This window comes from Thermoflexus sp. (assembly GCF_042408815.1).
Lineage (GTDB): Bacteria > Chloroflexota > Anaerolineae > Thermoflexales > Thermoflexaceae > Thermoflexus.
In genome coordinates, this window is sequence record NZ_JBHOQR010000025.1 from 171,591 (window position 1) to 220,948 (window position 49,358).

The 49,358-nt window shown below is 64.5% G+C and carries 45 protein-coding genes and 1 pseudogene (1 of these 46 only partly in view); 23 read left to right on the forward strand and 23 right to left on the reverse strand.

The features are described 5' to 3' along the window. From acs to plsX, 4 genes are all read left to right on the forward strand, one after another. Nucleotides 1-1,598 carry the 3' portion of an acetate--CoA ligase gene (acs, locus tag ACFMO3_RS08950; protein WP_376790065.1) on the forward strand. It extends 316 nt beyond the left edge of the window, so only the last 1,598 of its 1,914 coding nucleotides appear in the window; its start codon lies beyond the left edge, outside the window; it ends in the stop codon at nucleotides 1,596-1,598. 305 nt (nucleotides 1,599-1,903) lie between these two features. After that, nucleotides 1,904-2,341 carry a cobalamin B12-binding domain-containing protein gene (locus ACFMO3_RS08955; RefSeq protein ID WP_322802340.1) on the forward strand — a complete coding sequence of 146 codons (438 nt, stop codon included), beginning with the start codon at nucleotides 1,904-1,906 and terminating at the stop codon, nucleotides 2,339-2,341. Nucleotides 2,342-2,350: 9 nt separating this feature from the next. Beyond that, nucleotides 2,351-3,367, forward strand: coding sequence for a methylmalonyl Co-A mutase-associated GTPase MeaB (gene meaB / locus ACFMO3_RS08960; RefSeq protein ID WP_376790066.1), 1,017 nt, complete (start codon nucleotides 2,351-2,353; stop codon nucleotides 3,365-3,367). A gap of 86 nt (nucleotides 3,368-3,453) precedes the next feature. Next, nucleotides 3,454-4,521 carry a phosphate acyltransferase PlsX gene (plsX, locus tag ACFMO3_RS08965; protein ID WP_376790067.1) on the forward strand — a complete coding sequence of 356 codons (1,068 nt, stop codon included), beginning with the start codon at nucleotides 3,454-3,456 and terminating at the stop codon, nucleotides 4,519-4,521. Nucleotides 4,522-4,546: 25 nt separating this feature from the next. On the opposite strand, the gene ACFMO3_RS08970 is transcribed toward plsX, so the two are convergent. Continuing rightward, nucleotides 4,547-4,723 (reverse strand): hypothetical protein, encoded by a 177-nt coding sequence (locus ACFMO3_RS08970; RefSeq protein ID WP_376790068.1) that lies wholly within the window; start codon nucleotides 4,721-4,723, stop codon nucleotides 4,547-4,549. Between the two features lie 977 nt (nucleotides 4,724-5,700). On the opposite strand from ACFMO3_RS08970, the gene ACFMO3_RS08975 reads away from it, so the two are divergent. The 5 genes from ACFMO3_RS08975 to ACFMO3_RS08995 all read left to right on the forward strand — a co-directional run bounded on the left by ACFMO3_RS08975 (nucleotide 5,701) and on the right by ACFMO3_RS08995 (nucleotide 12,562). Further along, complete coding sequence (locus tag ACFMO3_RS08975) at nucleotides 5,701-8,172, forward strand: ATP-dependent Clp protease ATP-binding subunit (protein WP_376790110.1); 2,472 nt, start codon at nucleotides 5,701-5,703, stop codon at nucleotides 8,170-8,172. A 49-nt stretch (nucleotides 8,173-8,221) separates the two neighbouring features. Continuing rightward, the gene (locus ACFMO3_RS08980; RefSeq protein ID WP_376790069.1) at nucleotides 8,222-8,698 is read left to right on the forward strand and encodes an NYN domain-containing protein; all 477 of its coding nucleotides are present in this window, start codon (nucleotides 8,222-8,224) and stop codon (nucleotides 8,696-8,698) included. A 125-nt stretch (nucleotides 8,699-8,823) separates the two neighbouring features. After that, nucleotides 8,824-9,048 (forward strand): hypothetical protein, encoded by a 225-nt coding sequence (locus ACFMO3_RS08985; protein ID WP_376790070.1) that lies wholly within the window; start codon nucleotides 8,824-8,826, stop codon nucleotides 9,046-9,048. A gap of 107 nt (nucleotides 9,049-9,155) precedes the next feature. Continuing rightward, the gene (locus ACFMO3_RS08990) at nucleotides 9,156-9,467 is read left to right on the forward strand and encodes a hypothetical protein (RefSeq protein WP_376790071.1); all 312 of its coding nucleotides are present in this window, start codon (nucleotides 9,156-9,158) and stop codon (nucleotides 9,465-9,467) included. A 377-nt stretch (nucleotides 9,468-9,844) separates the two neighbouring features. Further along, nucleotides 9,845-12,562 (forward strand): valine--tRNA ligase, encoded by a 2,718-nt coding sequence (locus ACFMO3_RS08995; RefSeq protein WP_376790072.1) that lies wholly within the window; start codon nucleotides 9,845-9,847, stop codon nucleotides 12,560-12,562. Between the two features lie 47 nt (nucleotides 12,563-12,609). Here ACFMO3_RS08995 and ACFMO3_RS09000 read toward each other — a convergent pair whose 3' ends face one another. The 6 genes from ACFMO3_RS09000 to ACFMO3_RS09025 form a co-directional block, all read right to left on the reverse strand. Beyond that, complete coding sequence (locus tag ACFMO3_RS09000; protein WP_376790073.1) at nucleotides 12,610-13,068, reverse strand: Hsp20/alpha crystallin family protein; 459 nt, start codon at nucleotides 13,066-13,068, stop codon at nucleotides 12,610-12,612. 314 nt (nucleotides 13,069-13,382) lie between these two features. After that, nucleotides 13,383-15,272 (reverse strand): aldehyde ferredoxin oxidoreductase family protein, encoded by a 1,890-nt coding sequence (locus ACFMO3_RS09005; protein WP_376790074.1) that lies wholly within the window; start codon nucleotides 15,270-15,272, stop codon nucleotides 13,383-13,385. Between the two features lie 116 nt (nucleotides 15,273-15,388). Then, entirely contained in the window at nucleotides 15,389-16,183 is a 795-nt protein-coding gene (locus tag ACFMO3_RS09010) for an alpha/beta fold hydrolase (protein ID WP_376790075.1), read from the reverse strand. A gap of 156 nt (nucleotides 16,184-16,339) precedes the next feature. Further along, nucleotides 16,340-16,723: a response regulator transcription factor gene (locus tag ACFMO3_RS09015; protein WP_376790076.1), complete on the reverse strand. Its 384-nt coding sequence runs from the start codon at nucleotides 16,721-16,723 to the stop codon at nucleotides 16,340-16,342. 76 nt (nucleotides 16,724-16,799) lie between these two features. Next, on the reverse strand, nucleotides 16,800-22,796 hold the full coding sequence (locus ACFMO3_RS09020; RefSeq protein WP_376790077.1) for a GAF domain-containing protein: 5,997 nt from the start codon (nucleotides 22,794-22,796) through the stop codon (nucleotides 16,800-16,802). A 68-nt stretch (nucleotides 22,797-22,864) separates the two neighbouring features. Beyond that, a complete protein-coding gene (locus ACFMO3_RS09025; RefSeq protein WP_376790078.1) occupies nucleotides 22,865-23,761 on the reverse strand; it encodes a response regulator in 897 nt (298 codons plus the stop codon). Between the two features lie 409 nt (nucleotides 23,762-24,170). Between ACFMO3_RS09025 and ACFMO3_RS09030 the strand changes: the two genes are divergently transcribed. Both ACFMO3_RS09030 and ACFMO3_RS09035 read left to right on the forward strand, forming a co-directional pair. After that, the gene (locus tag ACFMO3_RS09030; RefSeq protein WP_376790079.1) at nucleotides 24,171-24,884 is read left to right on the forward strand and encodes a metal-dependent transcriptional regulator; all 714 of its coding nucleotides are present in this window, start codon (nucleotides 24,171-24,173) and stop codon (nucleotides 24,882-24,884) included. A 13-nt stretch (nucleotides 24,885-24,897) separates the two neighbouring features. Further along, a complete protein-coding gene (locus ACFMO3_RS09035) occupies nucleotides 24,898-25,242 on the forward strand; it encodes a metallopeptidase family protein (protein WP_376790080.1) in 345 nt (114 codons plus the stop codon). 233 nt (nucleotides 25,243-25,475) lie between these two features. Here the strand turns inward: ACFMO3_RS09035 and ACFMO3_RS09040 are convergent, their stop codons facing one another. Both ACFMO3_RS09040 and ACFMO3_RS09045 read right to left on the reverse strand, forming a co-directional pair. Beyond that, a complete protein-coding gene (locus ACFMO3_RS09040) occupies nucleotides 25,476-26,048 on the reverse strand; it encodes an elongation factor P (RefSeq protein WP_322802322.1) in 573 nt (190 codons plus the stop codon). A 110-nt stretch (nucleotides 26,049-26,158) separates the two neighbouring features. Next, a complete protein-coding gene (locus tag ACFMO3_RS09045; protein ID WP_376790081.1) occupies nucleotides 26,159-26,386 on the reverse strand; it encodes a hypothetical protein in 228 nt (75 codons plus the stop codon). Between ACFMO3_RS09045 and ACFMO3_RS09050 the strand changes: the two genes are divergently transcribed. The 6 genes from ACFMO3_RS09050 to ACFMO3_RS09075 all read left to right on the forward strand — a co-directional run bounded on the left by ACFMO3_RS09050 (nucleotide 26,369) and on the right by ACFMO3_RS09075 (nucleotide 28,563). After that, nucleotides 26,369-26,545: a hypothetical protein gene (locus ACFMO3_RS09050; protein WP_376790082.1), complete on the forward strand. Its 177-nt coding sequence runs from the start codon at nucleotides 26,369-26,371 to the stop codon at nucleotides 26,543-26,545. The genes ACFMO3_RS09045 and ACFMO3_RS09050 overlap by 18 nt on opposite strands. A 79-nt stretch (nucleotides 26,546-26,624) precedes the next feature. Then, nucleotides 26,625-26,894 carry a hypothetical protein gene (locus ACFMO3_RS09055; protein WP_376790111.1) on the forward strand — a complete coding sequence of 90 codons (270 nt, stop codon included), beginning with the start codon at nucleotides 26,625-26,627 and terminating at the stop codon, nucleotides 26,892-26,894. 238 nt (nucleotides 26,895-27,132) lie between these two features. Beyond that, nucleotides 27,133-27,330 carry a zinc ribbon domain-containing protein gene (locus tag ACFMO3_RS09060; protein WP_376790083.1) on the forward strand — a complete coding sequence of 66 codons (198 nt, stop codon included), beginning with the start codon at nucleotides 27,133-27,135 and terminating at the stop codon, nucleotides 27,328-27,330. Between the two features lie 73 nt (nucleotides 27,331-27,403). Continuing rightward, a complete protein-coding gene (locus tag ACFMO3_RS09065) occupies nucleotides 27,404-27,670 on the forward strand; it encodes a metal-sensing transcriptional repressor (protein ID WP_376790084.1) in 267 nt (88 codons plus the stop codon). Nucleotides 27,671-27,704: 34 nt separating this feature from the next. After that, nucleotides 27,705-27,974, forward strand: a complete 270-nt coding sequence (locus ACFMO3_RS09070) for a hypothetical protein (RefSeq protein WP_376790085.1) — start codon at nucleotides 27,705-27,707, stop codon at nucleotides 27,972-27,974. Nucleotides 27,975-28,077: 103 nt separating this feature from the next. Further along, nucleotides 28,078-28,563, forward strand: coding sequence for an OsmC family protein (locus tag ACFMO3_RS09075; RefSeq protein ID WP_376790086.1), 486 nt, complete (start codon nucleotides 28,078-28,080; stop codon nucleotides 28,561-28,563). Between the two features lie 92 nt (nucleotides 28,564-28,655). Here the strand turns inward: ACFMO3_RS09075 and ACFMO3_RS09080 are convergent, their stop codons facing one another. The 3 genes from ACFMO3_RS09080 to ACFMO3_RS09090 all read right to left on the reverse strand — a co-directional run bounded on the left by ACFMO3_RS09080 (nucleotide 28,656) and on the right by ACFMO3_RS09090 (nucleotide 30,552). Further along, nucleotides 28,656-29,078 (reverse strand): hypothetical protein, encoded by a 423-nt coding sequence (locus ACFMO3_RS09080; RefSeq protein ID WP_376790112.1) that lies wholly within the window; start codon nucleotides 29,076-29,078, stop codon nucleotides 28,656-28,658. Between the two features lie 24 nt (nucleotides 29,079-29,102). Next, on the reverse strand, nucleotides 29,103-29,444 hold the full coding sequence (locus ACFMO3_RS09085; RefSeq protein WP_376790087.1) for a hypothetical protein: 342 nt from the start codon (nucleotides 29,442-29,444) through the stop codon (nucleotides 29,103-29,105). Nucleotides 29,445-29,652: 208 nt separating this feature from the next. Further along, nucleotides 29,653-30,552: a decaprenyl-phosphate phosphoribosyltransferase gene (locus tag ACFMO3_RS09090; RefSeq protein WP_376790088.1), complete on the reverse strand. Its 900-nt coding sequence runs from the start codon at nucleotides 30,550-30,552 to the stop codon at nucleotides 29,653-29,655. Nucleotides 30,553-30,755: 203 nt separating this feature from the next. Between ACFMO3_RS09090 and ACFMO3_RS09095 the strand changes: the two genes are divergently transcribed. Further along, a complete protein-coding gene (locus tag ACFMO3_RS09095) occupies nucleotides 30,756-31,433 on the forward strand; it encodes a helix-turn-helix transcriptional regulator (RefSeq protein ID WP_376790089.1) in 678 nt (225 codons plus the stop codon). 185 nt (nucleotides 31,434-31,618) lie between these two features. Continuing rightward, nucleotides 31,619-31,879 carry a hypothetical protein gene (locus ACFMO3_RS09100; protein ID WP_376790090.1) on the forward strand — a complete coding sequence of 87 codons (261 nt, stop codon included), beginning with the start codon at nucleotides 31,619-31,621 and terminating at the stop codon, nucleotides 31,877-31,879. A gap of 64 nt (nucleotides 31,880-31,943) precedes the next feature. On the opposite strand, the gene ACFMO3_RS09105 is transcribed toward ACFMO3_RS09100, so the two are convergent. Continuing rightward, a complete protein-coding gene (locus tag ACFMO3_RS09105; protein WP_376790091.1) occupies nucleotides 31,944-32,111 on the reverse strand; it encodes a hypothetical protein in 168 nt (55 codons plus the stop codon). A gap of 484 nt (nucleotides 32,112-32,595) precedes the next feature. Between ACFMO3_RS09105 and ACFMO3_RS09110 the strand changes: the two genes are divergently transcribed. Further along, nucleotides 32,596-33,111, forward strand: a complete 516-nt coding sequence (locus tag ACFMO3_RS09110) for a hypothetical protein (RefSeq protein WP_376790092.1) — start codon at nucleotides 32,596-32,598, stop codon at nucleotides 33,109-33,111. 55 nt (nucleotides 33,112-33,166) lie between these two features. Here the strand turns inward: ACFMO3_RS09110 and ACFMO3_RS09115 are convergent, their stop codons facing one another. From ACFMO3_RS09115 to ACFMO3_RS09135, 5 genes are all read right to left on the reverse strand, one after another. After that, nucleotides 33,167-35,140: a hypothetical protein gene (locus tag ACFMO3_RS09115; RefSeq protein WP_376790093.1), complete on the reverse strand. Its 1,974-nt coding sequence runs from the start codon at nucleotides 35,138-35,140 to the stop codon at nucleotides 33,167-33,169. 19 nt (nucleotides 35,141-35,159) lie between these two features. Then, the gene (locus ACFMO3_RS09120) at nucleotides 35,160-35,978 is read right to left on the reverse strand and encodes a class I SAM-dependent methyltransferase (protein WP_376790094.1); all 819 of its coding nucleotides are present in this window, start codon (nucleotides 35,976-35,978) and stop codon (nucleotides 35,160-35,162) included. 543 nt (nucleotides 35,979-36,521) lie between these two features. After that, a complete protein-coding gene (locus ACFMO3_RS09125; protein WP_376790095.1) occupies nucleotides 36,522-37,676 on the reverse strand; it encodes a glycosyltransferase family 4 protein in 1,155 nt (384 codons plus the stop codon). A gap of 144 nt (nucleotides 37,677-37,820) precedes the next feature. Then, a complete protein-coding gene (locus tag ACFMO3_RS09130; RefSeq protein ID WP_376790096.1) occupies nucleotides 37,821-38,855 on the reverse strand; it encodes an SDR family NAD(P)-dependent oxidoreductase in 1,035 nt (344 codons plus the stop codon). A gap of 119 nt (nucleotides 38,856-38,974) precedes the next feature. Continuing rightward, nucleotides 38,975-39,967 (reverse strand): lysylphosphatidylglycerol synthase transmembrane domain-containing protein, encoded by a 993-nt coding sequence (locus tag ACFMO3_RS09135; protein WP_376790097.1) that lies wholly within the window; start codon nucleotides 39,965-39,967, stop codon nucleotides 38,975-38,977. A 641-nt stretch (nucleotides 39,968-40,608) separates the two neighbouring features. On the opposite strand from ACFMO3_RS09135, the gene ACFMO3_RS09140 reads away from it, so the two are divergent. Then, complete coding sequence (locus tag ACFMO3_RS09140; protein WP_376790098.1) at nucleotides 40,609-40,839, forward strand: hypothetical protein; 231 nt, start codon at nucleotides 40,609-40,611, stop codon at nucleotides 40,837-40,839. 246 nt (nucleotides 40,840-41,085) lie between these two features. On the opposite strand, the gene ACFMO3_RS09145 is transcribed toward ACFMO3_RS09140, so the two are convergent. Genes ACFMO3_RS09145 through ACFMO3_RS09155 form a run of 3 tightly spaced genes read right to left on the reverse strand, consistent with a single transcriptional unit; the run spans nucleotide 41,086 to nucleotide 45,654 of the window. Then, on the reverse strand, nucleotides 41,086-41,931 hold the full coding sequence (locus ACFMO3_RS09145) for a LysM peptidoglycan-binding domain-containing protein (protein ID WP_376790099.1): 846 nt from the start codon (nucleotides 41,929-41,931) through the stop codon (nucleotides 41,086-41,088). A 56-nt stretch (nucleotides 41,932-41,987) separates the two neighbouring features. Continuing rightward, on the reverse strand, nucleotides 41,988-44,183 hold the full coding sequence (locus tag ACFMO3_RS09150; RefSeq protein WP_376790100.1) for an ATP-binding protein: 2,196 nt from the start codon (nucleotides 44,181-44,183) through the stop codon (nucleotides 41,988-41,990). 1 nt (nucleotide 44,184) lies between these two features. Continuing rightward, entirely contained in the window at nucleotides 44,185-45,654 is a 1,470-nt protein-coding gene (locus ACFMO3_RS09155) for an O-antigen ligase family protein (RefSeq protein ID WP_376790101.1), read from the reverse strand. A 461-nt stretch (nucleotides 45,655-46,115) separates the two neighbouring features. On the opposite strand from ACFMO3_RS09155, the gene ACFMO3_RS09160 reads away from it, so the two are divergent. Then, a complete protein-coding gene (locus ACFMO3_RS09160; RefSeq protein WP_376790102.1) occupies nucleotides 46,116-46,925 on the forward strand; it encodes an inositol monophosphatase family protein in 810 nt (269 codons plus the stop codon). Between the two features lie 131 nt (nucleotides 46,926-47,056). Further along, a complete protein-coding gene (locus ACFMO3_RS09165) occupies nucleotides 47,057-47,263 on the forward strand; it encodes a transposase (protein ID WP_376790103.1) in 207 nt (68 codons plus the stop codon). A 1,109-nt stretch (nucleotides 47,264-48,372) separates the two neighbouring features. Here the strand turns inward: ACFMO3_RS09165 and ACFMO3_RS09170 are convergent. Beyond that, nucleotides 48,373-48,900, reverse strand: a complete 528-nt coding sequence (locus ACFMO3_RS09170; protein ID WP_376790104.1) for a hypothetical protein — start codon at nucleotides 48,898-48,900, stop codon at nucleotides 48,373-48,375. A 58-nt stretch (nucleotides 48,901-48,958) separates the two neighbouring features. Next, a pseudogene (locus ACFMO3_RS09175) lies at nucleotides 48,959-49,358 on the reverse strand (hypothetical protein); the annotation flags it as partial.

The following is a 49,358-nucleotide window of genomic DNA, read 5'->3' on the forward strand; positions in this document are numbered from 1 at the left end:
GGGAGAACGGCGAGCGCCGGGTCCTTAGCTATTATGATCTCTACAAGGAAGTCAACCGCTTCGCCAACGTCCTGAAGGCCCTGGGGGTGCGCAAGGGCGACCGGGTGACCATCTACATGCCCCGGATCCCCGAGTTGCCCATTGCCATGCTGGCCTGCGCCCGCATCGGGGCGATCCATAGCGTGGTTTTCGCCGGCTTCTCGGTGGAAGCCCTCCACACCCGCATCGAGGACTCCAAATCCCGTGTGGTGATCACCGCCGACGGCGGATTCATGAACGGGCGCATCGTGGAGACCAAGCGCACCGTTGATGAAGCTGTCCGTCGTGCCCCCTCTGTGGAGCATGTGCTGGTGGTCCGCCGCACCCGCCACGAGGTGCCCATGGAGCCGGGGCGGGATTATTTCTACGATGAGCTGGCGCGGCTCCCCTTCGCCCAGGGCGAATGCCCGGTAGAGGTCACCGACGCTGAGGATCCCCTTTACATCCTCTACACCTCCGGCACCACTGGCGCCCCCAAGGGCCAGGTCCACGTGCACGGTGGCTATGCAGTCTACATCTATACCACGATGAAATGGGTCTTTGACATCAAGGATGAGGACATCTGGTGGTGCACAGCGGACCCCGGGTGGGTAACGGGGCACTCCTATATTGTCTATGCGCCGTTGATGCTGGGGGCCACCAGCGTGATGTATGAGGGTGCGCCGACATATCCGTATCCGGATCGCTGGTGGAGCATTGTGGAGAAATATGGGGTGACGGTGCTCTACACGACCCCCACGGCCATCCGGGGGTTGATGCGGTTTGGGGACGAATGGCCCAATCGGCGCAACCTCTCCTCCCTCCGCCTGCTGGGCACGGTGGGCGAGCCGATCAACCCGGAAGCCTGGCGCTGGTATTACCGGGTGATCGGGAAGGAGCGCTGCCCCATCATGGACACCTGGTGGATGACGGAAACCGGTGGCTTCATGATCACCCCCATGCCTTGCCTGCCCCTCAAGCCAGGCTCGGCGACCATGCCCTTCCCGGGCATCCGGGCGGAGGTGGTGGATGAGAACGGCAACCCTTGCCCGCCTGGGGTGGAGGGCTACCTGGTGATCCAGACGCCGTGGCCCGGGATGAGTCGCACGCTCTACGGCGACCCCGAGCGCTATGTGAAGACCTACTGGTCGAAGTATCCCGGCTGGTTCTTCACGGGCGATTCCGCCCGGCGGGATGAGGATGGCTACTTCTACATCATCGGGCGGGTGGACGATGTGCTGAAGGTGAGTGGCTATCGCCTGGGCACAGCGGAAATCGAGTCGGCGCTGGTGGCCCATCCGGCGGTGGCCGAGGCCGCGGCCATCGGCCTGCCCCACGAGGTGAAGGGGGAAGGGATCCACTGCTATGTGATCCTCAAGGCGGGCTACAGCCCCAGCGAGGCCCTGGCCGAGGAGCTGCGCCAACATGTGGCCCAGCTGATCGGCCCCATCGCCCGGCCCGAGGCCATCCACTTCGTGGACAAGCTCCCCAAGACCCGGTCGGGGAAGATCATGCGCCGGGTGCTGCGGGCTCGTGCCCTGGGCCTGCCGGAAGGGGATCTCTCCACGCTGGAGGAGTGAGGGGAAGGTGGCTTGTCGGTTCCGGATGGGCGATAGCGGGGGGTCGATGGGGCATCAGCCGACCCCCCGCTTTTTTCCGGCTGGCGCGGACCACCGACCCTTTGAAATCGCCCCCTGAGGCGCTGCGCGTCAAGCGTCGGCATGCGCCGACACGTTCTGGCCGGCGCAGCGGCTCGCCCCGGGCATAAGCCCGGCGGTGGCTATCCGGAAGGAGGATGGGAAAGCCAAACTCCGGGGAGCGGTGGGTTAAAATAATGAAGTAGGCCAGGCGAACGCTGGATTGATCCCATCCGGCGAGGTCTGTCATGGGTCGTAAAATCCGTGTGCTCATTGCCAAGCCGGGGCTGGACGGCCATGATCGGGGCGCCAAGGTGATCGCCCGCGCTCTACGGGATGCCGGGTTCGAGGTGATCTATACGGGCCTGCGGCAGACCCCCGAGATGATCGCCGAGGCGGCGTTGCAGGAGGATGTGGATGTGGTGGGTCTCTCGATCCTCTCCGGAGCCCATATGACGCTGCTCCCCCGGGTGGTGGAGGAGCTCCGGAAACGGGGGCTGGACGATGTGCTGGTGATCGCTGGGGGGATCATCCCTGAGGAGGACATCCCCGCGCTGAAGGCCGCGGGCATCCGGGAGGTTTTCGGACCTGGCACCAGCACCGAGACCATTGTGCAGTTCATCTGCGCGCATTTCGGCATCCGTCCGGAAGATCTTAAAGCGGCCGGCGAGCCGGCGCTTCCCTGAGGATGCCATATGGGGGGACAGCCCTTGATGCGAGATCCCATGGCTCTCTTCGAGCGCGCCCGCGCAGGGGATCGCCGGGCGCTGGCGCGATTGCTTTCTATGCTGGAAGAGGAGGGCGAGGCCGCCGTTCAGATCAGCGCGCGCCTCTTCCCCTTCACGGGCAACGCCTATGTCATTGGGATCACCGGCCCTCCGGGCTCCGGGAAGAGCACGCTGGTCAACGCTTTAACCCGCGCTTACCGGGAGCGGGGGGAAACGGTGGGGATTGTCGCGGTGGACCCCAGCAGCCCTTTCACAGGCGGAGCCCTGCTGGGGGATCGCGTCCGGATGCAGGATGTGGCCGGCGATCCGGGGGTCTTTATCCGCAGCATGGCTACGCGGGGCAGCCTGGGCGGCCTGGCCCGCGCCACTCGGGAGATCATCCGGGCACTGGATGCAGTCGGCTTCCAGCGGATCCTGGTGGAGACGGTGGGGGCGGGACAGGTCGAGGTCGATATCGCCCAGGCCGCGGATACGGTCGTTGTGGTTCAGGCCCCCGGGCTTGGGGACGATATCCAGGCCATCAAGGCGGGGATCCTGGAGATCGCAGACATCCTGGTGGTCAACAAGGCGGATCGGGAGGGAGCGGCGGCTACCCTGCATATCCTGCGGTCCATGCTCTCCCTGGGCCAGCCCGCGGTGGTTCGCCACCATGGGCAGGCGATGGCCATCCAGCGCGTGGAGCCGTCTCGGGAAGGATGGACGCCGCCGATCCTTCAGACGGTGGCGACTTCCGGCCGGGGGATCCCGGAGCTGGTGGAGGCCATTGAGCGCCACCGGGCTTATCTGGAGGAAAGCGGCGAAGGAGAAGCCCGGAGGCGGCGGCGGATCGCGGAGGAGCTGGCCACCCTCGCCCGGGAGCGTTTGTGGGTGCGGGTGATGCATCAGGTCGGTCGCGCCCGTTTGGACGGCCTGGTGGATCAGCTGCTCCGCCGGGAGATCGATCTGCACACCGCCGTGGAGCGACTGTTGGAGGATATCCGATAGCCCATCGAAGGAGAACGGGGAGCGGGCGGAGAAGCCGCTCCCTTCATCTCTTCGGGAACATCAGCGGGAGATGGAGCGATGCGCCCATGACGGTTCGAGTGGTCTTGGATGCGATGGGAGGCGATCACGCCCCACAGGTCCCGGTAGAGGGGGCGCTATGGGCGCTGCGGGAGATCCCGGAGCTTCACGTGATCCTGGTCGGCCAGGAGGAGCGGATCCGCGCTGAGCTGGCCCGCCATTCCCCGAAAGGCCTCTCGTTTTCCATCGTTCATGCCTCCCAGGTGGTGGAGATGCATGAGCGCACCATCGCTGTGAAAACCAAACAGGATTCCTCCATGGGGGTGGGCATGCGCCTGGTGCGCTCCGGGGAAGCTGAGGCGTTCGTTTCCATGGGGAACACCGGAGCGGTGATGGCGGCGGCCCTGTTCCATCTGGGGCGGATCCCGGGCATCGATCGCCCTGCCCTGGCCACGGTTTACCCCACCGCTCACCGGCCGTGTCTTCTCCTCGATATCGGCGCGAACACGGATCCCCAGCCATGGCATCTGTTCCAGTTCGCCATCATGGGCGCCATATATGCGGAGCGAGTGCTGGGCTGGCCGAATCCGCGGGTGGGGATCCTCTCCAACGGCGAGGAGCCGGGTAAGGGATCCATCCGGGTTCAGGAAGCTTACCGTCTCCTTCAGGAAAGCGGATTGAATTTTATCGGGAATGTGGAGGGGAAGGATCTATCCCGGGGTCTGGCGGAGGTGGTGGTCACGGACGGCTTCACTGGGAACGTGGTGATCAAGCATCTCGAGGGCACAGTATCCTTCCTGGCCCGTTTCCTGAAGGCCCAGCTGACTGATGGGGTGCTGGATCGGCTCGGCTTGGCGCTGGCGTTGCCGGGCCTGATCCTCGCCGCGCCCGGGCTGTTGTGCCTGCTGCCCAGCCTCCGGCGGGTCTTCCAGCGGCTGGATTATCGGGAATATGGAGGCGCGCCGCTGCTGGGGGTCAACGGCGTGGTGGTGATCGGGCACGGGCGCTCGGATGCGAAGGCCGTGAAGCATGCCATCCACATGGCGGTCCGGGCGGTGAAGGAGGGAATGCTGGAGCGGATCCGGGAAGGTCTGGAGTCGATCCCCCAGGTGCGCTCCCCCATGGGGTCGGCGTAGAAGGCGCGCGGATTCAGGGACAACGTCAATCCTGCTGAAGCGTTCCCTCCCCCGAGGACCAGCGGGTGATCCGCCAGCGGCCTCCCTGGGCGGCCAGCCGGTAGATCTCCCCCGGATAGGTGACCACTCGGTCGACAATCCCGCGCTGGCCCGACGGGCAGACCAGGCCCGCCCGATAGATCCAGGTCTCCTTCGTCCGCACCTCGACGAGATTGGGGCCGAGGGGCGAGGCGGGAACGCACCCGCGGATCTCCCACCGGATCTCCTGGATCGTGGCCCGGATCGCCTGGGCGGCTTGTCGCAGGCGGTCAGCCTGCCGTCGGGCCTCCGGCGCGGTGTCTCCCCATGCTGCAGTGAGCGAGTCGGATGCCCCCCGGCCCAGGATATCCGCTTCCTGCGCGGTGTTCCTGCGCGGTGTTCGCCTGTTCGATCGCCTGCAGCACGCCGGGGTCGCACCGGAGCGCGGAAAGCGTGGGCGAGGTTGGGATCGGGAAGGGTGACGCGGCCGGTGTAGGCATCGGAGGGGAGGGCTCCGGGGAGCGCGGAGGGATGGACGATGGGAAGGGCTGCAGGATAGGGGAAGGAATGGGAACCTGCGCCACGCCCAGTGGGGTCGGCGAGGGCCGGAGAGGGGATGGACCCATCCCATGAGGGATGTGGGAAATCCTGCCCTCTTCCTTCTCCACGGCCCTTTCGCCATAGAGTCGACCGGAGGAACTTTCGCCCCGATCCCCGAGGGTGGTTGCACAGCGCTGTGCGAGTTCGTGGGTCGCCTTTCATCATGCGGACAAACGATCGAAGATGCAAGCGATCCGCATCCGGTGCCCGTCCGCCCCAAAACATCGCTTTCCGATGGTTGAGGGTCCAGCGAAGCCGCTCGGGGGATGAGCAGAGAGAAGGCCCTCTTCGCAGCGGGGCTGTCGGTTAGCCCATGGTGGGCGAGAGGAGATCCCCGGTTTGGTTTCGCGCCCCGGACCCTTTATAATGAGGTGGGACAGTCCAACTCGGCGTAGTCCCGGGGCTCTCATGTGGATGCTGATCCATAGAGCCGGGATCGTGGGGGGGTGCCTGGCGAGACCCTCTGGATTCTGGGAAAAAGAGGGGGATGGATCCTGTCTCCCCCGGTGTGGGGGCAACGGTGCAGATTCTATTCCTTGCTAAGGAAGGCTCTCCACGATGATGCGCTTCGATCATTTCACGGAACGGGCTCAGGATGCGGCGGCGAGGGCCTATGAGATCCTCCAGCGCTACGGTCACAACCAGGTGGATACGGAGCATCTCCTGCTGGCCCTCCTGGAACAGCCGGATGGTGTGGTGCCGCAGCTGCTTCAGCGCATGGGGATCAGCGTAGACTGGATGCGGGGTCGGCTGGACGAGGTGCTCCGGGCCAGCCCGCGCGCCTCGATTTACGGCTTCGGTGGCACCGGCCAGGTGTTCATCACCCCCCGGGTGAAGCGCATCCTGGACCTGGCCAACGAGGAGGCGCGCCGCCTGGGGGATGATTACATCTCCACCGAGCATCTCTTCCTAGCCATTGCCACCGAGCGGAACACTCCCGCGGCCCGCGTTCTGATGGATGCCGGCGTGACCCGAGATCGGATCTATGAGGCCATCAAGGATCTGCGGGGCGGGGCCCGGGTGACCGATCCGGGGGCGGAGGGCCGTTACCGGATGCTGGATCGCTATGGGCGGGATCTCACCCGGCTAGCCCGCCAGGGGAAGCTGGATCCGGTGATCAACCGGGAAGCGGAGATCCTGCGGGTGATCCAGGTGCTGTGCCGGCGAACCAAGAACAACCCAGTGCTGATCGGCGATGCGGGGGTCGGGAAGACGGCCATTGTGGAGGGGCTGGCCCAGCGGATCGTCGCCAACGACGTCCCGGAGCTGTTGATGGGCAAACGCATCGTGCAGCTGGACCTGGCGGCCATGGTGGCCGGGGCGCGGTTCCGGGGTGAGTTCGAAGAGCGCCTGAAGGCGGTGATCGAGGAGGTGCAACGAGCGGAGGGAGAGATCATTCTCTTCATCGATGAGATCCACACGGTGGTGGGCGCGGGGGCGGCCTCCGGAGCTCTGGACGCGGCCTCAATGCTGAAACCGGCCCTGGCCCGGGGGGAGCTGCGTTGCATCGGCGCCACCACCCTGGATGAGTATCGCAAATACATTGAGAAGGATCCGGCGCTGGAGCGGCGGTTCGCGCCGATTTTCGTGGAAGAGCCCTCTGTGGAGTCGGCGATCCAGATGCTTCAGGGGCTGCGAGAGCGGTATGAGGCCCATCATCAAGTCCGCATCAGCGATGAGGCGATTGTCGCCGCTGTCCGTCTTTCCCATCGCTACATCACCGATCGCCGGCTTCCGGACAAGGCCATCGATCTGATTGACGAGGCGGCGGCCCGGCTGCGGGTGGCCCTGAACACCCTTCCGCCGGAGCTCAAGGCCATCAAGACGGAGATCGAACGCCTGATGCAAGAGGAGGAACATGCCGGGTTGAACCGGGATTACGAACGGGCGGCGCAGATCCGCATGCGCCGCCTGCGCCTTCAAAAGGAGTTCGAGGCGCGTCGGGCGCAATGGCAGCGGGAGCGCAACCTGGATGAGGTGGTTTCCGAAGAGGATGTGGCCCAGGTGGTGGCGGCCTGGACGGGCATCCCGGTGGCCCAGGTGATGGAGACGGAGGCGGAGAAGCTGCTCCATATGGCGGAGCGGCTGCGGGAGCGGGTGGTGGGCCAGGACGAAGCCATCGCCGTGGTGGCGGACGCCATCCGTCGGGCCCGGGCGGGCCTGAAGGATCCCCGGCGGCCCATTGGCTCCTTCCTGTTCCTGGGGCCCACCGGCGTGGGGAAGACCGAGCTGGCGAAGGCGTTGGCGGAATACCTCTTCGGCGACGAGGATGCCCTGGTCCGGCTGGATATGAGCGAATACCGCGAATACCATACCGTTTCCCGCCTCTTCGGGGCGCCGCCAGGGTATGTGGGCTATGAGGAAGGCGGGCAGCTCACCGAGGCGGTGCGCCGGCGGCCTTACCGGGTGATCCTGTTCGATGAGATCGAGAAGGCTCATCCCGATGTGTGGAACGCCCTGCTCCAGATCCTGGACGATGGCCGTCTGACGGATGGTCAGGGCCACACCGTGGATTTCCGGAATACGATCATTATCATGACCTCCAATGTGGGCACCGAGCATCTCCGCCGCAGCGCCACCATCGGATTCCTTCCGGCGACCTCCGAGCGGGAGCGCATGGAGGAGCGACAGCGGATCGAACGAGCGCTCCGCGAGACCTTCCGGCCGGAATTCCTGAACCGGATCGACGAAATCGTGATCTTCAACCGGTTGACGCCGGAGCATGTGATGCAGATCGTGGACATCCAGATGCGTCAGATCCAGACCCGCCTGGCCGAGCATGGGCTGCAGGTGGTCCTCACCGAGGCTGCCCGCCGTTGGCTGGCCGAAGCGGGCTACGATCCCGCTTTCGGCGCGCGCCCACTCAAGCGAGTGCTCCAGAAACATGTGGAGAGCCCCCTGGCGGTGCGGTTGCTTCGCGGGGAATTCCGGCCGGGTGACGGGATCGTCGTCGATGTGGGGGAGCAGGGGTTGATCTTCCAGCGGCAACCGGCGGAGGCGCTTCCGCTGGTGGAGCGGGTGCCGCAGGTGTAGGAGGCGGAGAGCCACGGATTCGGTTCCCCATCGGATCCGGATGCGATCCATGCCGTTTTTGATCGATGGGCACAATCTGATCGGGGCGATGCCGGATCTCCGGCTGGAGGATCCGAATGATGAGGCGCGCCTGGTGGAGCGGCTCCAGCGCCTGGCAATGCGGACAGGGCGGCGGATCACGGTGGTGTTCGATCGGGGCGCTCCGGGCGGCGCTTCCGCCCTCTCTCGGGGCGGGGTGACGGTGCGCTTCGCTTCCTCCGGCGTAACGGCGGATGAGCTCCTGATCCGGCAGATTCGATCGGAGCGCAACCCCCGGGGGTTGATCGTTGTTTCCTCGGATCGGAGCGTGCAGGAGGCAGCCCGGCGTTACGGCGCGTCCGTCTGGTCCGCCATAAAGTTCCTGACTTATATGCGGCGCCAGCTGGGGGAAGCCGCCTCGGTGACGGACGCAGAGGAAGAGAAGCCGGGCCAGGTCGATCCGACGGAGCTGGAATACTGGCTGCGGTTGTTCCAGGGAAAGTGTTAAGCCATGCCGGCGGCCCAGCAGACGGCCTAGGAGGCCGAAGAGGGGAGGAGATGGGGGAGATTCTCTCCCTTCCCGGGCCTTGTCCGCGAATTCGGACTTGAAACCATCCCGGTAGGAGGCGCTCGATGTTCGAAGACATCCGCCAGCACCTTTCAGAGGTTCCGGAGGGGGAGATCATCGAGGAGAGCCAGGAGGAGCGTTCTTCCTCCTCTTTGCTGAATCGCCTTTCCTCCTTTTCCCAGCGACTGACTCCCTCCCAGCGCCTGGTCCTGCTGGGGCTGCTGTTGATCGATCTGTTCCTGCTGGGGTTCTTCCTCCTCCTTGTTGCCGGAGCCCTTCGCCTGGGATGAAGCCTGGCCTCGTTTTGCCGGGGGTGGTCCGGGTTTGCTACAATAGAATCAACCTGAGCCTGTGGTACCGGTCCGGGAGCCTCCGTGCGAATGGAGGGAGCGCTGCGATGGCGGAGATGGTGAAGCTGCTGATGGCCTGGGATATCAAGCCCGGCCACGAGCAGGAATACTTTGAGTTCATCGTCCGGGAGTTCGCGCCGGGGATGATGCGCCTGGGGATGGAGCCCACAGACGCTTGGTATACGATGTATGGGGAGGGCCCCCAGATCCTCACCGGCGCCATCGCCCAGGATATGGAAACCCTGCAGCGCATCCTGGCCAGCCCGGAGTGGCAGGAGCTGAAGAAGAAGCTCTTCCGCCACGTCCGCAACTATAAGGAGAAAATCGTCCGGGCGACCGGCCGCTTTCAAGTCCTCTGAACGCCGGGATCCAGTGGTCTCCGATCGGACTCCTACGCTCAATGAGCGGGGTTCAGCGCGGCCCGGCGCAGGAATCGAGCGGGAGTTTCGGAAAGGCGGGGAAGGGGAGGAGTAGGCGCAGGCGGCGACGCCAGCGAGGGGGGATCGGTGCAAGCCCCTGTCGTTCGCCGCGCTGAAGGTCGCCCCGGAGCCGGTCGGGTGAACGCCGGAAGCCCCGGCCTCAGCCCGACCCGGGCGCTGCCCGTTACCGCAGCCCGAGGGCGGGGGGATCGTCCATCCCCCTGAAGCAAGGTGGTACCGCGGGAGGTCCGCCCCCTCTCGTCCTTGGGACGGGAGGGGGCGTTTTTATGCAGCGAGGCACCATGAGGAGGTGGCGGATGACGGCGAAGGGGATGGTCCTTCCCAAAACCTTCAACCCCCAGGAGATCGAGGAGCCGATTTATCAATGGTGGGAGCAGCGGGGTTTCTTCACGCCGCGCATCGACCCCGCCCAGCGGCCCTTCGTGATCTCCATGCCTCCGCCTAACGTCACCGGGGAGCTCCATATGGGCCACGCCATGTTCGTGACCCTGGAAGACCTCATGATCCGCTACCACCGGATGAAAGGGGAGCCCACCCTCTGGGTGCCCGGGACAGATCACGCGGGCATCGCTACCCAGGTGATGGTGGAGCGGGAGATCGCGAAGGAAGGCCTCACCCGGCGCCAACTGGGCCGGGAGCGCTTCCTGGAGCGAGTGTGGGCCTGGAAAGAGAAATACGGGGGCACCATCACCCGCCAGCTCCGCCGGCTTGGAGCCTCCTGTGACTGGACCCGGGAACGGTTCACGATGGACCCGGTTTACTCCCGGGCGGTGCGCGAGGCCTTTGTTCGCCTATACGAGCGGGGCCTGATCTACCGTGGGGAATACCTGATCAACTGGTGCCCCCGTTGCGAGACCGCCCTCTCGGATCTCGAGGTGGAACGGGAAGAGGAAGAAGAGGGTTTCCTCTATTACATCCGCTATCCCCTCCTGGGGAACGGGTGGGAGGGACCGACCGCGCCATGGGGCAGCGGCCGATGGGCCGAGGGCGCGCGGGATTTCATCACAGTGGCCACTACCCGGCCGGAAACCCTGCTCGGGGACACCGCCGTGGCGGTGCATCCGGAGGATGAGCGTTACGCCCACTGGGTGGGCCGGATCGCGGTGCTGCCGGCCCTGGGCCGTCGCCTCCCGATCATCGCTGACCCAGCGGTGGATCGGGAGTTCGGGACCGGCGCGGTGAAGGTCACCCCCGGGCACGACCCGACGGACTATGAGATCGGGGAGCGGCACGGGTTGCCCCGCATCAACGTGATGAACCCGGACGCCACCATCCATGCGAACGGCGGTCCCTACGCCGGGATGGACCGCTTCCGGGCCCGCGAGGCCATCGTGGCCGATCTGCAACGGGAAGGGCTGCTGGAGAAGATCGAGCCCCATCGCTACGCCCCGGGCCGCTGCCAGCGCTGCGGCACCATCGTGGAGCCTCTGCTCTCCCTCCAGTGGTTCGTCAACGTGAAGCCGCTGGCCGAGGAGGCGATCCGGGCGGTGAAGGAGGGCCGCATCCGCATCCTCCCCGAGCGCTTCGAGAAGGACTACTTCCGCTGGCTGGAGAACATCCGCCCCTGGTGCATCAGCCGCCAGCTGTGGTGGGGGCACCGCATCCCAGCATGGTATTGTAACGATTGCGGGCATATCACGGTGGCCCGGGAGGATCCCGCCGTCTGCGCCCGCTGCGGGAGTGCCCGGATCCGCCAGGACGAGGACGTGCTGGACACTTGGTTCTCTTCCGCCCTCTGGCCCTTCGCCACCCTGGGCTGGCCGGACGATACGGAAGATCTGCGTTATTTTTATCCGACCACCGTGATGGAGACCGGCTACGACATCCTGTTCTTCTGGGTGGCGCGGATGGTGATGATGGGCCTGGCTATGACCGGCGAGGTCCCTTTCCGCATCGTCTACCTTCACGGCCTGGTGCGGGATGAGAAGGGCGAGAAGATGAGCAAGACGAAGGGCAACGTCATCGACCCCCTGGTGGTGATCCGGGATTATGGGGCGGACGCGCTACGCTTCACCCTGGCCACTGGCTCCACGCCGGGCAACGACATGCGCCTCTCCCTCCAGCGGGTGGAGGGAAGCCGCAACTTCGCCAATAAGCTCTGGAACGCGGCCCGCTTCATCCTGGGGACGCTCTCCGGGCCAGTGCCACGCCCTTCCTGGGATGACCCTGCGCTCACCCTGCCGGACCGCTGGATCCTTTCCCGTTACCATCGCACGGTGGCGGCGGTGACCCAGGCGCTGGAGGAGTTCGACTTCGGGGAGGCTGGGCGGCGGATCCACGAATTCACCTGGGATGAGTTCTGCGACTGGTATATCGAGATGGCCAAGGAGCCCCTCTACCGAGGGTCCGCCGCCGATGCCACGCGCACCCAGGGGATCCTGGTCTACGTCCTGGATGGGATTCTGCGGCTGTTGCATCCTTTCATGCCTTTCATCACGGAGGCTCTGTGGGGATATCTCCGGCGAGCGGGGGCGGTGGACGGGGCGGAGGCGCTGATCGTGGCGGCCTGGCCGACCCCCGGGCCGGTTGATGAGGTGGCGGAAGCGGCGATGCAGGCGCTGATCGAGATCGTTCGCATCATCCGGAACGCCCGGGAGGAGCATCGGGTGCCTTCCGATCGGCGGATCCCAGCGTGGATTGCCGCGGGGGAGCTCCAGCCGGTCCTGGAGGCACACCGGAGCCTGTTGGCCTCGCTGGCCCGGCTGGATCCGGACCGGCTGGTGCTGGCCGTGGACCTGACGGAGCCTCCGGCCGATGCCCGGGTTTATCCGGCGGGACCGGTTCGGATCTATCTGTCCATCGCCGGCATGGTGGACCGCGCGGCGGAGCGGGCCCGGCTGGAGCGAGAGCTGGCGGATCTCGAGGCCCGGATCGCGAAGGCAGAGGCGCTCCTGGCCTCGGAGTTCTCCCGCCGGGCGCCGGCTCATGTGGTGGAAAAGGAGCGCTGCAAGCTGGAGGAGCTCAAAGCCCGGCGAGAGCAGCTGCGGGCGGAATGGGAACGCCTGCGGGAATAAAAAAGGGGGGACGCTTCTGGGCGTCCCCCTGAGCTTCTCCCGACCCCTCAACGGGCCACCTGCACCTGGATCACCCGCGGCCGGACGGACTCCGCCTTCGGGACTACGAGGTGCAGGACGCCGTTCTCCAGGCGGGCATCGATGTGCTCCGCGTCGATGGGATCGCCGAACTCAATCGTCCGGGCGAAGCGCCCGCCGGTCCAGTCCCGGCGCAGGACAGCGAGGTTCTTCTCGTTCTCGATCTCCGGCAGGGCCACCTCCCCGCGGATGGTGAGGGAGGAGCCCAGGGCCTGCACCTCCAGGCTCTCCGGCCGCACACCCGGCATCAGGATGGCCACATGATAGCGGTCAGGCAGCTCGTAGATGTTCACCGGCAGCCCCACGCCCAGGGCGGTGAACCCGTCGAAGGGCCGCACAAACGCCTGATCGAACAGGCGGTCGATCGCCTCGCGCAGGGTCATGAACGCCGCGTCGAACGGATCCCGGATCATCAGCTCGCGCGCCATAGGCCTCACCTCCTTTCGGGGGTGGCTTGGCCTGCACCCCTGAGATTTCCAGCCTTCATCATAGGCGGGAGGCCTAAGAGAAGCGTTAGCGGGAGATAAAAGATCCGCAAACACTGGGTTAAAGGAGGGTCAGCGGGCTCGCGAACGCATCCCCGATCGGGTTTCGAGGTCATGGGGCGGGCCGGCGAGGCCACCAGAACATTCAAGGCTGCGGGGAGTTCCAGAGGCGCCCCGCAGCCTTGAATGCCTCTCGGAAAGGACCAGCGACATAAACCCCTGACCGGGTACGATGAGGAATCCCTGCCGGACGTTTCCTACGAGAGGATCCATTCCAGTCCCAGTTCCCGCAGTTTCTCCGGGGTGGGCATCCCGGTCCGGGGATCCCAGCCGGCCATTTCATAATAGCGAGTGAGGGCCGCTTCCCATTCCTCCCGATCCACGCTCAGCCCATCGGTTTTGCCGCCCCGCAGGGGCTCGAACAGCCGTTTCGGCAAGGTGTCCCGATCCCGCCCGGCTCCTTCCCGGGCGTTGAAGGCCCGCAGCATGTTCAGCCTTCGCTCGCCCACCCGCATCACCTCCTCCAGGGTCACATCCCATCCGGTCACCGCGCGCATGAGCGCCACCAGCTCCTCCGGCCCGTAGAGCTGCCAGGAAGGCCCAAAAACGAATTGGCACAGGTCCGCCGTGTCCAGGAAGCTGTAAAACTTCTGGGTCTCATAGGCAAAGCGGATTTTTGCCTCGTTCAGAACGCGGGGCGGTTGCGGCTCGGTCAGGCTGAGGACAGCCAGCCGGTCCAGGAAAAGGCGGGGGGATTTCGGCATGTAGAGGGTGTCGTGCTCGCTGGACTGGTGGTCGGCGCCGAAGGGGTTGACAGCGTAGATCAGGGCCAGGGAGCGCTTGACCTGGGGCATGTGGGCGGGCAGCTCCTGGCCTTTGACGGCGACCACGAGATCTTCCGCCCCGCGGCCGATGATCTGAGCGGCCCGGGCGGAGCCTTCCGCCAGGACATCCCCGATGCCCTCGCGCCGCACGATCCGCTCCAGCAGGCGGATCATCGCCTCCGCGTCGCCGAAACGCAGGGGAAAGCCCACCTCGGCCTCCGTGAGGATTCCCCGCTCGAAACACTCCATGGCGAAGGCAATGGTCGCCCCGCAGGAGATCGTATCCACCCCATACTGATTGCAGATCTGGTTGGCCAGGGCGATGGCCTCGAGATCGCTAACCCCACAGTAGGAGCCGAAAGTGGAAAGGGTCTCATACTCCGGCCCGCCATAGAGAGGGTCCACCGGGTGGCCCCGCCACTCCGCCTCCACCACCCGCTTGCAACGGACCACACAGGCGTAACAGGTATCGCGCTCCTTCAGGATGGTCTCGGCCATCCGTTCGCCGGTGATGCGATCGGCTTCCTCAAAGAAGCCGCTGGTGTAGTTGCGCGTGGGCTGGCCGCCGGCGGCGTTCTGAGCTGCCAGCACGCTGGCGGTTCCATAGATCCCCAGGTTTTTGACCGCCAGGTTCGCCTCGTAGGCGGCCGGACCCTGTTTGTTCAACTGTTGGAGGGCCCGGGCGTCGTATGCCGATGGGCGCCAGTGGCCCCGCACGGCGATGGCCTTGAGGTTTTTGGAGCCCATCACCGCACCCATTCCGGTGCGGCCGTGGGCGCGATTGCACATGTTCATCACGGCGGCGAATCGGACGAGGCGTTCGCCGGCCGGGCCGATCTGGGCGATCTCGATCTGATCGTCGCCCAGCTCTTCATAGAGGAGGTCCTCCACCTCGCCGGTGGTGCGCCCCCAGAGGTGGGTCGCGTCCCGCAGCTCGGCCTCCCCGTCGTGGATCCAGAGGTAAACCGGCTTCGGCGCCCGCCCATAGATCACGATGCCGTCGAAGCGGGCGAACTTGAGCTCAGCGGGCCAGAAGCCACCCGCCTGGGAGTCGCCGATCAGACCGGTGAGGGGAGACTTGGCATTGGCGGTGGCCCGGCTCTGACCGGAGATGGGGAGGCCAGTGGCCGCGCTGAGGAAGAACGTGAGGGTGTTGCGGGGATCGAAAGGATCGATGCCGGGCGGCGTGTGCCTCAGTACGTAATACAACCCCATCGCACTGCCGCCCCAGTAGGTCCGGTAGAATGCCTCGTCCGGCTCCTCCACCCACAGGCGCCCGGACGAGAGATCCACATGCAGGATGCGTCCGGCGTAACCGAACATCCGGCCCCTCCTGGAACAGAGTGATCAGATCTTATCTTAGATTTTAGCTGAAGAGCGGGGGTCTTCCGAAGCCGTGAGAACTGGGGTGCAGGCCGCGGCTGGTCGGGCTGCGGATTTCATCGGAACCGTCGGCGCCATTCTTCCTTCAGGGCGATCTGCGAAGGATCGGGCAGGGTGAGGAAATCCTCTGTCAGGCGCTGAAAAACGGCAGGGAGATCCAGCATGGGGAAATGACGGCCTTCCTCCAGGAGGATCAGACGGGTGGAGGCGTCCAGGCCGCCGTTCAGGAAGAACGGGGGAGCGATCAGCGGATCCCGCCGACCGTAAACCAGGAGGAGCGGACAATCCACCAGGCGAAGCCACTCCCCGAGTGCCTCCTGATGGAGCAGAGCGTCCTCCAGGCTGAGGCGGATCGCCTCGGGATCCGCCCGCTGATGTTCCCGCTGCACCTCGGGATACTCCTGGGCGAGACGGCTCAACCGCTCTATCAGGATCCCCTTCCCCATCAACCCCCGGGCGCCTTTCGGGATCTCCAAAGCGGTCGGATAGCCGACGGCCAGGACCCGCTGCACCCGATCGGGATGCTTCAAGGCCAGCCGGATCGCCACCATCGCGCCCAGGGTGTGGCCGATGAGGTGCGCGCGGAGGATCCCCAGATGGTCCATCCATTCCCGGACCAGCTCGACCTGGCGCTCCAGGTGGTAGATGGAGTCGGCACCCTGTCGTGGCTTGGCGGAATCCCCAAACCCTGCCAGGTCGACGGCATAGGTCCGGAATCGATGGGAGAGGGCCTGCATCGTGGGCAGCCAGTAGCGCCACGACCCCACCCACCCGTGCAGGAAGATCACGGGCTGACCCCGACCCAGGGCCTCATAATGGATCAGATACTCCCCAACGGTTGCAATGCTCACGGCTGGCGATTCCCCTGCCTTAGGGATCCGATAGGGATCGAGCTTGCGCGGCTGAGCCTGAGTGAGCCGCGATCTCTCCTTTCCCTCTTGGGGGCGCGAGGGATGTCCTCGCTTCCCCAAATCCGAGCCGGACCGCGGAAATCCAGCTTGTTGGTTTCACCCCGATCTCATGCCATGCTGATTCAAAAGAGCCTGAACTTGCTGGATAAGCTCATCGGGGGCGAAAGGTTTCAGGATATAGGCATCAGCCCCGGCCTCCATGCCCTGGCGGATCTCCGCCTCCTGGCCTTTGGCGGATAGGAACACCACGGGGATGGTGCGGGTTTCTTCCTGGGATTTCAGGATGCGGCAGGCCTCATAGCCGGTCATCCGAGGCATGCGGACATCCAGGATGATCAGGTCGGGGCGATGCTGACGGGCCAGTTCTACCGCTTCCTGGCCGTTGGTGGCGGCGATCACCTGGAAGCCTCCAAACTCCAGGGTGAAGACGATCAATTCCCGGATATCCCGTTCATCCTCTGCGATCAGAATCTTGGCCATCGCTCGGATCCCTCCTATCCGATTACGGGACCAGTTGCCTGAATCCCCGGGGCAGAAGCGGAAATGGGAACCGTTTCTACTCCGCGTTGCCGGATTCTCCCTCGGGGGATTCGCTGAGAAGGCGCCGGATGGCGGCGACGAACTCCTCGAGCGGGAACGGCTTGAGGAAGAAATCCGCCGCCCCCAGGGCCAGCGCCTGCCGGCGTTTGCCCATTGGATCCGTGGCGCTGGCGGTCATGATCACCACCGGGATGTCCGCCATCTTCGGGCTGGCCTTCATGCGGGCCAGGGCGTCCAGTCCGTTCATCCCTGCCGGCTTGAGATCCATCAGCACCAGATCGGGGCGATGGGTCTCAATCCAGGCCAGCGCCTCGATGGCGTTCCCGAAGGTCATCACCTCGAACCCGTGGTCACGTAGGGTGTCCTGGAGCAACGCCCGGGTCCCTGCGTCATCATCCACGATGACGATGCGGGCATGGCGCCGCGCATACCGGCCGACCACCTCCAGCAATCGTTCCACGTCCACCGGCTTGCCCAACACATCCACCGCTCCCAGGCGGACCCCTCGTTGGCGATCGGCCAGGACGGAGACGATGATGACCGGGATCTCGGCGGTCACCGGATCGGCCTTCAGTCGTTCCAGCACCGTGAAGCCGTCCAGGTCGGGCAGGTAGATATCCAGGGTGATCAGCTGCGGATGCTCCTCCCGGGCGAGGCGCAGGGCCTCCTCGCCCCGATGGGCGACCAGGGTTCGATATCCCGCGCGCTCCAGGTGCTGGACCAGTAGGTCGGCGATATGGTGGTCATCCTCCACGATCAGAATGGGCGAAGGGCCATCCCCCCGGACGGGGACCGGTGCCGGTGCGGGGGGTTGATCAGTGGGAGAGGGGGCCTCACGGGCGATGGGGATCGTGAAGTGGAACGTCGATCCCTGGCCGACCTCGCTTTCCACCCAGATCCGCCCCCCATGCATTTCCACCAGGGCTTTCACGATCGAAAGGCCCAGGCCTGTCCCGGGGGTTTCCTGAACCCTCGGGTCATCCACCCGATAAAAGCGCTCGAAGATGCGCGGGAGAGCCTCGGGGGGGATGCCGATCCCGGTATCGCTGACCGCCACATGGACGGCTTCTCCCTCCACGCAGGCCCGGATGTTGATCCGCCCGCCTTCCGGCGTGTATTTGTGGGCATTGCTGATCAGGTTCATCAGGATCTGGATCAGGCGATCCTTATCCGCCTGGACCGGAGGAAGGAAGGCCGGCAGATCGAGCTCCAGGCGCTGGTTCTTTTCGTCGAGGCGAGCCTTCAGGGAAGCCACCACCGCTTCCACTGCCGCTTCCAAGGGCATCGGGCGAAGATCCAGCTGGAGGCGGCCGCTCTCGATCCGCGAGATATCCAGCAGGTCATCCACCAGCAGTTTGAGCCGGTCGGCGTTGGCCTTCACAATCTGCAGGAAGCGGCGCTGCATTTCAGAAAGGGGCCCGGCGGATCCGAGGAGCAGAAGATCCACATAGCCCTTGATGGAGGTCATGGGCGTGCGGAGCTCGTGGGACACCGTGGAGATGAACTCCGTCTTAGCGCGATCGGCTTCCACCTCCGGCGTGATGTCCCGGAAGACCGAGACGGTGCCCAGGAACTCGGTGCCCATCATCACCGGCGCGGCGTGGACGGTGATGAAGCGGCCCTCGGGGGCGAGCTCGTGGCGCATGAACAGGGTAGGGGGTTGGCCCCGTGGGGAGGAAAGCCATCGCCGCAGGGAGGCCATCCATTCCTGCCATGCGGGCCCATAAAGGCCGGTGAAATGATGGATAGGCCGACCAAGGACCTCTTCCCGGCGCAACCCAAGGATCTGTTCGGCGGCGGCGTTCATCATGATCACCTCGCCCCGGGCATCGGCCACCATCACACCTTCCGCGATGGATTCCAGGATGGCCTGGCGCTTGGAAACCTCCTCCTGGGCAGCCCGCAGGGTGTTGCCCAGCTGCTCCGCCTGCTGGGTGATCAGCTGATAAAGGGCCGCGTTATGGATGGCCTGAGCCATCTGCGCGGCCACGGTCTCCAACAGCTGAACTCGTTCCGGATCGAACCCACGGGCTTCCGGGCTAGCGAACACCAGAGCCCCCAGGACGTCCAGGCCCAAGGTGAGAGGAACCACCAGGGCCGCGCCTGGACGCAGGGCCCGCCAGGGCGCCGGGAGGAGATCGGGGGAGAACGCGGACAGGTTCTGGGTTCGCCGCTGGCGGATGGCCGCCTGGATCGCCCCGGGGTCTTCGTGGAGGGGCCAGGATTGTCCGATCAGATCAGCACGGCCCGGCCCGATCCCGGCTCGCACCTCCAGGCGTCCTTTCTCGGGATCCAGCAGGATCACCGCCGCAGTTTCCCCTTCTTCAACGAGGAGCGAGAGCGCCTGCTGAAGGGTAGCCTCCAGCTCCAGGCTGGCGGTCAGCGCCAGGGTCACCCGATACAACCGCTCCAGCTGGCGATGGCGAGTCGAAAGGTCGGCCAGGGCCTTCTCCAGCGCCTCCGTTCGCTCGCGGACCTGGGCTTCGAGCTCCTCACTGAAGCGGCGGGTCTGCTCGTAGAGCCGGGCGTTCTCCAGGGCAACAGCCGCTTGTTCCGCCAGGGTCTGGAGCAGGATCTGTTCGATCTCGTCAAAGGCGCCCCGTTCCGGATGGGCCACCGCGATCCATCCGACGATCTCTCCACCCGCCCGCATGGGGACGAGGAGCAGCGAACGCACCTCCGGGATCTCCTCGTCCAGGGCCTCAGCTAAATCTCGGAGATAGAGCGCACGGCCGGACCTCATCGCCTGGATCATCCGGGAGGAGCCCAAGAGGGCTTCCAGCGGGGAGATCTCCAGGCCATCCAGAGCAAATTGGGCGATCAGCTGAGGGGCCTCTTTCTCCATTCGGATCACCCCCGCCCAGCTCGCATGGCTCAGGGAGGCGGCCGCCTGGGCGATGGCTTCCAGCAGAGCGCCCAGCTCCAGCCGGGCGGCGATCTGCCGGCTGGCTTCGTTCAGGCGGGTGAGGGCCTCGATCCGCTCTTTCAGCCCCTCATACAGGCGGGCGTTTTCAATGATGATGCCGGTCTGGCTGGCCAGCAGCTCCAGCATCTCCGCCGTCTCACGGGTGGGTGCCTGCCCGTCCCGCGGCTCGTCCACAGAGATGATCCCCAGCAAGCGCCCGCCTGTCCCGTGAATGGGCACAATCAGGAGATCCTCGGGATGCCAGCGGGTGGGATCCGGCCGGGGCTCCCGCGTCGGTGTCGCTGTCCAGGTATCCAGAAGCTCGCTCAGGTTCTCAGGTTGCCGTTCATATGGGATGTAGTAGCAGGCTCCCAGTCGGAATTCCTCTCGCAAGAAGATCTGCATATTGCGCCATGGCTGGAGGATCTGCCGCATCCGTTCGAACACCGGCAGGGGAAGCCCGGCCTGGGCCACCCGCCGCAGCATGGGGGGCTCGCCCTCGATCAGGCTGATGAGCACCCGCTCGAAGCCCAGGGACTCCTGAATGGTGTGGGCGACGGCGTCGAGGGCGTTCTCCAGCGGCCGCTCGGAGCGCAGTGCCTGGCCCACCTCCAGCATCCCGCGCATCAGCTCGATGCGCTGGCGGTAGCGCTCCCCCCGCTGCGCCTCCTCCTGCAGGCGCATGGCGTTGCCGATGGCCACGGCGGCCTGAGCGGCCAAGGCTTCCAGAAAGGCGATCTGTTCCTCGCTGAAACCATAGGGCCGCCGGCTCTGGAGATCCAGCACCCCCACCACCAGCGTCCCATACCAGATCGGCACGGCCACCTCGGAAAGGGTATCCGGCGTCCCGGCGATGTAATGGGGGTCCTGCCGGACATCGGGGACAAGCACGACGCGGCCGCTCTGGAAGGCCTGCCCGATCAATCCTTCTCCAGGTCGCTGGCGATCCAGCCCGCGGGCTTGCAGTTGCTCCATGGAGAGGTTGCGGAGCAGACGGGGGCGCAGCAGATCGCTTGTCGGATCGTAAAGGAGGATCTCCCCGTAATCCGCCCCTGTGACATGGAAGGCCGAGTCCAGCACCAAGTTCAGGATGTGATCGAGATCCAGATTGGCGTTCAGCTCCTGGCCGATGCGGTTCAGCGCGGTCAGCTGGTGGATGCGGGCCTCCAGGCGCTCGCGGATCTCCCCGTAAAGCCGGGCGTTTTCCACGGCGATGGCCGTCTGGTGCGCGATGGCCTGAAGGAGCTCCAGATCATCCTCGTCGAAGGCGTTCTCGTCCGTCTCGTGCTGGATGGCCAGCATGCCGATCACCCGGTCGCCGACTCGCAGGGGAACCCCTATCCAGAGCCGGGCGGGGGTTCCCACTGGCTCGATCCCCAGCGCCCGTGCCTGGCCGGCGACGTCGCCTCGCAGCAGGAGGGGCTGGCCGGTTCGGATCACATATTCGGTCAGGCCATGGCCGCCCCGGCGCTTCGGCCGCTCCGGCAACCGTTGTCCCTGGTGCACATAGAACACAAACGAGACCTCATCGTTCTCCGGATCATAGAGGGCGGCGTAGAAATTCCGGGCATCCAAGATCCGCCCGAGCTCTTCCCGGATGGTTTCAAAGATCGTATCCAGATCCAGCGTTGCGGCGATCCGCTGGCCGATCTCCACCAGGGCCCGCAGGCGGGCGGCGTGACGCCGGGCCTGTTCGATCACCTGAAGGTTGTGAAGGGTAGTGCCCAGCACCACGCCCATCGCCATCCCCAGACGTTCATCATCTGGGGCGAATCGGCCCCCGATCCGATTGATCAAGTGGACCTCCCCGATGGGCTGTTCCCAGGCCGTCAGGGGGAGGGAGAGGACGGATCGGACACCGAAGCGGGCGATCAGCTCCCGATACGGAGGGATCACCCGGCGGTCCTCTGACGCCCGGTTGGAGCGGAAGGGGCGTCCGCTCCGGAACACGCTTTCCGCGAACACCGGGTCCTGCACCGGAAGACGGAACCCCAGGGCCTCCGGCGGCCAGGGGCCGTAGAGGCCGGCGGGGTGAGGGATTAACTCCTGACGCTTCGGATCGTAGAGCAAGACCACGATCCGCTCCACCCGGAACCAATCGGCGAGCTCGGCGACGGACCGTCGGAGGAAATCTTCGAGGGATGGGGAGGCGGCGCTCATTGCTGCGATGCGGAATAGGATCTCCAGCCCTTCGGCGTAATGGTGCGTGGCTTCATACAACCGGACGTTGTGGATGGCGATGGCTGCCTGGGCAGCGATCGCTTCCAGGAGGCGCAGATGTTCCTCGGTGAAGGCCCCCGGGCGATACGCAATGAGTTCCAGGGTCCCGATGAACTCTTCCCGGGTTTGCAGAGGGACGCCCAAAAAGGCGCGCGCGGGGAAGCGCTCGAGGTTCAGGCGAGGGCGCGCGCCGGTGAAGTCGCGCAGATCTTGGATCAACAGGGGACGCCGGTGGGTGGCCAGCCATCCGGTGAGGCCCTCGTCGGGTCGGTAAACCCCTCCGAGCTCCGCGAGCTGAGCCACCGCCTGGGGATCCCCGCCGCGGGCCCGGGTGTGAAGCCGGCGGTCTCCAGGCTCCCACAGGTTGATCTCAGCCAACTCATAGGGGATCACCTGCCGGATCGCAAACAGGATGGCATCCAGCGTGGAGTCCAGATCCAGGGAGGCGCTGAGCAAACGAGCAATCCCCGTGACCAGGGCTAGCTCCCGAGGGTAGATCGGGTGTTCCGGGGCGGATCTGGATCCCTCGGGAACAGGCCGAAGGACGACCAGGAAACCCGGATGCCCATCCAGGGTGAGGGGGAGGACACTGGCCTGTGCGCTTCGCTGGCCGATGGTGGCCGTCTCCCGGGAGCCCCGCAGCCATCGTTCCAACACGCCGGGCGGGCGAAGACGGCTCGCCAGATCCTGGCGGGAGGAGGGAGGGGGATCCCCCAGCCAGGCGCGCGCTGCGGCGTTCAGAAGCAATCGGCTGCTCTCGGCCTCGATCCATAGCACCGGTTCCGACCACCGCTCCAGGAAGGCAACATCCTCCCCCCGCGTCGCCGGGTTTGAGGAAGATGGGCGAGCCGATCTCAAAAGCCAACGCAGGCGCTGGCGCCAGACCATCCCGGGTTTCCCTCCGCTTCTCTTTTCCGTTCCGGTGCCGCTTTACGACATCGTGGGGAGATCTTCCTTCAAAGCAGCAGGATCTCCTTCCGCCGGGCTTCCGCTGCGACCTCCGTGAGCTCCCGGATGTCGTTGAAGATCGAATCCCCGGCCCGGACGATGCCGATGGCCAGGCTCATCAGAGGGACGCGCTTCTCATTCCCATCGCGATCGATGAGCACCAGATACCCTCGTTCCCGGTCGGGGAAGGCATAGTGGGTCCCGACCCCTTCGGCGAAGCGACGGCGGAGCTCCTGGGCGATGCCCTCGGCCCGTCCGGCCTCCGTGATCACCACGAAATCATCCCCCCCGACATGTCCAATGAAGTCCTGGGGCGTCCCCAGCTCGTCCACCACCTCCCCGATCAGCATGGCCGTCCACCGCAGGACCTCGTCACCGGCCACGAAGCCGTAAACCTCCTGGAAAGCATCCAGGCCGTTGATCCCGATATACAGCAGGCCCCAGTCCGAGCGGCGGAGGAGGGCGCGCAGCTGATCCTCGATCAGACGCCCGCTGGGCAGGCCGGTGACCGGGTTGGTGAGGCTCTCCCGTTCCGCCCGCCGGATGGCGTTCTGGACCCTCAGGCGCAGTTCCTCGATGTCGAAGGGCTTCGTGATGTAATCATCCGCCCCCAGCTCCAGGCCGGCGATGCGGTCGCTGCGCTCGTCCCGTTGGGTCAGGAAAATAATGGGAATGTGGCTAGTGCGCAGGTGAGTGCGCAGCCTCCGGCAGACCTCGTAGCCATCGATATCGGGGAGCACGATATCCAGGATGATCAGATGGGGGAGCTGCTGGCGGGTTCTCTCCAGCGCTTCCTGCCCCCGCGTGGCCGTCTGAACCTCATAGCCCAGCGATCCGAAATACAGCTGGAGCATCCGGGCGATGTCCGGATCGTCTTCCACCACCAGAATCCGTGCCTTGCTCATCGAGCCCTCCTCCCTGCGCCCGCCCCCGGCTCAAACTATGAAACCGAGGAGACGGGGCCCGCGGTTCCCCCAACTCCCACTTGGGGGAGAGGCCGCGCCAGCCCCTCGAAACCTCGCCCCCAAGCGATCTCCTCAATTTGTGGATTATTCTAACTCCAGTATTAAGAAATGGAAACACGGGGGAGGCGTATGAAGGCTTTAACCCGCTTGCCTGGGGCAGGAGTTCCGGGTGGGAAGGCGTGCCTCGCCTGGCCTCCGGGAACCCCGGCAGGAGCGATGGAGCTGGCGGATGGTTCTGTCCCCTTTTCTCCAGCAAAGGATGGGGACAGACGGAGCGGGGTGATGTTCCGCGGGATGGATTTCTGTGTTAAGATGAGGGGCAAAGAGTTCGGAAGGGGGCGCAGGGATCATGCCCCGGCTGAGCGCTTCGATGGAAGATTATCTGCGGGCGATCTATATCCTCGCTGAGCGAGAGGGGACGGTCACTACCACCCGGCTGGCGGAATACCTCCATGTGGCTCCGCCGTCGGTGACCGGGATGCTGAAGAAGTTGGCGAGGCTCCGCCTCGTTCACTATGCCCCTTATCGGGGAGTAACCCTCACCCGAACCGGCCGCCGGATCGCCCTGGAGGTGATCCGGCATCATCGCCTGCTGGAGCTCTTCCTTATGGAAGCCTTGGGCTATGATTGGGACGAGGTCCACGCGGAGGCGGATCGTCTGGAGCATGCGATCAGCGAGGCCTTGGAGGAACGGATCGCGACGATGCTGGGCCACCCCGCGTATGACCCCCATGGGGATCCCATTCCCACCCGGGCCGGGGAGATCCCGCTCCCGGCCGCCCAGCGGCTGAGCGAGGCCCCTCTGGGGGTGGCCTGTGAGGTGCTGCGAGTGATCGATGAAAGCTCGACCTTGCGGCAGGCTGCCCGGGTGGGCTTGCGACCGGGCGCCCAGGTGATCGTGGAGGAGCAGGTGCCAGGCGTTGGCCTGCGCATCCGGGTGGGCGATCAGGAGCATCGAATTCGGCGCCACCTGGCCGAACAGGTCTTTGTGCGGGTGCCCCCCCTGGAATCCTCGTGGGAAACCATGCCGGAGGCGACGACGGCGGCTCCGGATCACCCCTGAGCTGGTCGAGCGTGTGTGGTCCGAGATCCTCGCGGACCTGCCGCCGGATCTGCGGCAGGCGGTAGCGAACCTGGTCATCCGGTGGGAGGAGGAGCCCGACCGGGAGCCCCGGCAGGCGCTGGGCCTTCCGCCGGGGGAGAACCTGTATGGCCTGTTCGAGGGGCCCCCATGGGCGGAACGAGATCGGGCGCCCATCCCTTGGCCGTCGCGGATCCGGATCTTCCATCGCCCCCTCGAAGCCGACTTCGGCGATGATCCGTTCCGGCTACGGGCCGAGCTCCGACGCACCCTGCTTCATGAACGGGGGCACTATTTTGGCCTGAGCGAGGAGGCCCTGAGCCGGTTCGGTCTGGAGTAACGAGCGACGCCGCGGGTTTTCCTGAAGTGTGAGAGGCGTCGAACAAATTCGACCTTAAGAGGTCTTCGGCCGACGTTCGGGGCGGAGTGCCTCACCAGGCCGATTTCCATCGGCGCGAAAAGCCTTCGCTGGCCGAACGGCTTTTGCGTCGGCGCAGGCCGAGGCCTGGCGTAAAGGGCCCAGGGAGGCCGAGTATCCCTCCCCACGGAGCGCCAGTGGGGAGAACTGTCGCATTAACTGCTTCGCTTCCCCACCCGATCCACATACGCCCGGGTGTAGACATTGATCCGCACGATATCCCCCTCGGCGATGAACTGGGGGACCAGCACTTCGAGCCCGTTCTCCAGGATGGCCGGCTTGTAAACGTGGCTCTCGCGCTCGCGCAGGGGTTGGGAAGTGTGGACCACGCGGAGATCCACCGTTTCCGGGAAGGCCACGGCAACGGGTTGCCCTTCGTGGAATTCCACGGGGATCCGCTGGTTGGGCTGGAGGAAGATCTCCAGATCCCCGATCATCGCGGCCGGGATGGGGATCTGATCGTAGGTTTCGGGATCCATGAAATAGAACATCTCGCCATCATTGTAAAGATATTCCATCATCCGGCGCTCCAGGGAGACCTCCTCCACGCGCTCCTCCGGCCGGAAGCGTCGATCCGTTACGACCCCGGTGCGCAGGTTGCGCAGCCTGGCGTGCACAACCCCCTTCTGCTGGGCGGTTCCGGAGTGATACACTGCATCGATCACCCGGAAGAGCGTTCCCTCCAGCTGAATCGTCATCCCAGGGCGAAGCTCGCTAGCCACCGGCATAGCATCCTCCTCAGCCCTTGAGGGTGGCGTTCGGACCCAGGCCGTTGGTCTCGAATTGGGAAGGCAGGATACCCCTTCAATTTTAATTTATTCGGGCTTGCGTCGCTGGCTCAGCCATCGGATTGCGCCTCCAGGCGATAACGAAATCTGGGTTCGGTGAACAGATGGCGATGATCCTCGGTCTCCTCCAGTTTACGCCGTGGGGTATAGCGGATCGCGTTATCCAGGAGGTTGCGGAACACCACCTCAATCCGCGCCGGATCCACGTCCACGGAGGGCAGATCGGGAGGAAGCTGGATGGAGATGGGGTGGCTTTCCCCATGCAGATCCCGCTTCACCCGGGCGAGGATGGCATCTTCAAGAGCGGGAACATAGAGCCCGGGGATGCCTTCCGGCTGCACCTTTCCATTGAGGCCCTGGTGATGGTGATGCTGGGCGGCCAGGGGACGGTATGGGGGCCGATCCTGGGGGCGGCGCTCTATGAGCGCCTAGGGTGATCCCATGAGCCTGCTCGAGGTGCAGGGGGTTTCCAAGCGCTTTGGAGGCCTGCAGGCCTTGAACCGGGTTTCCCTCCATATGGTCGAGGGGGAGATCCCAGGGCTGATCGGCCCGAACGGCCCGGGCAAGACCACCCTGTTCAATGGGATCAATGCTCGAGAACGTGATGGTGGGGGCCTGTTTCGGGCGGGAGAACCGATCCCTCCGCGAAGCCCGGGAGATCGCCTTGGCCGTCCTGGAGCAGGTCGGGCTGGCCGGGAAGCGGGACGTGGAAGCCGCCCGGCTGAACGCGGCGGAGAAAAAAACGATGGGAGCTGGCCTGCGTCCTGGCCGCGCGCCCTTACCTGATCCTGCTGGACGAAGTCCTGGCGGGCCTGAATCCCGCCGAAGTGGCGACGATGCGGGAAGTGATTCGCGCCATCCGGGCCAGAGGCCGCCGATTGCCCATTCATGAGGGGGAAATCCTCCTCAGGCCATCCCTCATTTTGACAGCCGGGGATATCCGGATTATTCTCTATACGGGTATAGGGCATTTTCGCTTTCCCCGGTGGACGTTAAGGATCCCGCAGGAGGTGGAAGCCAGGCCATGCCGCTTTACGAGTATCGTTGTCGTGGGTGCGGTGCCGAGTTCGAGCGGCTGGTTCGGTGGAACACCCCGTTGGAGGAGATCGAGTGCCCGCGCTGCGGCCGTCGGGAGGCGGAGAAGCGGCTCTCGCTCTTCGCCACCGTGGGAGCCGGTGGCCGGGAACCCCGGGGGAACCCTTCCTGCGGCCCGGTCACCTGAGGGATCCGTTGATCCAGGGCCGGGAGCCCTTTGAATGTGACTGGGGGGAGAGCTTGTGCCGAGGAGCCTCCTTATGCTTCGCCTTTCTCAGGATGCAGAACAGCGTTTGGTTCGCCGTCTCCGACGGATCCAGGGGCAGGCCCGGGGGGTGGAGCGGATGATCCAAGAGGGGCGGGATTGCGAGGAGGTGTTGGAGCAGCTGGCCGCCCTGCGAGCGGCTGCCCATCATGCCCTCCTGTTCGCAACACGGGCTTACCTCCAGGCATGCGCGGATCTGGATCCTGTGCGATCCGCGCGTGCGGTGGGAACCCTTCTGGAAACCCTGGGCCGGCTTTCCTGAGGGCTTACTTCCTGCATTAGACCCGGGGGCCGGCGTGGGAAGCGTGGAATACTGGTGGCGGAAAGCCCAATCCGAACCGCAGCCTCGCCGGAAAGCGACCTCCCGGCGGGTTTCCGCCGATCAGGGGCCCTCCCTGGATTTTCAGCTTCATGCTCCTGCGGAAGCAGAGGGCGCGGTGGAGATCTACCGGGCAGGGGATCTCTGCCCTAACTGTGGCTTCGCTCCCCTGGAATACGATGGCTACTTCAATGTGTATTGCCCGATCTGCGGGTTCCGCACGGGGGCCCGTGGGGCGTGCACCTGATAAAGACACCCGGGAGGGACGAGGGGCGGCGCCCCTCGCGATCGCCTGCGGGCGCGATGAACCCATAGGATTCCAATCCGATCTGCGCAGAGGGAGTGTCCCCATGGCTACAGAGATCCGCCTGAATTTACTGGACGCCCAGGGCATGAAGATGGAAGCCCTCACGCCAAGCGGGCATTCAGTGATCATGGACGCGGCCCCAGATGTGGGGGGGACGAATCAGGGGCCCCGCCCGATGGAGCTGCTGCTGGTCGCCCTGGCGGGCTGCACGGCGATGGATGTGCTCTCCATCCTGCGAAAGAAGCGCCAGCCCCTGGAAGGGTTCGCGATGGAGGTCCGGGGGGAGCGGGCTCCGGAGCATCCGAGGGTCTACACGGATATCGATGTGCTCTATATTGTGAAAGGGAATGTGGATCCCCAGGCCGTCGTTCGGGCGGTTGAGCTCTCAGTGACCAAATATTGCTCCGTCAGCGCGATGCTGCGCAAGACTGCTCGTATCCGGTATCGCTATCGGATCGAGCCCGTCACGCCCGGGGCGGAGCCGGTCGAGGGAGAATACCGGATGGAGGAAGTTTCCGCCTCCGCATGAAGCGGGGCGGGTCGGCAGCCTACCTGCCCTGAAGGGAGGGGCCGCTTTGGATTTCCTCGTCCCGGTCCGGCGGCCTCTCATCGATCTGCCCTCTACGCGAAGGCGATCCCCAGCATCCCGTAGACGGCCAGGAGCTGCGCGCCCTCCAGCCCGTTCGTTTCCCCATCCAGCGCGATGAAGGCTGCGATCCCCCCTGCCATCATCATGGCCACCGGTTCCAGCGGATGGAAGACCAGATCCATCGGCCGCCCCAAGGCCAGGCTGGCGAAGACCAGGGCGGGGGTGACCAGCAGGGCGATCTGCATGCTCGAGCCCATGGCGATCTCCAGCGAGAGGCCCATCTGGTTCTCCACGGCCATTTGGGCCGCCACCAAGTGCTCCGCCACATTGCCCACCCGGGGGATCAGGATGATCCCCACGAAGAGCTCCGTGAGGCCCAGGGTGTGAAGGGTGGGTTCCGGCGTGTGAACCAGCAGCTCGCTCATCCCCACCACGCCGATCGTGGCTGCCGCCAGGACCCCGAGGGCCTGGGGGAGGGTCTAGCGGGTATGGGGAGAGGGATGGGCAGCCAGCGGCTCCTGGGCGCGGAGGGGATGTAGAGGGCCAGCATCAGCCCGGCCACGCCCAGGCTCATCGTTTCCACGGCCTCGGGATGGTGAGCCGCGATCGTATGGCTGAAAGCGGATGCCGGCCAGGGCGATGATCCGTTCGGCGGCGTTCCCCAGGGTGGCGTTCAACAGGCCGCCCACCACCGGCCCGTTCGCGCCGCCAGCGGGATCAGGGCCAGGGCGCTGAGGATCCGCACGAGGACGGGCCCGGCGTTTCCCACGGCGGCCAGCACCGCTAAGCGGAACCGCGATCAGCAGGGCGGGTGAACGCATGATGCGCACTCTGTTCGAATAGGCTTTGGCTCCCACGCTTTCGCTGGGCCGGGGCAGGCCAGCCGTTGGCTGAAGGCCTTCTGCGCCGATGGAAATCGGCCTGGTGAGGCGCTTTATGCTAAGCGTCCGCCTTCGCCGACGCGATGGGGCCGGCGGAGGCCGAGGGCCTCTTCGCCGGCCGAAGGCGAATGGGATGCAATCATCGGCTCTACAGGAGATATAGAATGAGGATCGCCGTCAGCCCCCAGAGGATCACCGTCAGGAGCAACGGCCGGTCCTTCCACACCAGTTCATCCGGCGGGGCGGTTTCTCCCCTCACATGGATCAGGTAGAGATACCGAAAGATCCCGTAGAGAACGAAGGGGATGGTCAGCATCATCGCGTGATTAGAGGGAAGGTTGGGGGCGGAGAACGTGTAAAGCGAATAGGCCAATATGGTGGCAGCCATCACCACGCCCATCATCTCATCGAGAAAGCGAACTGTATATTCCTCCAGGATGGCCCGGTGGTTGCGGGCGTTCTCACCCAGGAGGATGATCTCCTGCCGGCGCTTGGCGAAACCGATGAAGAGGGCCAGAAGCAATGTGCACAGGTAAAGCCACGGCGAGAACCGCTCCACCCGGACCAGGGGGACGCCAGCGGCGACGCGCAGGACATAGCCGCTGGCCAGGGTCAGCACATCTATGATCACCCGATGTTTCAGCCAGAGGGAATAAGCCAGATTCATCCCCCAGTAGACATAGGCGATGAGCGCAAACCGGGGGTCCAGCATGAAGGAGGGGTAGGCCAGGGCGATCGGGATCAGGAGCGCAGCCCCCCAGGCGATCCGGGGATCCAGCTCCCCAGCGGGCAAGGGGCGATGGCGCTTGCGGGGATGCTGTCGGTCTCTTTCCAGATCCTGCAGGTCGTTGAAAACATAGACTGCCCCCGAGAGAAGACACAGGATCATAAAACCCGCCACCGTGCGCCCGAGAGGCTCAGGGCGGAGCAGTTTCTCATCGAACACAAGGGGGGCGAAAATGAAGACGTTCTTCAGCCACTGGCGCGGCCGCATGGATCGCGCCAGGCCAGTTATCGCTTTCCCCGGATGGATGGCCAATGCCCTCATGAGGACCATGCTCCAGATCGGATGGCTACCGATAGCCCCCCCAGCGGTTCCCGATTATAATTCGACCTGTCAGCCGGACGAAAGCATGGGAGCTCATCGATCCTCGGCCTACGGGGACGGGGGAGGGAGGACTTTGCTCCTCGAGGGTTTTCTGGGCATCCGGCGTCCAGCGTAGAACATTTCCCTTTCTGGGAATCCGGCCCATGGGCGAGCAGGAACGTTTAGCCATTCGTCGGAAGATCTTGGGGATTGCCCTTCGGCAGGCGCGGGAGGAGGCGGGAAAGACTGTTCGGGAGTGCGCGGCGTTGCTCGGGATTTCCTTGGCTCGCTATCGGGCCTATGAAGCCGGCCAACGGGATCCCACACTACCGGAGCTGGAGGCCCTGGCCTGGTTCTTCCAGCGGCCCCTCTCCGTTCTTTTAGATCCTGATCGCCCCGCTTCGCCGGGCAGCGATGGGGCAGCGGGGGCGATCCCCGAGCTGCTTGCGCTCCGCCACCGGATCATCGGCCTGATCCTGCGCCAGGCCCGAGAGCGGGCCGGGAAGAGCATGCGCGAGGTCGCCGCGTTCCTGGGATGCTCCCCCCGACGGATCCGGGGATATGAGTCCGGAGAGTATCCCATCCCACTGATCGAGCTGGAGCGCTTATGCCTCTATCTGGGGGTTTCCCTTTCGGACTTCTATGACACGGATAGCCCCATCGGGCAATCCGTCCTCCTGGCGGACCAAGTGGAACGTTTCCGAGCGCTTCCTCCCGAGGTCCGTTCTTTCGTGACGTCGCCGGTCAACCTACCCTATCTCCGCTTGGCGATGCGTCTGGCGGAGCTTCCGGCGGATCGTCTGCGGCATATCGCGGAGGACCTGCTGGAGATCACCCTGTGAGGGCATCAGCGGAACATTTCGGGGAGATATCTCCGGCCTCCTCGATCCGCGGAGGGATTGCTGTGGGCTCATGGGCCATGCCTTCTGGAGGCTGCGGGATGGGTGTGACGCAAGACCGGAAAGAGGTTTCTGCGGAACACCGGTATTTTCCTTAGGATCCATATGGACAGGGCGGCTGATTCGGGATGTGGACCACACCGGTGTTGATCCTCTTTCTGGGGATTGGGGCGGGGTTGTTCCGGCATCTCATGGCCGGCGGCGGGGGGCGGCGACTGATGCTGGATGTGGGGTTGGGGTGTCTGGGCTTTGCCATCGGACATAGTGTGGGGGAAGCGCTGGCTCCCGGATTTGGGCGCATTGGAACCACAGCGGTGATCCCTGGCCTGCTGGGGGCGGGGGTGCTCCTCGGGGTCTCCTCGATAGCGGTCCTCTGGCGTCGCAGCTGATCCGGCCTCGATCTCGGTGGGTGCTTTCCTCGTGGCGTCATAGGGCCCTGGCCGTTATGGGAGATCATACCGCTGCATCTCCTGCGACCACCAGACATGGAAGCGGGAGAGGGCCAGAAGCCAGAGCGCGACGCTGCCGACGGCCCAGCGGGGCCATCACGGCGACAGTGGGCATCGCCACCATCACCGTCAGGTAGCGGGCGGCGAGCTCGCTCTCTCCCGTTCGCCGCACCCATAGCCAGAGCCGCCAGAAACGTCTCCGGCGATCCCGAGGGTCATCTCCAGGAAGCTGCGGCGGACGGCCCCGATGGACAGCTCTTCATCCCACCCGATGTTCTGGTCGCTCAGGGGATGGACATGAAGGGCGAAGGCCATGACAGGCCGGCCGTCAGAAGCCCGATTTCACGCAGGCGGTGTCGCGGTTGGGGCATCTTCGCCTACCTTCTTCTGGGATGTTCAACGGCATCTGGATGCGAGCGGAGCGGATCCGTCCCGCTCATCCGCTCCCTAATCCACTCTACGGCCTTTGGGGGATGAAATAGCGGGCATGGGGGCAAGGCCCCTTTTCCCGCGCCGAGCGTCCTTCATCGGACCCCCATGGATGGAGCGAAGATTGGGACAGATGTCCCGGGGAAATCGGGACGCAGGCCTCTGCCGGGGGAAGGCCGTTTCGATTACAGTGAGAAGCGGAAAGACCATGGAACAGGAGGCCTGCGATGGATCGCCTGGCGCGCATCTGGTTGCTGCTGATCCAGATCGTCCTCGGCTACGAATGGCTTGAGGGCGGGCTGGAGAAGTTGGAGACCGGCGGCGGGTTTGTGCGAGGTCTGCCCCAGACCCTGGCCCGCTTTGCGGAAAAGAACCCCTATCCCTGGATGAAGGCGTTCCTGACCGGACCGGCCACGGCCAATGCCACCCTCTTTGGAAATCTGGTTCAGTGGGGCGAGCTGCTCGCCGGCCTGGGCTTGATCGCCGGTGCCCTCTACCTGTTGCTCCTGGCCCACCGTCTGAACGGGGTGCTGCAGCGCGTGGCCGGGATCCTGGTGGCAATCGCCCTGCTGGGCGGGATGACGATGAACGCCTTCTTCGGTCTGGCTGCGGGGCACACCAGCCCCTCCACCTCGGGGATCAACCTGGTGATGTTCTTCTCTCAGCTCATGCTCCTGGGCTTCTGGATCGGCGTGATCCTCCAGCCGGTGGAGGAGCTCAGCTTGCATCGGCGACCGGCTTGAAGGAAAGGATCGCTCACGAACACGGGCAGGAGCTTGCGGCTCCTGCCCGTGTTCTTTATGGAGAGCCCGGTGGAGCGTGGAACACGAGGATCCCCAGCCCCTCGCAGTGGGCCCGGGGTCGGAGCGCCCACCAGCCCTCTGGATACGCCGCTCGCAGCGCGGCCAGGGTGGAACGGTCTTCGGGATGGACCAGATACAGTTTGGGGCCGGGCAGGCGCCGATGGGCCTCTAGAACCCGGGGGAGATCCTCATGCCAGATCGTGTAGGGCCAGTCGATATTTCCCAGCCACATCCCGATCAGCCGCGAATCGAACCAGTAGGGATAGGCTACATAAAAGGCGTTCGTTTCCGGCCCGCCCCCCGCATAGAAGCCCCGCAGGATCTCCGCCGCATCCGAGGCGTTTAGGGCGATGCGACAGTAAGTCGTCGCATATTCGCGGAAGATGCGATCCGTATTGATCCGAATCAGGGCGAGGGCCAGCAGGGCCGCCGTTCCCCACCGGAACCATCGCCAGTGGCGGGGACCCCCCTCCGCCGTCCATTGAGCGGGGATCAGCGCGGCGAGGGCGAGCACGGCCGGCAGGGCGCCCGCGGCCCGCACTGTGCTCGGATTCTCCCGCGGGAAGGACAGGTTATAGGCGGAGGGAAGCAGCATGACCAACCCTGCCGTCAGCACAGCCAGCGGGACCGGATCCCGATGGTGGAGCATCCATAGGAGAGCCGCCGCCCCGCCCAGGACCAGCAGGGCCCCCATGATCGGATCCAGCATCGGCCGCCCGGGGATGGTGGCCACATAGACTTCATCACCGGTCCAGTGGAACATCAACAGCGCCCGGCGCAGGTTATCGGCCAGGATGAGGAGGGGGTTTCCTTCAATGGGTTTTTCCCATGTGGAGACCCGAGTCATCAGCCGGTAAAAGAAGATCTCGGGATAGTCCACGATGAAGCGCAGCATGGGAGCTAGCACCGGGAGGGCCGTGAGCATCCCGATCAGGAAGTCCCATGCCAGTCGCCATCCCGTCCTCGTCTGCCCGATGCGCCGTGTTAACCCCACGGCCAGGAAGGCGGCGGGCAGGGCGGCGAGCATTCCCCGAAAGGGCGAGTAGCCATACAGCCCCACTCCCAGGAAGAAGCCCATCCAGAGGAAATCCGTGCGCTTTCCGGAACGAAGCCCCCGGATCAGGAAAGCCAGCGACCAAGCGGCGAAGGTGGGCAGGAAGGGATAGCGCAGCCCCACCCGCGCCGGAATGACCGCCCATGAGGCCACCGCCCCCAGGAACATGGTCCAGAGCCCCCCGGGTCGCCCCCACAGGGCCGCGCCGAGGAGGTAGAGGGCGGGCAGGAGCAGTACCCCGATGAAGGCCGTCCCGACCTGGAGGGTGAACTTGTGCAGCGGCATTCCGAAGACCCGGATCGTCGCTGCCGCGAGATAGAACTGAAACGCCTCCCGTCCCGTGTTTCGAGGGAAGAAGATCCGGTATTCGCCGTTCAGGACATCCCGGACATCGAGGAGCTTCTCCGCGTGATCGCTGTTCACATCGAGGGGGAGGTTCCAGAGATCCCAGTAGCGGAACCCGATCCCGAGGGCCAGGATCAGGAGGAGCGCCAGATGATGCCCGCGCAGGAGGAGTCCATCCCGCGGAAGGCGGGGGAGGGGAGCGTTCCACCACGCGAGAAACCATGGGATCACCGCTGTGATCCAGGCGATCACCCCGGCCAGGCGGAACCGATTGCCTCCGGAGTCCAGGAACGCCAGGGCCATGCCCCCTATGCTCAGGGCCAGCCAGAGGGGACGAAAGCCCGCAGCCCCATGGGGCTCTTCCCGGGGAAGGCCTTTCTGATCCAGCCACCCGGGGGATCGGCGGAGGGCCCAGACGATCCCAAGCGTCGCCCAAGCATACAGGGCCAGCCCCAGCGGATCCGGAGCCGCCCGGGGGCTCTGGTCCAGTCGGAGCTGGCCCAGAACCGCCAGGAGAAAAGCGATGAGCCAAACGGCCACGGAACCGCCCTGGAGAAACCGGCGTTTCATCCCTCCGCTCCCGATGGGATCAGCGTTGTGCGATCATGAAAAAATAGGCGCCTTCCAGACCTGGGGGTTCTTCGTAAAAGGGTCGAAGGATCCGCTCCACGGGCCCCAGGCTCCAGCGCCATGGGGCCAGGATCCAGCGCCCGAAAAGCTTTTTGCAGAGCAGGGAAGGCAACCCATACAGATGACCCCATTCCAGCAGGGCGGTGGCCCCCGGGGAAAAATAGAACCACCAGCGGAGCGGGCGAAGCCCAGCTTGTTCCAGGCGGGCCGCCCAGATCTCCGGGGCGTCGCAGTGATGATGGCGGGAGATGCGATTAAAGAGCCGGCCGTAGCTTTCCGCCAGCCCTTGCTGCCGCAGCCGCCGCAGCAGGCGATACAGCGAAAGGAATTCCACGAAACGATGGCTGGGCGAGCAGAACAGGAAATAGCCTCCGGGTCGAAGGACCCGTGCCACCTCCCGCAGGACAGCCTCCACGGGGGGAATGTGTTCCAGCACCGAATTGCTGATCACGGTCCCGAAGAATCCCGAGGGGAACGGCAGATGCGCGCCATCGGCCTGGATCGCCCATCGGTAAACCCGACGGACGGCGGCTTCCTTCAAGGGCCCCCATTCAGGATCCAGGCCGACCCATGCCCGCCCGGGAAAGGCCACGGAGGCGAAGTGCCCATCCCCGCAACCCAGGTCCATGATGGGCTCCGGCATCTCCAGGCCTTGGTAGAAGCGGGCTTCCACCGCCCGGAGCAACGCTCGAAAGGCGGGGACTTCTTTCAGGTGCAGCCAAAGGAAATCCGGAGCGTTCATCTGGACGACGACCCGGAGAAATAGATAGCGATCCATTCTGGAAGCGATAGCGCCCGGACGGGAGCCTGCGCTTCCCGGATCCGGGAGAGAAGCCGCTCGTCTGTCGTGATCAGAACATCCACCCCTGCCTCAAGATAGAGAATGACCAGATAGCGGAAAGCCTTTTGTGCCCATGGCGTCCATGGCTGCATGCGATTCGATCGCAGTGCCCTTCGATCTCCTGCCGTAATCGAGCCGCCTGACGGATTGCGTCCGGGCCAGCCTCTCCCCCGCGGGCCGGAGCGTGCCCTGTGCCATCTGGGCCAGAAGGGCGATCAGGAACGCCGCTCTGGATCCCACTATATGAAAAGGTCACCTCCAGAGCGGCCAGGGTCTCCACAGCATCCCGCGAGCCGATCAGAAGCCCCGGTCATCCCTGCTCTTCCTGAAGCCGAACTCGATATCCCAGGACCTGAGGGCTTTTCCCCCGGATGAGTGCGCCCTCCGGCACGGAGACCATCACACCGATACGCAATTCCAGAAGGCGGAGGGGGGAGCATTAGGGGACGCGGATCCTCATCTGCCCTGTCCTTCCTCCGTTCAGCCTCGGGATGCCCTCAGCTCCTCGAAGAGCGCTTCGTAGGCCGCGGCCGTTCGCCCCGTATTATAGTGCTGCTCCACCCACTCCCGGGGCCGGCAGAAGGCCGGGCGGTTGGCCAGCACCTCCAGGATGGCCTGGGCCAGGGCCGCGCTGTCCCGCGGGGGCACCGTCCGCCCCATCCCGGTGGTGCGCGTTGGCACCCGAACCCCCGGCAGGTCGCTGGCCACCACTGGGGTCCCGCATAGCATGGCCTCCACCTGAACCAGTCCGAAGGATTCCGTGGCGTTCAGGCTGGGGAGCACCACCACGTCGCAGCTGGCGTAAAAGGCCGCCATCTCCTCCGGCTCCAGCACCCCCACAAAGGTCCAGTGGTCCCGATAGCGCTCGAAGAGAGGGGCCAGCCGTCGGGCGTAGGCCTCTTCCCCCAGGACGTTTTGATAGGGTCCAGCGAAGAGGACCCGCGCGTTGGGATAGACCGAGAGGATCTGGGGGAGGGCCTCCAGGAGATATTCCACGCCTTTCTCGGCCGCCAGTCGGGCGGCCATCCCGATCACTACTTGGTTCTCCAGCCCCCAGCGGGCCCGGAAGGCGGCCACCCGCTCGGGTTGGGGGATCGGGATCTCCACCGGGGGCGGGATGACCCGAACTTTGTGCAAATAGCGGGAGAGATATGGGGAATGCCGAGCGTAATCCTCGGTGTAGGTCACGATGACGTCGGCGAGATGGGCAGCCAGATGGTCCATCAGATGAACGATGACGTTGGCCACGCGGTTAACCGGGCTGGGTGGGAGGGTGACATCGCAGTGGTAGGTGAGGACCACCGGCTTCCGGAAGAGGCGTCCGCGCAGGGCGATGCCTGCCGCATCGAACTGGGGGAGGTGAAGCCAGAGCACATCAGCCCATCGAGCCAGCCGGGTGGCCCATATCCCGATAGTGGGCATGATGACTCCCTTGCTGACCCGGAACCAAACAGGCACCCGGCGGATCTGCACCCCATCCCGGATCTCCTCTAAAGGGAGACGCCGGTCATAGCGGGAGGTCAGGATCTGGACTTCGTGCCCGCGAGCGGCCAGCGCCCGGGCCGCTCGCTCGACATAGATGGTCAGGCCGCTGATGTGAGGACGGTAATACGTCAATGCCACCAGGATTTTCATGGGCCTTGAAATCGGCCATGGGGATTTCGGGATCGCTCGGAGCGTTAGCGCCGCGCTTCCCGTGACCCGACAGCCACGGACGGAAGATTTGCGGGAAAGCTCCAGGTCCTCGGGCGGACGGCGAAACCCCTCGCCCGCTCGCGGTCAATCAGGGGCAGGGAGCGGAATCCCCTCCCGCACCCATTCCGCAAGGCGCGTCAGGCCCTCCCGCACGCCGACCCGGGGTTGCCAGTCCAGATCGTGCATCGCTTTCCGGATATCACTGATATACACCTTTTGATCCCCAGGGCGCCAGGGACCGAAGGCCGGGGGCTCCACCGGGCGGCCGAGGACCTCGGACAGCATGGGGGCGAACTCATGCCAGATCGAAAGGGCGTTCGCCGGACCTCCCCCGATGTTGTAAACCTGACCGGCTGTCCGATCGATCCGCTCCACCGCCGCCCGCATCGCGGCGATCAGATCGGTCACGAACAGCAGATCCCGCACCTGCTTGCCATCGCCGTAGATCGTAATAGGGCGCCCGGCCATCGCGGAGATCACAAAGTGAGCGACCCATCCCTGGTCCTCCGTGCCGAACTGGCGGGGACCGTAAATACAGGACATGCGGAACACGACCGTGGGAAGCCCGTAAATCCGGGCGTAGTCCCGCACGTATTGATCCGCGGCCCCTTTGGAACAACCATACGGGGAATGGAAATCCAGGGGCTGGCGCTCGTCGATCCCGAAGGGCCGGTCGGCATATCGGTAGCGGGTGGCCTCTTCCACCACGGGCACATCTTCCATCGCGCCGTAGACCTTGTTGGTGGAGGTATAGAGGATGATCGGGCGATGGCGGGCCTGGCGGGCCGCCTCCAGGACATTCAGGGTGCCGAGGGCGTTGATCTCAAAATCGGTGCGGGGATCGATGAGGGAGGTGGTGACTGCCACCTGGGCGGCCAGATGGAAGATCACCTCGGCCTGCCGCACCACCTCGGCCACCGCTGAGAAATCCCGGATATCCCCGCGGACGAAGCGAATGCGCCCCCCATGGCGCGCCTGGAGCCAGGCCAGGTTCCGCTCCACGCCGGGGCGGGCCAGCAGGTCGAAGATCCATACCACCCAGCCCTCAGAGGCCAGGGCGTCCGCCAGGTTGGATCCAATGAAACCGGCACCGCCGGTGATCAGCGCGTGGGTACGCATCGAAACCTCCTTGGGGAGCCAGCCGAGATCCCATCCGCAGGCATCGCCGAGGCTATTATATTGGGTCATGGGTTGAAAAAAGGTTCCGCCGATAGAGGGCCACCTCGTTGCGCCCACCCCTATTGGGAGTGGGGCGTGTTTCCCCATTGCAGGAAGCGCAGCCGGAAGCTTCCGGTCTCCATCCAGAGCCCCAGGGCCCCCAGGGCGGAGAGGTAGAAGTAGATCAGAGCATGGGAGACCACAGAGATGCTGAAGGCGGTCGCCTGGGGGATCCCAAAGTGGCCCAGGACCCAAACGGTGATCCCCTGCACCACCCCGATGTATCCAGGCGTCGAGGGGACGAGCATCCCGAAGGTCAGGGCCGTCATCGTCCAGAGGGCAGGCAGCCAGTCCAGATCGGGGAGGAAGGCTCCCATGATCGCGTAGAGTTGAGCCCCGGCGGCCACCCATGCGGCCAGAGACCATCCCAGGGCCTCCGCCAAGGCCCGGGGGGTTCGCAGAACCTCCAGACCGCTGAGGGCGGCCCGGGCTTCCTGGCGCATGCGCTCCCGAAAACGTGCCGGGAAGGGTTGGGTCAGCCCCTCCGCCAGTCTCCATGCCCAGTTCGGGCGGAACGCCCCGATCCAGAGCATGAGAAGCGCACCCACGGTCAAGCCCAACCCGACCCCGCTCAGGATCCTTATCCCCAGGGCCTCTGGCCGGAGGGCCAGGGCCAGCCCCGCTAGCATCAACACGGCCACCAAGTCCAGGATGTGCTCCACCACAATGGACATCGCCACCAGGCCGGGGGGGGTCTGGGGATAGCGGGCCAGCAGGAGGACCCGGGCCAGCTCTCCCATCCGGAAGGGAAGGAGATGGGTCACCAGATAGCCGACATTGAGGATGTTCCACAATCGGTAGAAGGACACCCCCGGAGGCCGATTCAGGAGGAGCCGCCAGCGGGCGGTCCGGGCCGCCACGCTCAGGGTCAGGGCAAGAAGGGCCGGTAGCCCCCAGCCATAATTCCCGGCCTGGAGGGCAGCCCATAGGGTCGGAAGATCCAGACCCCGGATCGCCCCGTAAAGTGCCAGGGCGCTGATCAGAAGTCCCAGAATCCATTGCCAGATCCGCAACGATCACCCCCCTTAGGGCTTTTCAATGTTCGAACAGGAGTGTAGGAAGCAGGGCCAGATCTTTAACGTCCATCGCGCTGAGCATCCGTTGGGCATCAGGAATGTAGGGCGCCGGGATCAGCAGGCGAACACACGGCGCAGGCCGCTCCAGGCCGGCCCCATGCAACGTCCATGCCAGTGGTCCTCCTCCCGGGCGTAAGGCAAGTAGACGCTTCCGGATCCCGCTCAGGGATCCGGATTGTGTATAAGTTTCACCTGTCTCTAGTGTTCCGGCAAAGCAGGGATGAGTTTCTCCGGCAGGATGGCGACTCTATTGCATCGGTTCTTTTGCTATGCTGGTGATCGTTCCGATCCCCTGCGGGTGCATGGAGAACGAGAAACCCGGGTGGCCCCATTCTGGCTGCAGCCTGTGCGTCTTCCATCGAGCGGACGATTTTGACCCTCTCTTCCCTCAGCGAATCCCTATCCCCATCCACCCGGCGATGACACCACTATAGCAAATGCGCCCGACATGCTCTCGGTTCCCCTACAACCATGCCTCTCCTGATGGATTTAGCCTTGCCTAAATTTCACGCCTGCTCATACAATGAATGTGAAAACCGGTTGCCCATTCCTTATCCCCGAGAAGAAAGGAGCGAGCGATGATCGGCAAATGGATCTACTACCAGATGGAGGAAGGCGCGGTCGCGCCGGCTCCCGAGGTGCCTGTGGAGGAGGCGGCTCCGGCGCCGGCCCCAGCCCCAGCCAAACCGGCCCGCAAGGCGACGGCGAAGAAGACTGTCAAGAAGGCGGCGGCCAAGAAGCCGACCCAGAAGGCCGCGGCGAAGAAGACCGCCAAGAAGGCGGCGGCCAAGAAGACCGCCCGGAAGTGAGCCGGGCCCCGCGCTCCTTAGAACCCCAGGATCCGGAGGCGCCCATAGCAACGGGCGCCTCCGGGTTTTTTCCCGGGAGGGAACCGGTGCGTTGGGGGAGCCGAAGTCTCCTTCTGGATCCCGGGAAGCGAGGTTGCTCGCCCCGCCCGATGCGGCCCCGCGAGTCACTCCAGATGATGCTCACGGGTCGGCTTTGAATCCCCCGGGAGGCGTACGGCTTCTTTTTCCCTTGGTCCCTGGGGCGCCTCATGGGGTGGGTGTTGGACTGGGGGTCTCCGTAGGCGTCCCCGTGGCGGTGGGTGACGGCGATGGAGTGGGGGTCTCCGTCGGCGGGGCTGGAGGCGCCGGCGTGGGGGTCGGTGCCGCCGTGGGCGAGGGGGGTGGGGGAGGCGGGGGCGGTGGAGGAGGAGGCAGCGTAGCCGTCGGCGTCCCCAGCGGCGGCACATAGAGACGCTGACCGGCGGTCAGAGCCGGGCTGGTTAAGCAATTGGCCTGCATCAACAGGTAGAGGGGAACCTGGAAACGCACGGCCAGCCGGTAAAGGGTCTCCCCCGGCTGCACGGTATACAGCACCCACTCCGACGGTGGACCACATGGGGTTTGGTTCGGGGTCGGGGTGGGCAGGCGCACCGGCAGATACACCCGTTGGCCGATGAACAGCGCGGGTCCACGTAAGCAGTTAGCCTCCAGAAACCGGGGTAAAGAGATCCCCCCCAGGGTCGCCAGCCGAAAGGCGGTATCCCCAGGCTGTACCCGATAGGGGATCCAATCCTCGGGCGGCCGGCAGGGGGTGCGGGTCGGGCTGGGCAACGGCGTGGTGGTCGGACCCGATGGGCTCGGTGTCGATCGAGCTACCAGCGGAAGTGTGGGGGAGGGAGGGGGCGTCGGGCTTATAAGGATGGGGGACGTCGCCAGGGGCTCCAGGGTAGCTTGTCGGGTTGGAAGGCCGGGGCTTCGCGTCCCTCCGAAAGGACGAGGCCGCACCTCCGTGGCGGCCGTCCAGAGGGCGCCGATCAGGATCCACCCCAGCAGCAGGAGCCCCAGGGCGCGCTTCAGAATGGTTTTCCACGAGGAAGCGGGTTCCGATCGCATCCCTCTTAAACTCCTCCATCATGAAGGCTCGCCGGGGCCGGCGGTCTGGATTCCCATCATCCATCGAAAAGAGGCAGGGCGATCGTGAAGGTGCTTCCAACGCCGGGCTCGCTCTCCACCCAGATCCGGCCTCCGCTGGCCTCGACCAGGGCCCGTGCGATGGAGAGGCCAATGCTGTCTCCGACCCCCGGGATCAGGGGGGTGGTGGCCCGGTAGCGGGGGATGAACACCCGAGCGACTTCTTCCAAGGGGATGCCTCCACCGGTGTCCCGCACGCGGAGGAAGATCACTCCGGGGACCTCGGGGTTCAGGCGGGCCTGCAGGCTGATGGCCGTGCCAGGCTGGCTGCACAGGGCGGCGTTGTTCAGCAGATGATAGAGGACTTGCTGAGCTGCATCCCGATCCATCCGGACCGGCGGCAGGTCGTCCGGCCATTCTAAAGCCAGGCGCAGGCCCCGTTCCTGTAGCACCGGCTGGAGCTGCTGGAGCACCTGATCCCGAATTTCGGTCAGAGGGAGCGGCCTGGGCTCCAGCGAGAAGGTCCCGGCCTCCAACGCAGCGATTTGGAGCGTTTGTCGGATCAATCCTGCCATCCGCTCGATGTTGGCCTTCATCCGGAGCAGGAACTGGCGCTGGGTGGCGCCCAGGATGCCCACCGCTTCCCCTAACAGGAGATCCGTGTAGCCTAGGAGGGCGGTCAGCGGGGTTCGGAGCTCCTGGAGGAGCGCCAGGATCAATTCCTCCCGCTGGCTTTCGGAGGCGGTTCCCGGCGTGGGGGACGAAGAGGGGATCGCCTCGAGGTTCGAAGCAGAGGCTCCCACCGGGAGGGAAGCCCGGGCTTCAATCAGACGGGCCAGCTCCTCTGCTCGCCGTCGCCATCGTTCCCGCTCCTCCTCCGCTTCCGCGGCCCGGGTCGCCCAGCGGTTGATCTCCCGCTGCAGCATCTGCCGCTCCTCCGCGTGCCGGGCTTCCAGGCGTTGCACTTGCTCTTCATGCTCCTGTTGCAGAGAGATCAGCGCAGCTTCCAGGGTCGCTTTCCGCTCGCGTTCCTGGAGCAGACTCATGGTTTGCGCCAGGAGCTCCGCCATCTGTTGGCTCACCCCCGGATCCTGGGGGAGCTCGTGCGCTTCCTCCGGGGGGTAGCCGATCAACCAGGCGCCGAGGACCCGATCTTCAACGATCAGCGGCTCGATTCGAAGGAAGCCGATGGTTCCCATGCCGAAGGCCTGCCAGAGCCGCTGGCCGGCTTCCCCCTGTTGATCCTCAGGGGTCAGGAAGCTGGGGTGACGCCGGAGGATCCCCTCTCCGATCTGGGGATATTCCGGCAGGGGAAGGGTGAGATCCGTCCCCGCCCGGGGCAGGCCTTCCCCCTCCCGTGCGATGATCAGAAGCCGATCGTTCTGTAAGAGCCCTACTGCCGTCCACCGGGCGCCCAGGAGCATCCGGGCTGCCCTGAGCGCCTCATGGAGGGGAGCGGGATCCCCCTGGGCTTGCAGGGCGCGGAGCAGCCCCCGGCTCCAGGCCGGCCATGCTTCCATGGTCTCACGGCCTTCCTGAGGGATCCGCTGCGCCGTCTGAAGGGCCAGGCGATAGGCGCCCGTCAGCCACAGGGGAAGAGCGATCAGGGCCCCCAGGCGAGCCCAGGGGGCCAGATGGGTTCCGGCAATGGGCATGTTGAGTTGGAGGAGGGCACCCAAGGCCAGCGCGAAGAACCCCAGGGCGCCGGAGCCCTGGAACACCGAGGGGGAACGGGAGAGGAGCCATCCACCGATCCCCAGGGCCAGCCCCATTGTCCACAGCATCCACGCCCGATCGAAAGGGGTGGTGGCATAAAAGACCGTGGGGTCCTGCATGGAAAGGCTCATCCAGCCGGGGGCGATCCATCCATAGATGCTGAGGACGACGATGGTATGGAAGGCCGGGAGCCAGAGCCCGGGCGCCTTCTCGATCATCGCCCATCCCATCCAGGTCCATGTGGCCAGGTCCACCGCGCGCTCCAAGGGCGGGAGCAGGGTTCCGGCGGGCAGCCACTGGCTTTCCGCGAAGGCGGCTCCGAACAGGACGAGGCGCCCGATCAGCCCCAGGCCGGCGGCCAGGACGAGACGACGCGCCATACGGTTCCTCGGGGCGCGCTGGGCCGTCTCCAGGGCCATCCCTCCCAGGCCCTCCATGGCCAGGCCCATGAAGAGATGATAGAACAGCGAGGCGGGTCCCTCGGTCAGCAATCGGGCCAACGTCTGCGCGAAGCTCATCCTATCGTCCTTTCCGGGCGTGAACCGAACTGAACCCCCGCGGCGGATCGGTTCGTTGGGCGATCCGGGTCGACGCCACTCCCAGGCCGACCAGCAGCCAGAACCACTGCACCATATGGTGGAAATCGAAATTCACGAAGTGGTGGTCGAAGATCCCGCTGACCAGGGCGGCCAGCACGGCCCCGTGAAGGCCCAGCCAGATGGGCTCCAGGTCATGGCGGTTCCGCACCGCATGCCGCGCGTTCCAAGCGGTGGCGAAAAAGATCCCCATCACGAGGAGGAAGATTCCTAACCCGACGAGCCCCATCTGAACCGCGAGCAGCAGATAGATGCTGGCCACTTTAATGTAAAGATCTACATCCGGTACTCCGGCGAATCCGACTCCGAAGAGCGGATAACGGGAGATGAGGGTCAGGGCATCTCGATATTCTCCGAATCGCATGCGGGTCGCCAGATCTTCCCCCCGGAGCCCGGCCAGGAGATGCTGGACATAGCCCTGCGTGGGAGGCAGCAGGAAGAGCAGGATCAGACCCACCGCGATCAGGGGGAGCAGCCGCCGATAGCGGAACAGGCTGAGGAGGAGGACGGCCACGGCGGTCCCGATGAAGGCTCCTCGGGAGAACGTCAACAGCAGCGCCAGCCCCATCGTCCCCAGGAACAGAATCGTCAGCGCCCGGGGCCATGCCGGCCGGCGGGCGAAGATCTGGGGGAAGGTGAGGGCAATCAGGGTTCCCAGCGTGGCCCCCAGCAGATTGGGGTCCACCGCTGTTCCGATGGCCCGTTCCGGCTGATCGGGATCGTCCAAGATATACCGGAGCACGGGACCGCCTTCCTGGTAATATCCCAGCGGCTGAAGCCGCATCAGCCATTCCTCCGCTCGGGCGTCTGGCAGCACATAGAGAACGACCGCAATCAGGGCAGTCAGAAACCCAAGGCCGATGATCCATCGGATCAGGCGGGCGAGTCGGATTTCGTCCCGGACGAGGGTGACCACCCAGAAAAACGAGGCGATGGCCAGCAGGAATTCGGCGAACCGCCGGGCCACGGTCTGGGTGAGGGGAGCGTGGGCCAATCCGGCGATGAAGGTGGCCAGCGTGGTGCCCAGGAAGGCCAGCACGGGGAAACCCAGCGCCGTCCCCTGGGGCGCCCCGATACGTCCGGCGGCCCACCAGGCCAGCCCGCTCAGCAGCCATCCCAGAACGGCCAGATCCAGCAGGGTTGGCGTGAAGCCCAGTCGGACCGGGAACGTCCCGAAGGGGAGCAGAAAGATTACGGCCAGCATCAGGAAGAAGGCGATATCGATAGAGCTCACGACCAGCACGATGAGGATAGCGCCCAGCAACCCCGCGAGGGCCAGAACTGGGCCGGCCATGGCGATCCCCCAGCCTATCCCCCAGGCGGCCGCCAGGCCCAGGATCAGCACCACCCATCTCTGAGCCGGGATCGAGCGAACGTCGAACAATTCGTTCATGGCGAGTTCTTCCCGAGAGGATCGGGGCAAACCCAGGCGCCATCTGATCCCCTGGAGGGAGGTGGCGGGTTCGCTCAAAGTCCAGGCGGATGGCCACTCATGCAGGACTTATGCGGTTGAGGGTCGATCCGATAAGAAGTCCTCGCCTTCCCCTTGGGGCCGGTCTGGCCCGGCCTCAAAAGCCCCACAAGAAGGCCCGCCGCGTAACCTCTAACCCGAATTATAATCCGAGGAAGCTTCTGACCGGATAGGGGCAAGCTTGCCGAATCCGGATGGAGCACCTAGAAGGATGTATAACAGGTGAGGGTGCAGAGGTCTTCTTGAAAGCCCTATCTTTTTGGAGGTGGGTGCATCGCAGGCACGATTCCCCACCTTCAGGGATGTTCCTCCTCCTCTCGGTGCTGCGCAGCGGCGCGAAGGAGGACAAGCTTCCTGAGCCTTTCATAACGGAGGGATAACAGGTGACGGCTTTCACCTCGGTGTTCAATCAGGCGTATCGGGTTGCTGTGGAAGCGGCCCTGGAGGCCGGGCGAATCCTTCGCTGGCATTTCCAGCGCGGCTTGGAGATCCGGTATAAGGGCGAGATCGATCTGGTTACCGAAGCCGATCTGGCCTCCGAACAGGCAGTGCTCGCTCGAATCCAGAGCGCCTTTCCGGATCATCGAGTGCTGGCGGAGGAGAGCGGGGAGACGGATCGCGACTCACCTTGGCTCTGGGTGGTGGATCCCCTGGATGGCACCACGAATTTCGCCCATGGGTTCCCGGTTTTCGCCGTCTCCATCGCCGTGCTCCATGAAGGGCAGCGAGAGCTGGCGGTGGTGTATGACGTGATGCGCGACGAGCTCTTTACCGCGCGACGTGGTGAAGGGGCCTTTCTGAACGGACGGCCGATCCGGGTGACCCAAACGCCGCGGCTGGAGGCAGCATTGCTGGTGACCGGGTTTCCGTATGATCGTCAGGAATCGCCTCTGGATAACACCCGCGAGTTTCTTGCGTTATTGAAGCGCTGCCATGGGGTGCTGCGCGTGGGGTCTGCAGCGCTGGACCTGGCCTCGGTTGCCGCGGGGCGCCTGGATGGATACTGGGAGTTCCAGTTAGGCCCCTGGGATCTGGCGGCGGGGGCTTTGCTGGTGGAGGAGGCCGGCGGTCGTGTTACGACCCCCATGGGGGATCCACTGCCGCCGCTGGGCACCGATATCGTGGCCACCAATGGCCTGATCCATACCGAGCTTCTGGAAGTTCTGGCCAGGTGTCGAGCGACCATCGTGTAGTATTCTCCCTCGCTAGGAGCATCTCGCCATCTGGATGGGGGCCAAACGAAGCAGGCCCGGAGCCTGTGGAAAAGCCCGGATGGCCAGGTGGGGCTTATCGATGCTGAGGGGGAGGTGGGGGAGCCTACCTCTTGAACACCCATACGCCAGCCGCGTTCTACAAGACCTTCTCGCCGAAGGAAGCACGGCGGTTGACGCAGCAGTTGGAATTTCACTACACGCCCAAGCATGTTCGTTGGCTGAGCATGGTGGAGATCGAATTTTCCATTTTGGAGTGGCAGTGTTTGCGTCGACGATTGGCAGATATGGCCGCGGTGGAACGGGAGGTGCAGGCCTAGGCAGAAGCCTGGAATGCGGCCCCAGCGACGGTCGATGGGCGCTTTACGACTTCCCAAGCTCGAGAGAAGTTTTATCGGCATTACCCCAAGGTGGACGAATGATTATTAAATCAATGGGATCAAGTCCTAGGGTGCAAGCCACCTAACGGCCTCGAGCTCAGCCGCTGCGACCGAGGCGGGCGGAGCGAAGCGAAGCCCGCCGAGGGAGCAGTCGGCTGCAGCGGGAGGTTAGGCGGTACGTGCTTCCCTATATTCTTCTAACCGAGTCAGGGCTAATGCTGTCCACATAAGAAGAGTAGTCGGAGTATAGAACCATCTGAATGGACCGCCCATTAATACAAGTAGTGTCAACATTCCTGTGCTGAGCCAGAATAATAACCTTCCCACTTTCTTATTTGACCTGCGTTCTGCTATGAAGCCAAGTAAACCAATAGTCGATGGAATCGCAAGCAGAACCGCGAAAGTCTTTTGGAGTTGGACAGTGGTTGAATTGACGTGTTCTTGGGCAGTAGTCCATAGCCATGCAGACAGGATCCATGCAATGGCACAAGCAAGTGACATTAAGCCCCAGCGCAGTCCTTTAAGGCTTAGCATTGAATAGGCCTCCTTCTCCCAGGCGGGATTCGAGAAACTTAAGACTATGCGAATACGGTTCTTGACTGTGAGTATTAGTCGTGCGATGTAGAACTATTTTGGGCGGCTTGCACTCATAGAGTAGACCGTGTAACTGAAATTCGCGCTCCTGGTTAAGGCGATTGGCTCTCACCAGTCACGGTGTAGTAACCCAACCGCCATAATAGACGCTACCACCTGGCACAATGGACCCACTGAAATCACCTGTAATACTACAGCTTCCGTTATACCACACTGTATCCCTTACATAGTGAGTATGCGGATATGTCTCAAAAAGCCAAGCGAAGCTCCCCCATCCCGCAAAGTGTTGATATTGAGCAGGGAGTGTGGGCCCATATAGCCACGCATGAGGACCGTCAGTTCCATGCCATCCATCTGGAAACCAACTTGCAACCACATATCCGTTCTATATGTTGCTGCTATTCCAAGACCAACTTATAACGGCCTCAATTGGTGTGAGTCTTAATCCGCCACCATCAACCAGGCGCCGGAATCCATGGCAAGTACTGCTTGTAGCCAGAATCCCTGCGGCGGCAAAATGGGTCCAGGTTTCTTCCAGGTATCCCGCCAGCATACTTGCATATTCCCGTCCGTTCGGTCTCCAGGGCTTCCATGGCCGTGAGGCGTGTCCGTTGCTCCTGATCGAGGCGCTGGATCTCCTGTTCCACGAAGGCTTTCGTACTTTCGTCCCATTGGTCCTGATCCCGAAAGAGCGCCCAGGTTTTGGCCATGGCTTCGGGAAGGCCGCATTGGGCAGGGGGCCGGGCATAGGCTTGGGGAGTGCGAAGAGGACGATAATCTTCTGGCAGGGCAAAGGGGTCCTGCAAGGCTCGCAAACGCAGGCGCACCGCCTGTTCCAGCGCGATCTCTCCCGATTCCAATGCCTGGTCGATGCGTTCGATGGCTTCCTGCCAGGCCGGGGGAGGGACTTCGTTTTGCCCAGGTAGGCGGGACACGCGAGAAGCCAGGCCCTGTGTCCCCTGGAGCAGGAGAAGTACCGGCACAAAAAGGCCTGCTCATATTTGCATCCACCGTTTCATTTGGCACCTCCCTTCTCAGCGTTTAGCGAACGCCAATGCGAAGTGTATTTCCTAAGTAGAATATTTTAGGCCGCTCTGTTGTTATTATGCTGCCATTGATGAGGGCTCCCACAGAAACCCTCGGGCGTTCCGTCCCTGCAGGTTCCCACTCCTCAGGCAGAATTTGAAACTCAAAGGTCAATTCTTCACCGGGGGGTAAAGCAGTTTCACTATAGGCCAGATCTGGGTGTTGTTTCTCCCACACTATGTCTTCTCCCCGCACACTTATAACGATCGAAATAGCCGGCTCAAGCTCGCCTCCATAATCGACGGGGCGCAAGACAACCGGCGTATCCGAGGCATTGCGCACGGTTACCCGGAAATACAGGGGGTCTTTCCTGTACACATACTTTCGTTGGGCCGAATAGACGATGAGTTGGACG

What these genes read in the sequence shown, in the direction of transcription:
- ACFMO3_RS09025 (WP_376790078.1), bottom strand. Translation starts at nt 23,761, where the DNA reads ATGAGCAAGGCACGGATTCTGGTGGTGGAAGACGATCCGGACATCGCC.
- ACFMO3_RS09000 (WP_376790073.1), bottom strand. Translation starts at nt 13,068, where the DNA reads ATGGCGCGCGAGCTGATGATCCGGGATCCGTTCGACGCGGCGTTCATG.
- ACFMO3_RS08990 (WP_376790071.1), top strand. Translation starts at nt 9,156, where the DNA reads ATGGCGGAGATGGTGAAGCTGCTGATGGCCTGGGATATCAAGCCCGGC.
- ACFMO3_RS09090 (WP_376790088.1), bottom strand. Translation starts at nt 30,552, where the DNA reads ATGAGGGCATTGGCCATCCATCCGGGGAAAGCGATAACTGGCCTGGCG.
- ACFMO3_RS09065 (WP_376790084.1), top strand. Translation starts at nt 27,404, where the DNA reads ATGCTTCGCCTTTCTCAGGATGCAGAACAGCGTTTGGTTCGCCGTCTC.
- ACFMO3_RS09120 (WP_376790094.1), bottom strand. Translation starts at nt 35,978, where the DNA reads ATGGATCGCTATCTATTTCTCCGGGTCGTCGTCCAGATGAACGCTCCG.
- ACFMO3_RS09015 (WP_376790076.1), bottom strand. Translation starts at nt 16,723, where the DNA reads ATGGCCAAGATTCTGATCGCAGAGGATGAACGGGATATCCGGGAATTG.
- ACFMO3_RS09145 (WP_376790099.1), bottom strand. Translation starts at nt 41,931, where the DNA reads ATGCGATCGGAACCCGCTTCCTCGTGGAAAACCATTCTGAAGCGCGCC.
- ACFMO3_RS09110 (WP_376790092.1), top strand. Translation starts at nt 32,596, where the DNA reads ATGGATCGCCTGGCGCGCATCTGGTTGCTGCTGATCCAGATCGTCCTC.
- ACFMO3_RS08985 (WP_376790070.1), top strand. Translation starts at nt 8,824, where the DNA reads ATGTTCGAAGACATCCGCCAGCACCTTTCAGAGGTTCCGGAGGGGGAG.
- ACFMO3_RS09140 (WP_376790098.1), top strand. Translation starts at nt 40,609, where the DNA reads ATGATCGGCAAATGGATCTACTACCAGATGGAGGAAGGCGCGGTCGCG.
- ACFMO3_RS09115 (WP_376790093.1), bottom strand. Translation starts at nt 35,140, where the DNA reads ATGAAACGCCGGTTTCTCCAGGGCGGTTCCGTGGCCGTTTGGCTCATC.
- ACFMO3_RS09125 (WP_376790095.1), bottom strand. Translation starts at nt 37,676, where the DNA reads ATGAAAATCCTGGTGGCATTGACGTATTACCGTCCTCACATCAGCGGC.
- ACFMO3_RS09075 (WP_376790086.1), top strand. Translation starts at nt 28,078, where the DNA reads ATGGCTACAGAGATCCGCCTGAATTTACTGGACGCCCAGGGCATGAAG.
- ACFMO3_RS08980 (WP_376790069.1), top strand. Translation starts at nt 8,222, where the DNA reads ATGCCGTTTTTGATCGATGGGCACAATCTGATCGGGGCGATGCCGGAT.
- ACFMO3_RS08995 (WP_376790072.1), top strand. Translation starts at nt 9,845, where the DNA reads ATGACGGCGAAGGGGATGGTCCTTCCCAAAACCTTCAACCCCCAGGAG.
- meaB (WP_376790066.1), top strand. Translation starts at nt 2,351, where the DNA reads ATGGGGGGACAGCCCTTGATGCGAGATCCCATGGCTCTCTTCGAGCGC.
- ACFMO3_RS09060 (WP_376790083.1), top strand. Translation starts at nt 27,133, where the DNA reads ATGCCGCTTTACGAGTATCGTTGTCGTGGGTGCGGTGCCGAGTTCGAG.
- plsX (WP_376790067.1), top strand. Translation starts at nt 3,454, where the DNA reads ATGACGGTTCGAGTGGTCTTGGATGCGATGGGAGGCGATCACGCCCCA.
- ACFMO3_RS09040 (WP_322802322.1), bottom strand. Translation starts at nt 26,048, where the DNA reads ATGCCGGTGGCTAGCGAGCTTCGCCCTGGGATGACGATTCAGCTGGAG.
- ACFMO3_RS09050 (WP_376790082.1), top strand. Translation starts at nt 26,369, where the DNA reads ATGCAGATCCCGCTTCACCCGGGCGAGGATGGCATCTTCAAGAGCGGG.
- ACFMO3_RS09100 (WP_376790090.1), top strand. Translation starts at nt 31,619, where the DNA reads ATGTGGACCACACCGGTGTTGATCCTCTTTCTGGGGATTGGGGCGGGG.
- ACFMO3_RS09130 (WP_376790096.1), bottom strand. Translation starts at nt 38,855, where the DNA reads ATGCGTACCCACGCGCTGATCACCGGCGGTGCCGGTTTCATTGGATCC.
- ACFMO3_RS09155 (WP_376790101.1), bottom strand. Translation starts at nt 45,654, where the DNA reads ATGAACGAATTGTTCGACGTTCGCTCGATCCCGGCTCAGAGATGGGTG.
- ACFMO3_RS09030 (WP_376790079.1), top strand. Translation starts at nt 24,171, where the DNA reads ATGCCCCGGCTGAGCGCTTCGATGGAAGATTATCTGCGGGCGATCTAT.
- ACFMO3_RS09020 (WP_376790077.1), bottom strand. Translation starts at nt 22,796, where the DNA reads ATGGTCTGGCGCCAGCGCCTGCGTTGGCTTTTGAGATCGGCTCGCCCA.
- ACFMO3_RS08955 (WP_322802340.1), top strand. Translation starts at nt 1,904, where the DNA reads ATGGGTCGTAAAATCCGTGTGCTCATTGCCAAGCCGGGGCTGGACGGC.
- ACFMO3_RS09085 (WP_376790087.1), bottom strand. Translation starts at nt 29,444, where the DNA reads ATGCGTTCACCCGCCCTGCTGATCGCGGTTCCGCTTAGCGGTGCTGGC.
- ACFMO3_RS09055 (WP_376790111.1), top strand. Translation starts at nt 26,625, where the DNA reads ATGGTCGAGGGGGAGATCCCAGGGCTGATCGGCCCGAACGGCCCGGGC.
- ACFMO3_RS09150 (WP_376790100.1), bottom strand. Translation starts at nt 44,183, where the DNA reads ATGAGCTTCGCGCAGACGTTGGCCCGATTGCTGACCGAGGGACCCGCC.
- ACFMO3_RS08975 (WP_376790110.1), top strand. Translation starts at nt 5,701, where the DNA reads ATGCGCTTCGATCATTTCACGGAACGGGCTCAGGATGCGGCGGCGAGG.
- ACFMO3_RS09095 (WP_376790089.1), top strand. Translation starts at nt 30,756, where the DNA reads ATGGGCGAGCAGGAACGTTTAGCCATTCGTCGGAAGATCTTGGGGATT.
- ACFMO3_RS09005 (WP_376790074.1), bottom strand. Translation starts at nt 15,272, where the DNA reads ATGTTCGGTTACGCCGGACGCATCCTGCATGTGGATCTCTCGTCCGGG.